Source organism: Streptomyces sp. CRN 30 (genome assembly GCF_034105845.1).
The window spans coordinates 1-55,851 of sequence record NZ_JAVRHI010000297.1; the positions used below are offsets into that span (position 1 = coordinate 1).

Annotated in this window: 52 protein-coding genes and 2 pseudogenes; 31 read left to right on the top strand and 23 right to left on the bottom strand. The window is 72.2% G+C overall.

Annotated elements, in window-relative coordinates:
* From UW392_RS31710 to UW392_RS31725, 4 genes are all read right to left on the bottom strand, one after another.
* Window positions 1-303, bottom strand: a 303-nt coding sequence (locus tag UW392_RS31710) for an FAD-binding protein (protein WP_320778614.1), incomplete at its 3' end; no start/stop codon positions are given.
* 33 nt (window positions 304-336) lie between these two features.
* On the bottom strand, window positions 337-828 hold the full coding sequence (locus tag UW392_RS31715) for a succinate dehydrogenase hydrophobic membrane anchor subunit (RefSeq protein WP_320778615.1): 492 nt from the start codon (window positions 826-828) through the stop codon (window positions 337-339).
* 5 nt (window positions 829-833) lie between these two features.
* Window positions 834-1,214: a succinate dehydrogenase, cytochrome b556 subunit gene (gene sdhC, locus UW392_RS31720; protein WP_320778616.1), complete on the bottom strand. Its 381-nt coding sequence runs from the start codon at window positions 1,212-1,214 to the stop codon at window positions 834-836.
* A gap of 154 nt (window positions 1,215-1,368) precedes the next feature.
* A complete protein-coding gene (locus UW392_RS31725) occupies window positions 1,369-1,980 on the bottom strand; it encodes a 2-oxo-4-hydroxy-4-carboxy-5-ureidoimidazoline decarboxylase (RefSeq protein ID WP_320778617.1) in 612 nt (203 codons plus the stop codon).
* 155 nt (window positions 1,981-2,135) lie between these two features.
* On the opposite strand from UW392_RS31725, the gene UW392_RS31730 reads away from it, so the two are divergent.
* A complete protein-coding gene (locus UW392_RS31730; RefSeq protein ID WP_320778618.1) occupies window positions 2,136-3,776 on the top strand; it encodes a glycoside hydrolase family 20 protein in 1,641 nt (546 codons plus the stop codon).
* Window positions 3,777-3,821: 45 nt separating this feature from the next.
* On the opposite strand, the pseudogene UW392_RS31735 reads toward UW392_RS31730, so the two are convergent.
* Window positions 3,822-3,899, bottom strand: a pseudogene (locus UW392_RS31735) (hypothetical protein); the annotation flags it as partial.
* Window positions 3,900-3,931: 32 nt separating this feature from the next.
* Here UW392_RS31735 and UW392_RS31740 point away from each other — a divergent pair.
* The 6 genes from UW392_RS31740 (at window position 3,932) to UW392_RS31765 (ending at window position 8,346) form a co-directional block, all read left to right on the top strand.
* Window positions 3,932-4,192 carry a DUF4328 domain-containing protein gene (locus UW392_RS31740; protein ID WP_320778619.1) on the top strand — a complete coding sequence of 87 codons (261 nt, stop codon included), beginning with the start codon at window positions 3,932-3,934 and terminating at the stop codon, window positions 4,190-4,192.
* Window positions 4,193-4,333: 141 nt separating this feature from the next.
* Window positions 4,334-4,888, top strand: coding sequence for a hypothetical protein (locus UW392_RS31745; protein ID WP_320778620.1), 555 nt, complete (start codon window positions 4,334-4,336; stop codon window positions 4,886-4,888).
* 113 nt (window positions 4,889-5,001) lie between these two features.
* Window positions 5,002-5,556 carry a hypothetical protein gene (locus tag UW392_RS31750; protein ID WP_320778621.1) on the top strand — a complete coding sequence of 185 codons (555 nt, stop codon included), beginning with the start codon at window positions 5,002-5,004 and terminating at the stop codon, window positions 5,554-5,556.
* Window positions 5,557-5,688: 132 nt separating this feature from the next.
* Complete coding sequence (locus UW392_RS31755) at window positions 5,689-6,090, top strand: hypothetical protein (protein ID WP_320778622.1); 402 nt, start codon at window positions 5,689-5,691, stop codon at window positions 6,088-6,090.
* Between the two features lie 379 nt (window positions 6,091-6,469).
* Window positions 6,470-7,132: an RNA polymerase sigma factor gene (locus UW392_RS31760; RefSeq protein ID WP_320778623.1), complete on the top strand. Its 663-nt coding sequence runs from the start codon at window positions 6,470-6,472 to the stop codon at window positions 7,130-7,132.
* Window positions 7,132-8,346, top strand: a complete 1,215-nt coding sequence (locus tag UW392_RS31765) for a hypothetical protein (RefSeq protein ID WP_320778624.1) — start codon at window positions 7,132-7,134, stop codon at window positions 8,344-8,346. Before UW392_RS31760 ends, UW392_RS31765 begins: the two co-directional genes overlap by 1 nt.
* A gap of 184 nt (window positions 8,347-8,530) precedes the next feature.
* On the opposite strand, the gene UW392_RS31770 is transcribed toward UW392_RS31765, so the two are convergent.
* Window positions 8,531-9,439, bottom strand: a complete 909-nt coding sequence (locus UW392_RS31770) for a L,D-transpeptidase family protein (protein ID WP_320778625.1) — start codon at window positions 9,437-9,439, stop codon at window positions 8,531-8,533.
* Window positions 9,440-9,593: 154 nt separating this feature from the next.
* Here UW392_RS31770 and leuE point away from each other — a divergent pair, with 154 nt between their 5' ends.
* Window positions 9,594-10,247, top strand: coding sequence for a leucine efflux protein LeuE (gene leuE / locus UW392_RS31775; RefSeq protein ID WP_320778626.1), 654 nt, complete (start codon window positions 9,594-9,596; stop codon window positions 10,245-10,247).
* Between the two features lie 49 nt (window positions 10,248-10,296).
* Here the strand turns inward: leuE and UW392_RS31780 are convergent, their stop codons facing one another.
* Entirely contained in the window at window positions 10,297-11,424 is a 1,128-nt protein-coding gene (locus tag UW392_RS31780; RefSeq protein WP_414496724.1) for an acyltransferase family protein, read from the bottom strand.
* Window positions 11,425-11,683: 259 nt separating this feature from the next.
* Here UW392_RS31780 and UW392_RS31785 point away from each other — a divergent pair, with 259 nt between their 5' ends.
* The gene (locus tag UW392_RS31785) at window positions 11,684-13,153 is read left to right on the top strand and encodes a glycosyltransferase family 29 protein (protein ID WP_320778627.1); all 1,470 of its coding nucleotides are present in this window, start codon (window positions 11,684-11,686) and stop codon (window positions 13,151-13,153) included.
* Window positions 13,150-15,486, top strand: coding sequence for a glycosyltransferase (locus tag UW392_RS31790; RefSeq protein WP_320778628.1), 2,337 nt, complete (start codon window positions 13,150-13,152; stop codon window positions 15,484-15,486). The genes UW392_RS31785 and UW392_RS31790 overlap by 4 nt, the downstream gene beginning before the upstream one ends.
* Window positions 15,487-15,543: 57 nt before the next feature.
* Here the strand turns inward: UW392_RS31790 and UW392_RS31795 are convergent, their stop codons facing one another.
* The 3 genes from UW392_RS31795 to UW392_RS31805 all read right to left on the bottom strand — a co-directional run bounded on the left by UW392_RS31795 (window position 15,544) and on the right by UW392_RS31805 (window position 19,010).
* Window positions 15,544-16,527, bottom strand: a complete 984-nt coding sequence (locus tag UW392_RS31795; RefSeq protein ID WP_320778629.1) for a class I SAM-dependent methyltransferase — start codon at window positions 16,525-16,527, stop codon at window positions 15,544-15,546.
* A gap of 171 nt (window positions 16,528-16,698) precedes the next feature.
* Window positions 16,699-18,033: an alpha-2,8-polysialyltransferase family protein gene (locus tag UW392_RS31800; RefSeq protein WP_320778630.1), complete on the bottom strand. Its 1,335-nt coding sequence runs from the start codon at window positions 18,031-18,033 to the stop codon at window positions 16,699-16,701.
* Entirely contained in the window at window positions 18,033-19,010 is a 978-nt protein-coding gene (locus UW392_RS31805; protein ID WP_320778631.1) for a glycosyltransferase family 2 protein, read from the bottom strand. Before UW392_RS31805 ends, UW392_RS31800 begins: the two co-directional genes overlap by 1 nt.
* Before the next feature lie 197 nt (window positions 19,011-19,207).
* Between UW392_RS31805 and UW392_RS31810 the strand changes: the two genes are divergently transcribed.
* From UW392_RS31810 to UW392_RS31875, 14 genes are all read left to right on the top strand, one after another.
* Window positions 19,208-20,560 carry a DUF6716 putative glycosyltransferase gene (locus UW392_RS31810; RefSeq protein WP_320778632.1) on the top strand — a complete coding sequence of 451 codons (1,353 nt, stop codon included), beginning with the start codon at window positions 19,208-19,210 and terminating at the stop codon, window positions 20,558-20,560.
* A gap of 77 nt (window positions 20,561-20,637) precedes the next feature.
* Window positions 20,638-21,891 carry an N-acylneuraminate cytidylyltransferase gene (locus tag UW392_RS31815; protein WP_320778633.1) on the top strand — a complete coding sequence of 418 codons (1,254 nt, stop codon included), beginning with the start codon at window positions 20,638-20,640 and terminating at the stop codon, window positions 21,889-21,891.
* Between the two features lie 13 nt (window positions 21,892-21,904).
* Window positions 21,905-22,843: an N-acetylneuraminate synthase family protein gene (locus UW392_RS31820; RefSeq protein WP_320778634.1), complete on the top strand. Its 939-nt coding sequence runs from the start codon at window positions 21,905-21,907 to the stop codon at window positions 22,841-22,843.
* A 34-nt stretch (window positions 22,844-22,877) separates the two neighbouring features.
* A complete protein-coding gene (locus UW392_RS31825; RefSeq protein ID WP_320778635.1) occupies window positions 22,878-24,059 on the top strand; it encodes a hypothetical protein in 1,182 nt (393 codons plus the stop codon).
* Window positions 24,060-24,207: 148 nt separating this feature from the next.
* The gene (locus UW392_RS31830) at window positions 24,208-25,827 is read left to right on the top strand and encodes a polysaccharide lyase family 1 protein (RefSeq protein WP_320778636.1); all 1,620 of its coding nucleotides are present in this window, start codon (window positions 24,208-24,210) and stop codon (window positions 25,825-25,827) included.
* A 642-nt stretch (window positions 25,828-26,469) separates the two neighbouring features.
* Window positions 26,470-27,753, top strand: a complete 1,284-nt coding sequence (locus tag UW392_RS31835) for an amidohydrolase (protein WP_320778637.1) — start codon at window positions 26,470-26,472, stop codon at window positions 27,751-27,753.
* Window positions 27,754-28,020: 267 nt separating this feature from the next.
* Window positions 28,021-29,073 (top strand): BMP family ABC transporter substrate-binding protein, encoded by a 1,053-nt coding sequence (locus UW392_RS31840; RefSeq protein WP_320778638.1) that lies wholly within the window; start codon window positions 28,021-28,023, stop codon window positions 29,071-29,073.
* 297 nt (window positions 29,074-29,370) lie between these two features.
* On the top strand, window positions 29,371-30,423 hold the full coding sequence (locus tag UW392_RS31845) for a BMP family ABC transporter substrate-binding protein (RefSeq protein WP_320778639.1): 1,053 nt from the start codon (window positions 29,371-29,373) through the stop codon (window positions 30,421-30,423).
* A gap of 224 nt (window positions 30,424-30,647) precedes the next feature.
* Window positions 30,648-32,276, top strand: coding sequence for an ABC transporter ATP-binding protein (locus tag UW392_RS31850; protein WP_320778640.1), 1,629 nt, complete (start codon window positions 30,648-30,650; stop codon window positions 32,274-32,276).
* Entirely contained in the window at window positions 32,276-33,412 is a 1,137-nt protein-coding gene (locus UW392_RS31855) for an ABC transporter permease (RefSeq protein ID WP_320778641.1), read from the top strand. Before UW392_RS31850 ends, UW392_RS31855 begins: the two co-directional genes overlap by 1 nt.
* On the top strand, window positions 33,409-34,674 hold the full coding sequence (locus UW392_RS31860) for an ABC transporter permease (protein ID WP_320778642.1): 1,266 nt from the start codon (window positions 33,409-33,411) through the stop codon (window positions 34,672-34,674). Before UW392_RS31855 ends, UW392_RS31860 begins: the two co-directional genes overlap by 4 nt.
* Window positions 34,671-35,081 carry a cytidine deaminase gene (locus UW392_RS31865; protein WP_320778643.1) on the top strand — a complete coding sequence of 137 codons (411 nt, stop codon included), beginning with the start codon at window positions 34,671-34,673 and terminating at the stop codon, window positions 35,079-35,081. The genes UW392_RS31860 and UW392_RS31865 overlap by 4 nt, the downstream gene beginning before the upstream one ends.
* A 91-nt stretch (window positions 35,082-35,172) precedes the next feature.
* Window positions 35,173-36,456 carry a thymidine phosphorylase gene (locus tag UW392_RS31870; protein ID WP_320778644.1) on the top strand — a complete coding sequence of 428 codons (1,284 nt, stop codon included), beginning with the start codon at window positions 35,173-35,175 and terminating at the stop codon, window positions 36,454-36,456.
* 107 nt (window positions 36,457-36,563) lie between these two features.
* A complete protein-coding gene (locus tag UW392_RS31875; protein ID WP_320778645.1) occupies window positions 36,564-37,148 on the top strand; it encodes a Uma2 family endonuclease in 585 nt (194 codons plus the stop codon).
* 16 nt (window positions 37,149-37,164) lie between these two features.
* Here the strand turns inward: UW392_RS31875 and UW392_RS31880 are convergent, their stop codons facing one another.
* On the bottom strand, window positions 37,165-38,085 hold the full coding sequence (locus UW392_RS31880) for an AEC family transporter (protein WP_320778646.1): 921 nt from the start codon (window positions 38,083-38,085) through the stop codon (window positions 37,165-37,167).
* A gap of 274 nt (window positions 38,086-38,359) precedes the next feature.
* On the opposite strand from UW392_RS31880, the pseudogene UW392_RS31885 reads away from it, so the two are divergent.
* Window positions 38,360-38,500, top strand: a pseudogene (locus tag UW392_RS31885) (hypothetical protein); the annotation flags it as partial.
* A gap of 27 nt (window positions 38,501-38,527) precedes the next feature.
* Here the strand turns inward: UW392_RS31885 and UW392_RS31890 are convergent.
* Window positions 38,528-39,550 (bottom strand): sigma-70 family RNA polymerase sigma factor, encoded by a 1,023-nt coding sequence (locus UW392_RS31890; RefSeq protein ID WP_320778647.1) that lies wholly within the window; start codon window positions 39,548-39,550, stop codon window positions 38,528-38,530.
* A gap of 199 nt (window positions 39,551-39,749) precedes the next feature.
* Complete coding sequence (locus tag UW392_RS31895) at window positions 39,750-41,048, bottom strand: MFS transporter (RefSeq protein ID WP_320778648.1); 1,299 nt, start codon at window positions 41,046-41,048, stop codon at window positions 39,750-39,752.
* A gap of 63 nt (window positions 41,049-41,111) precedes the next feature.
* Here UW392_RS31895 and UW392_RS31900 point away from each other — a divergent pair, with 63 nt between their 5' ends.
* Window positions 41,112-42,065: a LysR family transcriptional regulator gene (locus UW392_RS31900; RefSeq protein WP_320778649.1), complete on the top strand. Its 954-nt coding sequence runs from the start codon at window positions 41,112-41,114 to the stop codon at window positions 42,063-42,065.
* Between the two features lie 27 nt (window positions 42,066-42,092).
* On the opposite strand, the gene UW392_RS31905 is transcribed toward UW392_RS31900, so the two are convergent.
* Entirely contained in the window at window positions 42,093-42,854 is a 762-nt protein-coding gene (locus tag UW392_RS31905) for an alpha/beta hydrolase (protein WP_320778650.1), read from the bottom strand.
* 130 nt (window positions 42,855-42,984) lie between these two features.
* Between UW392_RS31905 and UW392_RS31910 the strand changes: the two genes are divergently transcribed.
* Together UW392_RS31910 and UW392_RS31915 are read left to right on the top strand one after the other, a co-directional pair.
* The gene (locus UW392_RS31910) at window positions 42,985-44,139 is read left to right on the top strand and encodes an adenosine deaminase (protein ID WP_320778651.1); all 1,155 of its coding nucleotides are present in this window, start codon (window positions 42,985-42,987) and stop codon (window positions 44,137-44,139) included.
* 126 nt (window positions 44,140-44,265) lie between these two features.
* Entirely contained in the window at window positions 44,266-44,721 is a 456-nt protein-coding gene (locus UW392_RS31915; protein ID WP_320778652.1) for an ATP-binding protein, read from the top strand.
* Window positions 44,722-44,821: 100 nt separating this feature from the next.
* Here the strand turns inward: UW392_RS31915 and UW392_RS31920 are convergent, their stop codons facing one another.
* From UW392_RS31920 to afsQ1, 5 genes are all read right to left on the bottom strand, one after another.
* Window positions 44,822-45,022 (bottom strand): PspC domain-containing protein, encoded by a 201-nt coding sequence (locus tag UW392_RS31920; RefSeq protein WP_320778664.1) that lies wholly within the window; start codon window positions 45,020-45,022, stop codon window positions 44,822-44,824.
* Window positions 45,023-45,128: 106 nt separating this feature from the next.
* A complete protein-coding gene (locus tag UW392_RS31925; RefSeq protein WP_320778653.1) occupies window positions 45,129-45,680 on the bottom strand; it encodes a VanZ family protein in 552 nt (183 codons plus the stop codon).
* A 139-nt stretch (window positions 45,681-45,819) separates the two neighbouring features.
* Window positions 45,820-46,443, bottom strand: coding sequence for a hypothetical protein (locus tag UW392_RS31930; RefSeq protein WP_320778654.1), 624 nt, complete (start codon window positions 46,441-46,443; stop codon window positions 45,820-45,822).
* A complete protein-coding gene (locus tag UW392_RS31935) occupies window positions 46,440-48,011 on the bottom strand; it encodes a HAMP domain-containing sensor histidine kinase (protein WP_320778655.1) in 1,572 nt (523 codons plus the stop codon). Before UW392_RS31935 ends, UW392_RS31930 begins: the two co-directional genes overlap by 4 nt.
* The gene (gene afsQ1 / locus UW392_RS31940; protein ID WP_320778656.1) at window positions 48,008-48,685 is read right to left on the bottom strand and encodes a two-component system response regulator AfsQ1; all 678 of its coding nucleotides are present in this window, start codon (window positions 48,683-48,685) and stop codon (window positions 48,008-48,010) included. The genes UW392_RS31935 and afsQ1 overlap by 4 nt, the downstream gene beginning before the upstream one ends.
* A gap of 283 nt (window positions 48,686-48,968) precedes the next feature.
* On the opposite strand from afsQ1, the gene UW392_RS31945 reads away from it, so the two are divergent.
* Window positions 48,969-49,769, top strand: a complete 801-nt coding sequence (locus UW392_RS31945) for a SigE family RNA polymerase sigma factor (RefSeq protein ID WP_320778657.1) — start codon at window positions 48,969-48,971, stop codon at window positions 49,767-49,769.
* Window positions 49,770-50,081: 312 nt separating this feature from the next.
* On the opposite strand, the gene UW392_RS31950 is transcribed toward UW392_RS31945, so the two are convergent.
* A complete protein-coding gene (locus tag UW392_RS31950) occupies window positions 50,082-50,723 on the bottom strand; it encodes a uridine kinase (protein ID WP_320778658.1) in 642 nt (213 codons plus the stop codon).
* A gap of 127 nt (window positions 50,724-50,850) precedes the next feature.
* On the opposite strand from UW392_RS31950, the gene UW392_RS31955 reads away from it, so the two are divergent.
* The gene (locus tag UW392_RS31955; protein WP_320778659.1) at window positions 50,851-51,276 is read left to right on the top strand and encodes a hypothetical protein; all 426 of its coding nucleotides are present in this window, start codon (window positions 50,851-50,853) and stop codon (window positions 51,274-51,276) included.
* Between the two features lie 78 nt (window positions 51,277-51,354).
* Here the strand turns inward: UW392_RS31955 and UW392_RS31960 are convergent, their stop codons facing one another.
* From UW392_RS31960 to deoC, 3 genes are read right to left on the bottom strand one after another with little or no spacing between them, the layout of a single operon-like run.
* On the bottom strand, window positions 51,355-52,245 hold the full coding sequence (locus UW392_RS31960) for an aldehyde dehydrogenase family protein (RefSeq protein WP_320778660.1): 891 nt from the start codon (window positions 52,243-52,245) through the stop codon (window positions 51,355-51,357).
* Window positions 52,238-53,719 (bottom strand): aldehyde dehydrogenase family protein, encoded by a 1,482-nt coding sequence (locus UW392_RS31965; RefSeq protein ID WP_320778661.1) that lies wholly within the window; start codon window positions 53,717-53,719, stop codon window positions 52,238-52,240. The genes UW392_RS31960 and UW392_RS31965 overlap by 8 nt, the downstream gene beginning before the upstream one ends.
* Before the next feature lie 5 nt (window positions 53,720-53,724).
* Complete coding sequence (gene deoC / locus UW392_RS31970) at window positions 53,725-54,687, bottom strand: deoxyribose-phosphate aldolase (RefSeq protein ID WP_320778665.1); 963 nt, start codon at window positions 54,685-54,687, stop codon at window positions 53,725-53,727.
* A 550-nt stretch (window positions 54,688-55,237) separates the two neighbouring features.
* Here deoC and UW392_RS67090 point away from each other — a divergent pair.
* On the top strand, window positions 55,238-55,804 hold the full coding sequence (locus UW392_RS67090; protein ID WP_414496725.1) for a PH domain-containing protein: 567 nt from the start codon (window positions 55,238-55,240) through the stop codon (window positions 55,802-55,804).
* Window positions 55,805-55,851: the final 47 nt, after the last annotated feature.

Genomic DNA, 55,851 nt, shown 5'->3' on the forward strand with positions numbered 1-55,851 from the left:
CAGGCCCATCTTCTCCAGGTCGAGGACGGAGTCGATGGCCTCCTTCGCCAGGATCTCGGCGGCGTCCTGGTCGACCAGGTAGTCACCGCCCTTGACCGTGTCGAAGGTGTGCCACTCCCAGTTGTCCTCCTCCACGTTGGCCAGCGCGGCGGCCATGCCGCCCTGCGCGGCGCCCGTGTGGGAGCGGGTGGGGTAGAGCTTGGTGAGCACGGCGGTGCGGCTGCGCTTCGTCGCCTCGATGGCGGCGCGCATGCCGGCGCCGCCGGCGCCGACGATGACGGTGTCGTACTTGTGGATCTTCATCAGGTCTGACCTCTGTCCCTCGTGACCCGGGGTCTAGCGGATGTTCGGGTCGAAGGTGAAGATCACCAGCGTGCCCAGCAGGATGGTGAACACCGTGGCGGTGTAGAGCAGGCCCTTCAGCCACAGACGGGTGTTCGGGCGCTCGGCGTAGTCGTTGATGACCGTGCGCAGGCCGTTCGCGCCGTGCAGCATCGCCAGCCACAGCATGAGGAGGTCCCAGACCTGCCAGAACGGGGAGGCCCAGCGGCCGGCGACGAAGGCGAAGCCGATCTTGGAGACGCCGCCGTCCAGCACGAGCTGGATCAGCAGGTGGCCGATGACCAGGACGACCAGGACGACGCCGGACAGGCGCATGAAGAGCCACGCGGCCATCTCGAAGTTGCCGCGGGTCGACTTCGGGGTCTTCTTGGTGCGCTTGCGCGGCGGCTCGATGACGGGCGCCGGGTTGTCGACGCCGTAGCCCGCGAGCTCGCCCGAGCCCTCGACGGGACCGACTCCGGAAGCGGTGGTCTCAGTGGTGGACATCAGCCTCAGCTCCCGAATACTTCGCGCGCGGCGTGGCCGAGCACGGGGTAGAGCGCCCCGATCATCAGCACGAGCCAGAGGCCGACGACGGTCCAGAGCATCTGCTTCTGGTAGCGCGGTCCCTGGGACCAGAAGTCGACGGCGATGACGCGCAGGCCGTTCAGCGCGTGGAACAGGATGGCGGCCACGAGGCCGTACTCCAGCAGCGCGACGACGGGCGTCTTGTACGTGGCCACGACCGTGTCGTAGGCCTCGGGGGAGACACGGACCAGAGCGGTGTCCAGCACGTGTACGAACAGGAAGAAGAAGATGAGGACACCGGTGACTCGATGAGCCACCCAGGACCACATGCCTTCCCGGCCGCGGTACAGCGTTCCAGCCGGCACGGAATTACCTTCCGAAAGCGGTGATTGGGGCCTGCCGGCTTCGGCGTCGGACGGGCCCGGCCGGGTACGGTCCACCGGCCCCCGACATCGTAGCGACGTGTTGTCGGAACGTTCACGGCGGGCCTGTCGATGTGATCAAACAGGCACGGACGGACTACGTACGGTGGTGGTGCCGGGATTCTCCCAGCATGCGCCGCAATCTCCCGCGCGCGAGACGGCGCAGCTCGTCCGCCGTCAGGAGCAGCTCCTCCTCCGGATCGTTCGCCAACCGTGACCGGATGCCCGTCAGTACCTGATCGAGGGCCTCCTCGACCGGTACCTCGTCCAGACAGATGACGAACACATGTCCGAAACGGCTCTCGTAGGCGGCGTGTGCCGCGCTCAGCGCGGTGTGCGCGGCCGAGTACGCGTCGTCCGGGAGCGGGGCGAGGGACTCCCCGGCCAGCGCCTCGGCCAGATCCGCGGGCGTCAGGTCGTACGCCGCCTCGTCGGCCGCGGCGAGCAGGGCCTCCAGGTCCGGGTAGGAGCGGTGCGCGGCGACGCGGTGGGCCCAGCGCAGGCTCCGGCAGCAGGTGAGGAGGGCGCGCTCGGCGGCCTGGGCGGGCGCGGCGTTGAACCGCTCCAGAGCGGTGCGGTCCGGTCCGGTGTGCGCCTGCTCCGGTAGGGCGACCTGGCCGGCGAGGTGCGGAAGACGGTGCGAAGGCAGCGTGGGTCCTCGGCGGTACGTGGGGGACTGCTGGGAAGGGTGAGAGAAATGTGCCGTCACGTTATCGAGGGTGGTCAAGGACTGTCCGATCGATGCCCGAAATTCACCCGGACGGCAGCGTTTGAGCACCCTTGGTGGACGGCCGGGCGGGGGAAGCGTCGTAAGTTCGTGGAGGAGGTGGCTGTCATGCGTCGTATAGCGAGTGGGGGAGCGTCATGAGCCCGGGCAGGCGCCGGGCGCCCCGCAGGAAGACGTCGCAGGCCCCGAGGGGGTTGCTCCTCGGCGCGGGCGTCGTCGTGGCGGGCGGTGCGGTCGCGGTGGCCGTGACCGTCTGGCCGGGGGACGGAGCGAGCACCCGGAGCGAGGCCGGCCCGTCGCAGCCGTCGGCGAGCACCACCTCGCCGTCGGTCGCACCCTCGCCGTCCCGTTCGTACCCGCTGTCCGAGGCACCCCGCACGATCCCGGCCGTCCGTGAGCACACGCCCGCCCGCGGCCCCGGCTGGCGGCCCGCCGACGGCGCCCGCGTGGTGACGGACGACGAGGAGCTGGCCGACGAGGGTGAGCTGACCGCGCGGGAACTGGGCCTGACCTACGCGGGGGACACCGAGCCCCGCGACGGCGACGTGGAGCTGACGCTCGGCGGCCGGGGCGGGGACGGTTCCGAGGAGTACACGCTGACCGTGGGGAACCGGCGGGTGCTCATATCCGCGCCCGCGGAGGCGGGCGTCTTCTACGGCACGCGCACCCTCAAGCAGATGGTGCACGACGGCGGCACGGCACCCGAGGGCGTCGTGAAGGACCGGCCCGCCAAGGCCCAGCGCGGCTTCATGCTCGACATCGCGCGCAAGCACTTCACGGCCGACTGGATCGAGGACCGGATACGGGAGCTGGGCGACCTCAAGTACAACCAGTTCGGCCTGCACTTCTCCGACGACCAGGCCTTCCGCATCGAGTCCGACTCGCATCCGGAGGTGGTCTCGAAGGATCACCTGACCAAGGCGGAGGTGAAGCGGATCGTCGACCTCGCCGCCGAGCGCCACATCACGGTCGTCCCCGAGATCGACTCGCCCGGGCACCTCGGCGCCGTCATCGCCGCCCACCCGGAGCTGCAGCTGCGTGACGCGCAGGGGAAGGCACTCTCCGGCGCCGTCGACATCGCGCAGCCCGCCGCGGGCGAGCTCGTCGACGACCTGCTGGACGAGTACGCGGACCTGTTCCCCGGCGCCTACTGGCACGTGGGCGCGGACGAGTACCAGGCGCTGACGGTCAAGGACCCGGAGGCGTCGTACCCGGGGCTGGCGGAGGCCGCCCGGAAGGAGTACGGGGCCGGGGCCGGGGTGGCCGACCTGGCGACGGACTGGATGAACGACCGCGCCGAGGTGGTCCGCGGCCACGACCGCACCCCGCGCGCGTGGAACGACGGCTTCTTCCGCAGCGCGGACGTCGAGGCGGCGCGCGACATCCAGGTCGCCTACTGGACCGGCAAGGAGATCGGCGCGCGGGAGCCGGCCGAGTACCTGGGCGACGGGCGCCAGGTGATCAACTACAACGACGAGTTCCTGTACTACGTCCTGGGCGAGCCGAACGACTTCGCCTACCCGACGGGCGAGCGCATCTACGAGCAGTGGACCCCGCGCGTGCTGCGCGGCACGGCCGCGGTGCCCGAGCGCTACGACGGCCAGATCCTCGGCGGCGTCTTCGCGGTCTGGTGCGACCTCTCCACCCGGCAGACCCAGGAGCAGGTCGCGGCGGGCGTACGGATGCCGCTGCGGGCACTGGTGCAGAAGCTGTGGGATCCCGGGACGCCGGACCTGACGTGGGCGCAGTTCGAGGAGCTGGCGGACCAGGTGGAGTGAGCGGTGCGGCCGCGGGGCGTCCCGGGGGCTGCTCGCCTCCCAGGTGTCCACCGCGATCCGGCGCGGGAACCCCAGGTTGACGAACGGCACGAACCAGCCGCCCACCGCCCGGCCCCGCTTCATGCGGTGCCCGGTGCGGCGGCGCAGGGCGCGCAGTGGACACCGGGCTCGTCAACGCCTGGTGGACCCTGTGGCTCGTGAGCACGGCGTTCTCCCGGATCAGCCATCCCGCGTACGACGAGGCCGCCACGGCGCCCGAGATCCGGCGGGCCCTCGGGCAGGTGGTGTTCGCGGACTCCCACGACCTGGTGGCCGCCGTGGTCGCCGCTGTTTTCGTGCTCACGCTGACGCGCATGCAGGACGCGAAGGCGCGCGGCGTTCCGGGTGCGCCGGTGGCCACGCCCGCAGCCGGCTGACCGGGTTCCCCGCCGGCCGTCCGTCGCGGCTGTTCGGCCCCGAACCGCTGCACACCGGGCGGAGTGCCGGATTCCGGGGGCGAACAGCCGTACGGCTGTGGTGTATTCGCCCCGGACGTGCCGACATGCAGGGGAGACCGGATGGGCTACTGGGGGTACTACGTCGTCGGGAAGAGCGAGCGCCCGCTCGCCGAACTCGACGCGCTGGCCGGGGCCGCGGGCATGTCGCTGCTCACCACGGCGGACGACGGCTGGCAGGTGTGGGAGTACCCGGACTTCCCCGACACGGCCGCCCCCGGTGACGGCGGTGACGGCGGTGACGGCGGTGATGTCGGGAACATGCACGTCCTCGCCCGGGAGACCGGGTCGCCCGCGCTCTTCGGCTACGTGATGGACAGCGACTGCGTGGTCGTGGAGGCCGCCGCGCCCGAGAGCGGCGGCTGGACCACGTGCCTCGCGCGCACGGCCATGGCCGGGCACCTGGGCGCCACCGAGGACGGACTCACCGTCGAGGACTACTTCCTGGAGCCGCGCGACGCCGCCGAGCGGGCCGTCGCCTGGGCCGCGGAGGCGGGGCGCAGCGCGGCGGCCGAGAAGGTGCTGGAGGTGCTGGCCACGGAGCCCGACCCGGCCTCGCCCCTGGCCGAGAACCTGCTGTTCAGGCTGCTCGACCGGCTGGGCGTGGTGCCCCTGTGAGGCACCCGGGCCGTGCCGTGCGGCGAACGGATCGTGGATCGGATCGGGATCGAGGGGACAGACGGGCTCCACGCACCACGGGTGCCCTGCCGAACGGGTTCGAGGGAGGCGTGATGAGTCTGGTGGAACTGATCGCACAGGCCGACGAGCGCGGGCTGACCGCTGCCGGACTGGCGTGTCTGGACCGCTGCGTACCGCTGCTCGGAGGTGACGACGAGGTGCTCAGACCGCTCTGGGTGAGCCTCGTGGAGGACGGGGAGCACTGGAACGAACGGGTCGCCGGGGTACGGGAGGAGCTCGGGTCCGCGGCGACCGACGACTTGGGGGCCGGTTCCGACGGTGGACCCGCGACGGACGAGGCCACCGCGCTCGCCCGCCACATGCTCGCCACCGTCCCCGCCGAGCGGTCCGCCGGCGCGCTGCGGGAGTGGGCGGGCGCCTGTTCCCTCGCGGCCCTGCGCATCCACCGGCTGCTCGACGGCGCGGTCGAACGCGCGGGCGGGCCGCCGTCCCCGCTCGTCGCGGCCGAACTGCGGCGGCAGACCGCCGTACTGGAACTGCTCGCCGGGCACGGCGCGGCCGGGGTGCGGCAGGCCCTCGACGTGTCGACCGAGGGACGGCGCGTGCTGCGCGCCGTGGTGTCCCGGCGGACCCGGACCCGCGCGTGACCGGGCACCCGCGCGTGACCGGGTTGAGCAGGAGTTCGGCAGAGTGTGAACCCGCTGGAACGTTTCTGTGCCGGTGTCGCGCAGTCCGCCGATCCGAGTGACACCACACGCGCGGAGCACGCTCTTCCCCATGTGAACGCAGAACGGACGGCACCGCACGACGGCACCCGGCACCACGCGGCGACCAGGCCCCTGAGATGGGCGGCGGACGCGGTGGCGACCATGCGGGAGGGGGCCCGCATCCGCCTGGACTACTCGGCGCGCAGTCTCTGGCGCGTCGACCGCGTGATCGAGGAGATACGGCGGGAGGGCGCGCCGTACGAGGCCGTCGGTGCCGTGCTGCGCGGGTTCGGCGCGTACGCGGGGGAGGTGCTCGTCCGCGAGACGGGGGGCGAGTGGCTGTCGGCGGGCGGCGACCTCTGGGTGCGCACACCGGACGGCCGGCTCTGGGACACGCTGGAGGAGGCGCGGCGGTGTTACGCGGGCCACGGCTCGCTGCGGCTCCTGTGCCGGGACGCCGCCGCACGGGGCTGAGTGCCTGGTCGTGACCCGGGGGCGGGGCGGTCGAGAGCAACGGCCGGGGCCGCCACCCCCCACAGGAGAGGCCCCGGCCGTCACTCGGTACGGGCCGCGCGGCGGCCCGTACTCTCTACAGCGCCGCATGTGCGGTTCGTGTCACACCTCCTGCGCCGACTTTTCGATCACGGATCAGTTGCATGTTCCACGAGCGGGGGCAGGTGACCATGGACGGGGCACGGTTTCAGGTCGTAACGTGCCTTTCGCGCCGGACTGCGGGGGTGAACGACCACCGCGACGAACCGCGGTCCAGGGGCCGCGAGCATCCACTGGGACGACGACGGCGAGGAACCGGTCCGCGGAAGCGGCACCGGCTTGGGCGCAAAAGGGGCGCGCGGTGCTGGGGGAGGACGCGGAGCTGACCGCCGCGGTGCGTGCGGCACAGGACGGGGACGAGACCGCGTTCCGGACGGTGTACCGCACGGTGCACCCACGGCTGCTCGCCTACGCACGGACGCTGGTCGGTGACCCGGACGCCGAGGACGTCACCTCCGAGGCATGGCTGCAGATAGCCCGTGACCTGGAGCGTTTCAGCGGTGACGCGGACCGCTTCCGCGGCTGGGCCGCCACGATCGCCCGCAACCGCGCCCTCGACCACCTGCGGATGCGCGGACGGCGCCCCGCGATCGGCGGCGACGAGAGCGAACTGGCCGGGAAGGCGGCCGAGTCGGACACCGCGGGCGAGGCCATCGAGGCGCTCGCCACCGACCGGGCGCTGTCGCTGATCGCCCGGCTCCCGCAGGACCAGGCCGAGGCCGTCGTACTGCGCGTGGTCGTCGGTCTCGACGCCAAGACCGCCGCGCGTACGCTTGGCAAGCGGCCGGGTGCCGTGCGCACCGCCGCGCACCGCGGACTGAAGCGGCTCGCGGAGCTGCTCGACGCGGATCCGGAGGCCGACGGCGCCCTCGAGGCCGTGCCCCCACAGCGAGGGGCGCGTGCCCGCACGGTGACGTCCGCGGGTGTGACGCATATGCGTGCGCGGACGCAGAAGGACATGTGATGGCCGACGAGCAGTACAGGTGGCTGGACCGCCGCGCCGCGGAGCGCCTGCTGCGTGGCGAGCCACTCGAAGCCGTCGAGACCGCTGATGCCGCGGGAGCCGCAGGGGCCGTCGGAACAGCCGGTGCCGTCGACGGCGAGGGCCGCGACGTGGCCGGCCGGCTGGCACGGACGCTCGCCGCGCTGACCCCCGACGCCCCGCGGACCGATGCCGAACTCCCGGGTGAGCAGGCCGCGTTGACCGCCTTCCGCACGGCGCGTGTGACACCGGAGGGCGCCGCGGCCGGGCCGGCCCCCCGCAGGTCCCGCTGGGTCCGGCCGCTGCGGCTGGGAATGGTCGCGGGACTGGCCGCCGGGATGCTCGGCGGGGTCGCCGTGGGAGTCGGGACGGGGACACTGCCCACTCCGTTCCAGGGCGGCCCGCCGCGCCCCGCCGCGTCGGTGACGGGCGCGCAGGTGCCGGAACGCCCGCTGATGTCACCGTCGCCCTCGTCCGGGGACTCCGGTGACTCCGGTGAGGTCCCGGACGGCGGGCGGGGCGCCGTCGGCGGAACCGGATCCTCCGGTGAGCGTTCCGGCGAGAGTCTCCCGGAGGACCCGACCGGGGGCGACAAGGCCGGGCAGCCGGACTCCGGCGACCCGGGCGAGCGGGGGCACTCCCGTGAGTGGTGGAGCGCGGTGCGCTCCGCGTGCCGGGACGTCGACCGGGGCAGGTCCCTGGACACCGGCCGCCTGCGGGACCTGGAGGACGCGGCGGGCGGCCCGGGCCCGGACCGGGTGCGGAAGTACTGCGACCGCGTGCTGAGCGGCTCGGGCGGGGCCGACGCCCCCAAGGCCTCCGACGGCGACGGGTCCCGCGGGAACCACGTGCGCCGCGGCCAGGACGGGGAGGGACCGGACCGGCACGGCTCGGACGGGAACGGCACGTACATGGGCGACGGGGGCGGCGACGGGGCCGGCGGTGGCGGGGACCGGGGCGGCAAGGGGGACGGCGACGGTGACGGCGACGAAGGCCCCGGCATACCGGGCGGCGGCAACGGCCACGGCCACCACGGTGACGGCCGGTACGGCAGCGACCGTCACAGCGCCGACCGTCGCAGCGACGACCGTCGAGGCAGCGGCCGTCACGGCACCGATCGCCGCGGCGGCGACCCCCGCGGTACCGGCCACCGAGGGCATGACGCCCGTGCCGCCGACGCTCCGCTGACCACCTGACCTGCGGTTCAGCGGCGCGGTCCGCCCCCTCCCGCCCGGGTGTGACGTTTTCCGGCGCCCGTACGCAGTACAGAGTGAGCCGACTGGTCATCGGCCGTCGCACGAGCCGGGGTTCCCCCCGTACCCGCGGCTCAGTGCACCTCGCGTGGGCGGGACACGTTCCCCCGGTCCCGCCCACGCCCACTCACCAGTACACGACGACCTTGTCGCCGGTCCGCACCTGCGCGAAGAGCCGCGCGATCCGTGCCTCGTCGCGCACGTTGACGCAGCCGTGGGAGGCCCCGTAGTAGCCGCGCGCCGCGAAGTCCGACGAGTAGTGGACCGCCTGGCCGCCGCTGAAGAACATCGCGTACGGCATGGGGGTGTCGTAGAGCGTGGACACGTGGTGGCGGGACTTGAAGGTGACCCCGAAGACGCCCTCCCGGGTCGGCGTGGACTCCGACCCGAACCGCACCTCGACCGTCAGCAGCGTCTCGCCGTCGGACATCCAGCGCAGCGTCCGGCTGGTCTTGCTGATGCACAGCACCCGGCCCGTCATGCACCGCGCGTCGGGCGCCGCGGCCGGCTGGCCGCCGAACGCGTACAGCTCCCACTTGCCCGGCTCCCGCGTCATGCCCAGCAGCCGGGCCCAGGTCACACTGTCGGTGGCGCCGGTGCGCGGCAGTCCGCGCTTGCCCTGGAAGCCCCGTACAGCCTCCGCGGTCGGGCCGTCGTACTCCCCGGTGGGCCCGTCGAACAGCCAGGCGACCTGCCGCAGCCGGGACTGCAGCTCGCGGACGTCCCGGCCCCGGTCGCCCCGCGACCAGAGAACCCGAGGCGCGGGAGCGGCAGGGGTGGAGCGAGGGGGAGGGACGGAGGGGGTGGTCTCCTGGTGGTCGCCCTCGCCCTCACCCTCCTCGCCGGCCCCGCCCCCTCCGCCGCCCTTGCCGTCCGGCGCGGCCGTGCCGTCGACGCGTGCCGTCGCGTGCGGCGGGCCGGTCCCGTCCGCCGGCCGCACGGTGCAGCTGCCGGCCGCCGCCATCGCCACCACGGCCGCGACCGCCACGTACGCCGCCGGTGCGGCCACCGATTCCCGCATGCCCCTGATACGCATACCGGCCCCCGTCGTCTCACCGTGCCCGGTGCCCCGCCTCGCCCCGCCGAACCACTGGCCGGGGTCACCCGAGATGCTCCCCGGGCGCGGCCCGCGGTGAACCGGCGGAACGGTGGAAGACCTGAGTGTCGTACCCCCGTGCGACACTCCTTCCATGTTCGGAGTCATCGACCTGCCCACCTATCTGGCAGGCGTCGCCCTGATCGTCCTGCTGCCCGGCCCCAACAGCCTGTACGTCCTCTCCGTCGCCGCCCGGCGCGGCGTACGGGCCGGGTACACGGCCGCCGCGGGCGTGTTCTGCGGGGACACCGTGCTGATGACGCTCTCGGCGGCCGGGGTCGCCTCCCTGCTCCAGGCGAACGCGATGCTCTTCGGCATCGTGAAGTACGTCGGCGCCGGCTATCTGACCTGGCTGGCCGTCGGGATGTTGCGCGCCGCGTGGGGAATGTGGCGGACGCGCAAGGAGCGGGGGGCGGGCACCGGGGACGGGACCGCCGTCGGCGCCGACGAGCGGCCCTTCCGCCGCGCCCTGGTCGTCAGTCTCCTCAACCCGAAGGCGATCCTCTTCTTCATCGCCTTCTTCGTGCAGTTCGTCGACCCGGGGTACGCCTACCCCGCGCTCTCCTTCGTCGTGCTCGGCGCCTTCGCCCAGGTCGCCAGCTCCCTGTACCTCAGCGCCCTGATATTCAGCGGCACCAGGCTGGCCGAGGCCTTCCGCCGCCGCAGGCGGCTCTCGGCCGGGGCGACCTCGGCGGCGGGCGCGCTGTTCCTCGGGTTCGCGGTGAAGCTGACGCTGGCGAGCGCCTAGCGCCCGCCGTCCCCGAGGCGCGGCGCGGCAGGGGGCCCGGCGGCGGCCGTCAGTCCTTCTTCGGACGGGACAGCGCGGCCCGCAGTCGTGGTGTCAGCGGCTCCTCGACGAATCGATTCAGCAGCCAGGCCAGCAGCAGCATCGAGGCGACGGTCAGGGCGACGGTCGGTACCGACGGCAGGTGCAGGTCGCGGTGCAGGGTGTGGATCACCACCCAGCCGAGGTGCTCGTGGACCAGGTAGAACGGGTACGTCAGGGCTCCGGCCACCGTCAGCCAGCGCCAGTTCGCCCAGCTCAGCCAGCCCAGTGCGATCGCGGCGACCGCCAGGAAGCCGAGGGCGACGACGAGGACGATGCCGAACGAGGTGCGGTGGGAGAAGGCGTTCGGGTCCGAGGCGTTCCACAGCTCGTCCACCGCGTAGCGCTGGCCGATGAGGAAGCTGACGGCCACGATGCCCCAGGCGTACACGTCCCGCCGGTCGCGGTGCACGAGGTAGAGGCCGATGCCGCCGATGAAGAAGGGCGCGTACTCGGGCATCAGCACCAGGTCGAGCAGGGGCTGGTCCGCGGCCTGCGCGAGCGCGGCCGCGAGGGTCCACCCGACGCAGAACATGATGACGCGCCGCCGGTTCGCCCCGGGCAGGACGACGCACAGCGCGAACAGCGCGTAGAACCGGATCTCCACCCACAGCGTCCAGCACACGCCCAGTACCCGGTCCGCGCCCAGCGGCTGCTGCAGCAACGTCAGGTTGACCAGCGCGTCGCTCGGCGACACGGCCTCGAAGGCGACCGCGGGCAGCGCGAAGACGGCCGTCACGATGATGACCGCCGCCCAGTAGGACGGCATCAGCCGGGAGACGCGTGAGGCGAAGAACGAGGTCAGCGACCGGCCCCAGCCGCTCATGCAGATGACGAACCCGCTGATGACGAAGAAGACCTGCACACCGAGGCAGCCGTAGGCGAACCATTCGTGCAGCGTGGGGAACTGGGTCTTCGGCGAGCTGCCCCACGCCTCGGTTATCTCGCCGCCGCGCCCGCCGTAGTGGTACGCCGCCACCATCAGCGCGGCCACCAGCCGCAGCCCGTCGAGCGCGCGCAGCCGTGTCACCCTCGGCGGTCCGGTCCTCGGGGGAGGGGTGCGGGGTGCGGTGGCCGTCGTCGGGGCGGCGTCGATCACAGGTTTCCCCTCGTCGGTGCAGGGCGGTGCCACAGCACACTAAGCGGCTCCACGAGGGGCTCCCGGCCGCCGGAGCAACCATTCTCCCGCTGGTACCTGCCCGTTCACCTTCACGTTGCTTTCGCTTCCTACCTTCCCAACCGTCCCCCACGTAGCAGTGAAACGTTCTCGAGTGCACCCCACGCCGGTCTGTATGCGACTCAATTCGCACGAAGCCGTAAGAGAGCGGACAACGAACGCAAGAAGACCATGGAGTGGCATGACGAGCGTCCAGAACAGACGGGCACGCGCACGCGGAGGGGAGCTGGACGACTGCCTGCACGCCTGTGCGGTGCACAGCGGCAAGCTGGTCGGCAGCCTCGACCGCCGCCGTACCGAACTGGCCGAGCGGCTGCGGCAGTTGCTCGTCGTGTGGGGCATGTCCGCCGCCTCCAAACCCGCCTCCGCCGCCGCCCCGGCCGGCGGTGCCGCCGCCCGGCTGAAGCGCGTGGTCAAGGGCGCCGGGACCCCCGTCTCCGGAAGCCTGAGCAACGAGCTCCTCGACGCGCTGCTCGCCGTCGGCAACAAGGCCCTGGAGTGCGGCTACGACGACGAGCTGGACCTCGCCCTCGTCATCACCGACACCGTCCTCGCCCAGCGCAAGAACTCCCGCGCCGGCTGGCGACTGCAGGCCCGCCTGCTGGAGGCCCTCGGTGACGAGTCCGCCGCGATCGAGGCGTACGAGCGCTACCTGGCGCTGACCACCGAGGACGGCTTCGGCGTCGCCTCGCGGATCGCCGGTCTGCGCCGGGCCGGCGAGAAGGAGCGGGAGCTGCTGCAGCTGCTGAGCCGCCAGTGCCCGCGTGCCGAATCGTTCTCCCGCGGCCCTGCCACCGACGTGTGGGCGGAGGGCCTGGCCCTGCACGCGGCGGGCGACCGGTCCGAGGCCGAGCCCCGGCTGGTCGGCGCGCTGCTCGCGCTGGCCGCCGAGGACGCGCCGGTCGCCGACCGGCAGAAGCTGCTCAGCCAGTACCTGAACCTGCGCCTCGCCGACGGCGACGCCGCCGGACTCACCGAGATCGCCGGACTCTACGCCGAGCAGCGCCGCTCCCGGATGCGCGGCCCGGTCGCCGAGCCCACCTTCGGCGGCGTGAACTGGATCAGCCTGGGCGAGTTCCGCAACCAGATAGCCGGCAAGTCGATCTGCCTCATCGCCAACTCCGGCCGCGTGGGCGAGAGCGGCATGGGCGCCGACATCGACGCCTACGACCTGGTCGTGCGCTTCAACTCGTACCGGATCGAGCCCAAGCACACCGGCAGCCGCACCGACATCCACGCCACCATCCACAAGCACGGCTTCAACTGGGACCAGCGGGTCACCACCCGGCTGGTCTTCGGCGGCATTTCCAACGACTGGAAGTACTCGCTGCGCAACCGCCTGGTGCCCGGCGCCCAGCAGTACCTCGGCGACGAGTCGCTGCGCTGGCCGGTGCGCAACATCGGACGGCTCTCCGCCGACGCCTGGTCCGGCATCCCCACCACGGGCTTCAACATGCTCTTCCTGCTGGACTTCCTGGACGTCAGCACGGAGCTGGACCTGATCGGCTTCGACTTCTACGAGAGCGGTGCCTACCGCGTCCAGGAAGCCATGAAGATGCCCATCACGTCCGTGCACGAGTACACCAGCGAGCGGGACTGGGTCATGCAGCGGGCCCAGAGCGTGACCGACATGAGGATCTCCCTGCGATGACCACCACCCTTACGAGCGGCGCCGCCACCACCAGCCCGGTGGCCGCCGCGTCCGCGGCCGCGCTCACCAAGAAGCGCCGCATCGCCTTCGCCAGCTTCGTCGACGAGAACTACCTGCCGGGCTTCCTCGTCCTGCTGCGCAGCCTCGCCCTCTCCAACCCGAGCGTGTGCGAGGACTTCGTCGTCCTCCACGACGACCTGAAGCCCTCCTCCATAGCCCGCATCCGGGCCCTGCACCCGCGCATCGTGCTGCGCCGGGTGAACGCGGAGCACTACGACTCCTACGTCAAGGGCGACCAGGAGAACTACCTGGTCCGCAAGGCGTACTTCATCCTTGACATCTTCCGCCTGCGGGACTACGACACCGTCATCACGCTCGACACCGACATGGTCGTCCTCGACGACCTGAGCGAGCTGCTCAAGCTGCGCGAGGGCCTCGCGGCCGTTCCGCAGTTCTTCTACGGGCAGCACAAGCTCAACTCGGGCCTGCTGGTCATCCAGCGCGAGTACCTGAGCGACGAGTTCTGCGCGAGGATCGACGCGGTCGGCCGGAGCGGCGAGTACGAACTGGACAAGCACGACCAGGGCATCCTCAACGCGGTCCTCGACGGTGACTTCGTCCGCCTCGACTCCCGCTACAACTTCGTCAAGCGGCGCCTCTCCGGGGACAAGCCGGTCCCCGACGACGTGGCGATCCTGCACTTCACCGGCCGTCACAAGCCGTGGCAGGGCGGCGAGGCGGGGTACGGCCTGGCCGAGGAGCGCTGGCGCGAGTTCAAGCTGTCCGACGCCGACTTCCACGCCGCGTACCTCTCCCGGGGCGGCGGCCTCCACCACGACCTGATCGTGCACTACGGCACCCCGCACGTCGCCCGCACCGGCGACGTCGAGATGGCCCGCAAGGTCGCCGCCGCGCACATCGCCTCCGGCGAGTACCAGGAAGCGGTGAACATCCTCGAGAGCGTCCGCATCCCCGTGGACGAGGCCTGGCCGCACGAGGTGCTGGGCCACGCCCTGATGAGCGTCTCCCGCTACGAGGAGGCGAAGACCCAGCTGCTGCTGGCGACCGCCGCCCCCAACCGGGCCGCCACCGCCTACTCCCGGCTCGCCCAGATGTCCTGGGTGCACGGCGAGAACGCCGCGGCGCTGGAGTACGCCACCGCCGGTCTCTCCATCGACCCCACCCACCGCTCCAGCCGGCTGTGGGCCCAGCGCGCCGCCACCGTGCCCGCGCAGGAGCAGGGCGCCCCCGAGGACCAGCTCGCCCACGTCGCGTTCTACATGGACCGGCAGGGCAACGCCGGCGACAAGCTGCTGCCGGAGACCGTGCGCCTCGGGTTCGGCCCGGACCACACCTCCCGCCGCTGGCACTCCGTCCACGCCCACCGGTACTTCGACCGGGCCGCCCTGGACCGGGTCAACGCCCGGCGCGGACTGGTCATCGGCGGTGGCGGGCTGTTCATCCCGGACACCATGCCCAACGGCAACAGCGCCTGGCAGTGGAACGTGCCCGACGAGCACCTGCGCGCCATCGACGTGCCGATCATGGTGTACGCGGTCGGCTTCAACGCCTTCGACGGCCAGTCCTACCGGGCCGGGCGCTTCCACGAGAGCCTGCGCCTGCTGGTGGAGAAGTCCTCCTTCTTCGGCCTGCGCAACCACGGCTCCATCGAGAAGGTCCGCGCGCTGCTCCCCGCCGAGCTGCACGACAAGGTCCGCTTCCAGCCCTGCCCGACCACCGTCAGCCGCCAGCTGGTCCCCGGCTGGACCGACCCGGCGTACCGCGAGGACACCGTCCTGATCAACGCGGCCTACGACCGGGCGGGCCTGCGCTTCGGACACGACTACGCGCACTTCCTCGCCGAGATGGCTAAGGCCGTGCGCGCCATCGGCGACCACACCGAGGTGCAGTGCGTGGCGCACTCCCTCGACGACGAGAAGATGGCGTTCGACCTGCGGCGCGAGCACGGCATCTCGCTGCCGGTCATCCCGATGTACGACTTCGACAACGACGAGATCCGGGAGCTGTACGCCAAGACCCGCCTGGTCATCGGCATGCGCGGGCACGCCGGAATGATCCCCTTCGGGGTCGGTACGCCCATCATCAGCCTGATCTCGCACCCGAAGATGGCGTACTTCCTGTCCGACATCGACCGCCCCGAGTGGGGTGTCTCCGTGCATGACCGCGACCTCGGCGCGGTCCTCACCGAGCGGGCGATCGACATCCTCGACAACCACGCCCGTACGGTCGCCGACGTCCACGGCCGGCAGCAGGAGCTGTGGAAGGTCACCGAGGCGAACGCCGCCGACCTGCGGAAGATCCTCGGCGCCTGAGCGACGGCAGGTCCCCGGCCCCCGCGGTGCCGCACCGCGGGGGCCGGGGACGTGGTCTCAGCGGTTCCTCACCCTGCTGACCAGCCGGTGCAGCCACGAGCCGCCACCGCTCGCCCGGTCGGCCTCGTACGCCTTCCTGAGCTGCTCGAAGTGGTCGGCGCGGGTGCGGCTCAGGTATGCGTCCGACCGCAGCGGTCTGGCGATCGACCAGGCCCGCCCGTGCTCGCCGGCGTGGTGGGCGGCGTAGGCCTTGGCCAGTTCCAGGACGGACCTGAAGGGGATCCCGTCGGTGTGGTCGCGGTCGATGCGCTCCTGCACGTCCGAGATCAGCCGCAGCTTCTCGTCGAGGGTGAAGGTGTCCTCGGCGATGGCCTTCAGCACGTCCTCGGGTATGGGCGCGGTCACCTCGAAGACCAGCGTGGAGCGGACCGGGCGCCCCACGATCTCTATGTAGGGCAGCAGCGCGCCCGTGCTCCAGTGCAGCCACGGCAGCCGCGGACCCGCGAAGTCCTGGTGGAGGACTACGGAGCCCGGCTGCAGCCGCGGCAGGAAGCGCTCGGCGACACAGCGGAAGACCCGCGCCGTCTTGGCGATGTCGACGTGCAGGAACTCGATGGGGGTCCGGTCGTCCGGGTCGGAGGTCTTCCAGAGGTCGCCCGCGTGGATCTCCAGGAACGGCAGGAACGGTTCGAGCCGCCCGCGGAAGTCCTGGAGGAAGGAGTTCTCACCCTCCGGTCTGGTGCCGGAGGTGAAGAACTTCTCCGAGGCGAAGGTGCCCTTGCCGACGCGGAAGAAGTCGTACGCGTGCAGGCGCCCCTCCTCCTCGTCGAAGAGCGGGTTCTCGTGCAGGCCGAGGGCGAGGACGTACGTCGATCCGCCGCCGCCCGAGCCGAGCTCGACGATCCGGTCCCGGCCCGTCAGGTGGTGTCTCCCCACCAGGTACAGAAACTGCAGCTCCCACGTGCTGACCTGGGTGTAGGGCAGGTTCTCCGGCAGCTGGACGGTGTCGATGAGGGAATGGAGCCGGCCGAGTTGCGTCATGAATGCCTCGTGGGGTTCGGATCGGACGGTACCCGTGATCGCAGGGATCACGGGCACCACCCCACCATGGAATCAACGGTTCAATTCGGTGGCGTTTCCATATTCGCGAGGTTTTCTCGGGGAGTTAACCCTTGGTTCGCTCCGCAGCCTTTCCGGGTGGTGCGGTTTTCCTCAGCGGCGCCGCACGGCCTTCCGTAGCGCCCGGGCCCGCCGCACCGCCCGGCGCGCGGTGGCGTTGCGCGGCAGGAACGCCAGCCGCTCCGGGATGCCGCCCGGCAGGCCCAGTGACGTGAGCCGCTTGCGCCGGAAGTACCGCTGGGTGCGCGGGCCGAAGGAGGTCCGCAGGTAGTCCTCCGCGGCCGGGCGCAGACCGGTGTGCAGCTGCGGCTGCATGGTGAAGCCGACCGCGGTGACCAGGGCCTGCAGGGTGTCGGCCGGGACGGGGGCCTCGCCCTCCCGCCCCTCCAGGTCCGGCAGCACGGCGTCCGCCAGCACGGCCGGGACCCGGTTGCTGTTCTGGTAGGGGGTGAGCCGGTCGAGGAGCGGCCCGGTGCCGACGCGGGCGACGGGCAGGTCGTAGAAGGAGGCGGCGGTGAACAGCGCGGTCGAGAAGCAGCCGACGACCAGGCCGGGCCGGGCCACGTCGAACAGCACCTCGGCGAGGACCGGCGTGTCCAGCACGGTGAGGTCGACGCCCAGTTTCTCCGCCTCGGCCTCCAGGGCGCGGCCGTAGCGGGCCGGCGCCGTGGGGTGCGGCTTGAAGACGACCGACCGGTGCCCGCGCTCGACCGCCCCGCGCAGCATCCGTACGTGCAGGTCCTCCTCCTCCTCGGGGGAGTAGATGTTCAGCGCGGACAGGTACTGGCCGAGCAGTACCGCCGCGTCGTCCGGCAGCGCGGGCAGTGCGGGGGCCGCTTCGGTGAGCTCGCCCATCACCTTCAGGAAGGCGGGCGTCGGCACCCGTTGCGCCGGTACGTCGAACTCGGTCAGCAGCAGCGGCGTGAGCCCCGGCACCAGGTCGAGGTGGAGCAGGCGCCGCACCCGCGTGCCGACCAGCGGGTCCAGCTTGTTGCGGGTCGGGCCGTAGCTCATCAGGCCGTCGGCGTAGACGTCGATCGGGGCCCCGGTGAACAGCTCGGCCACGGTGAGGGCGGGGGCGACCTGGATGGACTCCAGGACCAGCTCCACGCGGTCCTCGCCCAGGCCCCACAGCAGCCGCAGGTACCGCTCGAGGAGCGGGACGTCGTCGGGGCGCGGCGTCCAGGCCCCGGGGTGGAACGGGCGGATCGCCTCGTTCCAGGACAGCACCTCGTCGAAGTGGCTGCGCAGCGGCTCGAAGCCGGGCATCGTGTCGAGGGCGGGCGTGGTCTCCGGGGTGGCGGAGTTGTTGAAGACCAGCAGCACCCGCCGGTCCGGCTCCGTGAACAGGTCGGAGTCGATCGCGGCCGCCAGGGTGGCGACGCCGTACAGCGTCGAGGCGCAGAAGATCTGGGTGGTGCGGGACATCAGACGGCCGCCTTCGCTGTGGTGATCCGGCGCCGCAGCCGCCGCAGCTCGGAGGAGCGGCGCAGGTCCATGGTGTCCAGTACGTCTGTGAGCGCGTCCTGCGGCATGCGCTGTATCGCGGCCGCGCTCATCGACCGCAGCCGCTTGGCCACGGCCGGTTCGAACTTGCTCTCTTCCGAGAGGTGGTGCGCGATGATCGCGCAGTAGGTGCGCAGGGCCTTGGGCAGCAGCCGGTCGGCGTCCCGGTCCGCGGCGGTCTCCTCGATCACCTGGTCGAAGGCGCGGATGAAGTCCAGCTGGCGGACGTCGCCGATCTGGGTGAGGGAGGAGGCGACCCCGCGCCGGTAGAACACTCCCAGCAGGCTGACCACGGCGAACGACTCGGCCTCGCGGTGCAGCTTCCAGATCCACGGCCGGTCCTCGGCGGTGCGCAGTCCGTCGGTGAAGTGCAGCAGCCCCGCCTCCAGCAGCCGGCGGTGGTAGATGCCGGCCCAGGCGTAGGCGTAGTCCACCGAGGTGGTGCGGTGGGCGGGCAGGATCGCTCCGCGCGGGTCCAGGACCTCCCCGCGCAGCCCGACCGGGGCCCGGTGCACGGTCCGGGCGCGGGCGGTGGTCTGCACGTGGTCCGTGCGCAGGAAGTCGCACCCCAGGTCCTCGGCGGCGGCCAGCAGCTCCGCGTAGTAGCCGGGGGCGACCCAGTCGTCGCCGTCGAGGAAGGTCAGGTACTCGCCGCGCGCGGCGTCGAGTCCCGTGTTGCGCGCGGTCGCCAGTCCGCCGTTCTGCTCGTGCCGGATCAGCACGGCACCCGGGAGCTCGCGCTCGGCGCGCGCGAGCACGTCCGGTGTCCCGTCCCGCGAGCAGTCGTCGACGAGAATGAACTCGACGTCGTCACGCGCGTTGGCGCCGAGGCTCCTCAGGGTGTCGGGCGCGTATTGCTGCACGTTGTAGAACGGCACGATGACGGAGAGCTTGACCACGCATCCGACGTTAGGCGGCGGCCCGGCATTCCGCCTGACCGGCGGTGGGATACCGGGTGAACCCCATGTGGCGGAACGGTGAACCGGAGCTTCCGCGCGCCCGATCCGGGGCTGATTCGCCATTCGGCGGGGTGCTGTTAACCCTTTGTTGGGTTCCGGTTGGGCCGTGGGGCGAAATCGCTTCCTAGCGTCGAGACGTGCCAGCAAGTACCACGAATCCCTTGCGGATCGCTGTTCTCGCGGATTCCGACACCCGGTGGAAATGGGGAGCGCTCACCGCGCACCGTATCGCCCCGGCCAATTCGGACATCCGCCTCGACGGCTATCTCCTGCGCGGCCGTGCCACCCCCACCGCCCGCCAGCTCGACGAGGTCGGCGTCCGCGCGGACACGCTCCGCGAGGTCACCGGCCTCGAGTTCCTGCGGGCGATGACGGAACGCGGCGGGACGGAAGGCGGCGGGACGGACGACGGGGAGGGGAAGGCGTACGACCTCGTCGTGCTCTCCCTCGTCGGCGGCGGCGTCCAGGCCATGCTGCACGGCCTCAGGAACGCGTGGGGCGACCGCACCGACCGCCCCGTGGTCGTCACCGGCTACGTCGGCGTCGTCTACGAGAAGCTGGCCGACGGACTGCTGCTGCGGCACGGCGCGGACCTCGTCCTCGCCAACTCCCGGCAGGACGCGGACCGCTTCCGGGCCGTGTACGAGGGGGTCGGCGCCGACGCCTCCTCGGTGACGGAGGTGGCGCTGCCGTTCCTGGGCGGCGCGGCCTACACGGGCACGCACGACCCGTACACGGTGGTCTTCGCCGCGCAGCCCTCCGTGCCGGAGAGCCGCAAGGACCGCACGTACCTGCTGGAGAGGCTGGTCAGGCACGCCCGGCTGCACCCCGGGCGGGAGGTGCTGCTGAAGCTGCGCTCCAAGCCCGGCGAGCACACCACCCACATCGAGGAGCTGCCGTACCAGAAGCTGGCCCAGCGGACCGACCTGCCGGCCAACCTGAAGCTCGTCTACGGCCACATGGGTGAGGTCCTCGACCGCACCGACCTGCTCGTCACCATCAGCTCCACGGCCGCCCTGGAGTCCCTGCACCGGCGCGTCCCCACGGTCGTCCTCACCGACCTGGGCGTCCGCGAGTCCCTCGGCAACCACCACTTCGTGGGCTCCGGCTGCCTCGCCTCCTGGGACGAGCTCGACGCCGGGCGGGAACCGGCGCCCGACCCCGACTGGGTCGCCCGGCAGGGAGTCGCGGCTCAGGGCGGGTACGAGACGGCCTTCGACACGGCGCGCGAGCGCATCGCACAGCTCCTCGACGCCGGCACGCTCCCCCCGCTCGACCCGTACTACACGCCCGTCACCGCCCCCGGCTACCTGCCCGGCATCCTCGCCCGCCACCACCTCGGCCCGGACGGCGCCCCGCTGCCCGGCGCCCCCGCCGCCGACAAGGAGGCCGGACCCGTACGCCAGATCGTGCGCCGGGCGGCACGCGGCGCGTACCGGCACGGCGTGCAGCGGGTGGCGCCCGTCATCCGGCGCATGGGGGAGCTGTGAGCACGCCCGGACCGGCGCACGGAGCAGCCGGGCACGCCCCGACCCCCTCGCCCTCACCCGCGCAAGGAGAACAGCCCATGTCCCGACCCGAGGCGGACGGTCCGGCGCCGGCGCGCCGCGTGCTCGCCGTGATACCCGCGCGCGGCGGTTCCAAGGGCGTCCCCGCGAAGAACCTCGCCCCGGTCGGGGGCGTCCCGCTGGTGGCCCGCGCGGTGCGCGAGTGCGTGGCGGCCCGCCTCGTGACGCACGTGGTGGTCTCCACCGACGACCACGCCATCGCGGCCGCCGCCCGCCAGGCCGGCGCCGAGGTCGTGCTGCGGCCCGCCGCGATCGCCGGCGACACCGCCACCTCCGAGGCGGCCGTCCTGCACGCCATGGACGCCCACGAGGAACGGCACGGCGCCCCGGTCGACGTGGTGCTGCTGGTCCAGTGCACCAGCCCGTTCATCCTCAGCGAGGACGTCGACGCGGTCGTCGCCGCGGTGGTGCGGCGCGGCGCCGACACCGCGCTCACCGTCGCCCCCTTCCACGGCTTCGTCTGGCGCGACGCCGGCGACGACCCCGCGGCCGCCGACCCCACCGCCGCCGGGGGCGGGTACGGCGTCAACCACGACAAGTCCTTCCGGCCGCGCCGCCAGGACCGCCCCCAGGACCTCCTGGAGACGGGCGCCGCGTACGCCATGACCGCGGCCGGCCTGCGCGAGCACCAGCACCGCTTCTTCGGCCGTACGGAACCGGTGCGCACCGACCCGGCCCGCGTGCTGGAGATCGACGACCCGCACGACCTCGCCCGCGCCCGGGCCCTGGCGCCGCTCTTCGACGCGGCACGGCCCGGCGCCCTCCCGACCGCCGCCGACATCGACGCGGTCGTCCTCGACTTCGACGGCACCCAGACCGACGACAGGGTGCTGGTCGACTCCGACGGACGGGAGTTCGTCTCCGTGCACCGCGGGGACGGACTCGGCATCGCGGCCCTCCGCAGGAGCGGCCTGAGGATGCTCATCCTGTCCACGGAGCAGAACCCGGTCGTCGCCGCCCGCGCACGGAAGCTCAAGCTCCCCGTGCTGCACGGCATCGACCGGAAGGACCTCGCGCTCAAGCAGTGGTGCGAGGAACAGGGCATCGCGCCCGAGCGCGTGCTCTACGTCGGCAACGACGTCAACGACCTCCCGTGCTTCGCCCTCGTCGGCTGGCCCGTGGCGGTCGCGAGCGCCCACGACGTCGTACGCGGCGCCGCACGCGCGGTCACCACCGTCCCCGGTGGCGACGGCGCGATCCGAGAGATCGCCAGCTGGATCCTCGGCCCTTCTCTCGACTCCCTCGACAAGTAAGGAACTTCCCCGCATGAGCACCAACTCCCGTCTGCGCAAGTTCGGTTCCAAGACCGCCGGCCCGGGCCAGCCCGTCTACGTGGTCGGCGAGATCGGCATCAACCACAACGGCGAGCTCGAGAACGCGTTCAAGCTGATCGACGCGGCCGCCGAGGCCGGCTGCGACGCCGTGAAGTTCCAGAAGCGCACCCCGGAGATCTGCACCCCGCGCGACCAGTGGGACATCGAGCGCGACACCCCCTGGGGCCGCATGACCTACATCGACTACCGCCACCGCGTGGAGTTCGGTGAGGACGAGTACCGCCAGATCGACGAGTACGCCAAGAGCAAGAACATCGACTGGTTCGCCTCCCCGTGGGACACCGAGGCCGTCGCCTTCCTGGAGAAGTTCGACGTCCCGGCCCACAAGGTGGCCTCCGCCTCGCTGACCGACGACGAGCTGCTCCGCGCCCTGCGCGCCACCGGCCGCACGGTCATCCTCTCCACCGGCATGTCCACCCCGAAGCAGATCCGCCACGCGGTCGAGGTCCTGGGCAGCGAGAACATCCTGATGTGCCACGCCACGTCGACGTACCCGTCGGTGGCCGAGGAGCTCAACCTCCGCGTCATCAACACCCTCCAGGCCGAGTACCCGAACGTCCCGATCGGTTACTCCGGCCACGAGACGGGCCTGCAGACGACGCTCGCCGCGGTCGCCCTCGGCGCCACCTTCGTCGAGCGCCACATCACCCTCGACCGCGCCATGTGGGGCTCGGACCAGGCCGCCTCCGTGGAGCCGCAGGGCCTCGCGCGCCTCGTCCGCGACATCCGCACCATCGAGGAGTCCCTCGGTGACGGCGTCAAGAAGGTGTACGACTCCGAGCTCGGCCCGATGAAGAAGCTGCGCCGCGTCCAGGGCGTCGTCGCCGAGGCGGAGATCGCCGCCGCGGCGGGCGAGCCGGTCCAGGTCTGATCCCCGGCACGACGGACGAGACGGCCGAACGCAGATGAGACCCCGCGCCGGCACCACCGGCCCCCGCTCCCGCACCCTCGCCTTCGTCGAGAGTCCGGTGCAGCTCCTGAACGTCCTGGAGTGGGCGCACGCCCATGCCTCCGGCACGACCGGGGACGGTGCCGCGGGCCCCGGAGGGATCCCCGGAGCGGGGCCCTCCGGGGAGGGGCCCGGGAAGCCCGGTGACGCCGGGCAGCCCGGTGACCCCGGTGCCGGCGCGGGGATGACCCTCGTCGTCCTCTCGCCCAACGACCCCATGACCCGTGGCCAGCTGCGCCGTATGACGGAGCTGGCCCGGGAAGAGGGGCACGAGGTGCGGTGGGAGGAGGCGCGGGGCGGTGCCACGGCCCCGTTCCGCACGATCGCCGGCCTCTCGTCCCTGCTGCGCGCGGCGGACCGGGTGGTGATGGGCGACCCGTTCTCCCGTTACGTACAGCTGCTGCTGACGATCACCCACGCCCGGAACCTCGTCGTCGTCGACGACGGCACGGCGACCATGGAGTTCGTCTCCCAGCTCGCCGGCGGTGAGCGCCTGGTGCGCTGGCACCGCAAGGGCGGCCGGCCCGGCCCCCGCGACCTGCTCTTCGCCCCGGTCTCGTCCGCGGCCCGCAACCGGCTCACCCCCGGCGCGGACCGGCAGGTCGAGGTGTTCTCCTCGATGCCGATCGAGGAGGTCCCCGAGGGCGTCACCGTCACGCCGAACGGCTTCGCCTGGACCCGCGCCCGCTTCGGCCCCCCGCGCGTCACCAAGGGCGCCGACCTCGTGGGCACCTCCCTGGTGGAGACCGGCGTGGTGGACGGCGACCGTTACCTGGGGGCGGTCGGGGCCCTCGCCCGCACCCACGGCGCGGCCCGCTACTTCGCCCACCGCCGGGAGAGCCCGGAGAAGCTGCACCGCCTGGCCCAGGAGACGGGCCTCGAGGTGGTCCGCCCCGAGCTCCCGCTGGAGCTGATCGCCCGCCGCGGCCCCATCGGCCGCACCGTCCTCAGCTTCCCGTCCACGGTCGTGCACACCCTGCCCCTGGCCCTCGCGGGCACCGACGTCAAGGTCGCCGTCTGCGACATAGACCCGTCCTGGCTCAGCCGCAACGCCTCACCCCGCGCCCAGGGCTTCCTGGCCGGCGTCACCGGCACGGCACGCGACGTGCACCGGCTGTCGGCGGTGACCACGGCCTGACGGCCCGCGCCCGCGTCGGAGTACGCGAAACGCGAAAAAATCTTTCTTCGTACAGCGGCAACCTTCCTGCCGACGGTGACGACTTGAGGGCACAGCACGGTTCACCCCCTCCAGGAACCGTCACCGACGTACGAAGAGGCAGAGCACGTTGACCACGACGCACAGCAGCAACACCCGGCGCCCGAAGTCGCACAGGAAGTCCAGGCTGCGGCTCCAGGCGGCGCTGGCCACGGTGGCCGTCGCAGCCGGGACCGGTGTGTACCTGTCGATGCCCGGGGAGGCGTCGGCGGCGGCGACCGGGAGCGCCACCGGTTACGCCACCCAGAACGGCGGCACCACCGGTGGCGCGGGCGGCAAGACGGTGCGCGCGACCACGGGCACCCAGATCCACGAGGCCCTGTGCGAGCGGGCCGCCGACGACACCCCGATCACCATCGAGGTCGAGGGCACGATCAACCACGGCAACACCAGCAAGGTGTCCGGGAGCAGCTGCAACACCGCCGCCGGCGTGATCGAGCTCAAGCAGATCAGCAACGTCACCCTCGTCGGGGTCGGCAAGGGCGCCACCTTCGACCAGCTGGGCATCCACATCCGCGAGTCCAGCAACATCATCGTGCAGAACGTCACGGTGAAGAACGTCAAGAAGTCGGGCTCGCCCCTCTCCAACGGCGGTGACGCCGTCAGCATGGAGAACGGCGTCCGCAACGTCTGGGTGGACCACGTCACGCTGGAGGCCTCGGGCGGCGAGTCGGAGGGCTTCGACGGCCTCTTCGACATGAAGGACGACACCAAGTATGTGACGCTGTCCTACAGCGTCCTGCGCAACTCCGGCCGCGGCGGCCTCGTCGGCTCCAGCGAGAGCGACCGCTCCAACAGCTTCATCACGTTCCACCACAACAAGTACGAGAACATCGACTCCCGGGCGCCCCTGCTGCGCGGCGGCACGGCCCACATGTACAACAACCACTACGTGAGCCTGAACAGCTCCGGCATCAACTCCCGGGCCGGCGCCAAGGCCAAGGTGGAGAACAACTACTTCGAGGACTCCAAGGACGTCCTCGGCACCTTCTACACTTCCGAGGCCGGTTACTGGCAGGTCAGCGGCAACGTCTTCTCCAACGTGACCTGGTCGAAGGCCAGTGGTGACAACAAGCCCGCCGGACCGGACCCGAAGTCCAACACCACCGTCACCGTCCCCTACACCGCCGAGCTCGACGCGGCGAGCTGCGTGCCGGCCGTCGTGAGCGCGACGGCGGGCGCGAACAAGGGCCTGAAGGTGTCGGACGGCAAGTGCTCCACGCAGGCCCCGGCTCCGTCGGACCCGGCCCCGGCCGACCCCGCGCCCACCACCCCGGCGCCCACCACCCCCGCGCCCGGTGCCGCCGAGCCCGCCCTGCCCGGCGGCACCAACCTCAGCATCGGCGCCGGCTCCGACGGCTCCGGCCGGGCCGCCGGCGCGAGCTACGGCAACGTGCGGGACGGCGACCTGAGCACCTCCTGGTCGCCGGCCGGCCGGACCGGCTCCGTCTCGGTCAAGTGGAGCGCCACCACCAAGGTGTCCGCGGTCAACATCCGGGAGGCCTCGGGCTCCGAGGGCGCCATCACGTCCTACCGGGTCCTGAACGCCGACACCGGCGCCGTCCTGGCCTCCGGTGACGGGGCGGGCGCCATCTCCTTCCCGAGCACCTCGCTGCGCAAGCTCACCTTCGAGATCACCGGCTCGACCGGCACGCCGAAGGTCGCCGAGTTCGAGACGTACGCCGGCTGACGGCGACGCGACCCCGAGCCGGGGGCCGTCGGACCTGTTCCGGCGGCCCCCGGCCGCGTCCGGCGTCCGGCGGCCTCCTGCGGGGGTGAAACCCGGCCCGGCGTCCGGAACTCATCGCCGTCCGCTGGTCCGATCGGGTCGACGTGTCCGTCAGCGGTGTCACCGGCTGCTCCGTCCGGCACCGCGGTCGCCGGGAGTGACGTGCGCACCGAGTGGTGTCCTTGCAGGTCGGGGAGGGGCAAGGCGCCTGGTGGGCGCCCTGGAGCGACGGTTCGGGCGCCTCCGTCAAGGGCCCCACGTGCCCGTTTCCCAACCGTCGTCCGGTAGTCACCGTTCCCGGACGGGCCCGCGCGGTGGTCGTGGTATCCGTGTAGGACGGGACGCGGCGGGTACCCCCGAGTGCTTCCCGGCAGTGGACTCCGCGGTCACCCCGGCGGGCCGCGTGTGAGCGACCTCACAGTGGGCACACGCCCCAGTGGTCGACAAGATCCAATCGCCCGGAATGCCGGGCGAGTTTACCCACCTCGATCGGCACCCATGCACCGCGCGGCCAATCTTTCTTCCCCTATCGGGCTGAAGTTTTGTTGATCGTGGGTTAGTTGGCCGCCCGATCGCCCTACTCTTCAAAGGGTGAACCAGCTGATGTCCCCAGAGTCCGAGGCCGAGCATCCCGGGAATGCCGTGCTCCCCGGTGCGCTGCCGGAAACGCTGCGTGCCGAACTCGTCGCCTTCCGGCGCGACTTGCACATGCACCCGGAGCTCGGCAACCAGGAGTTCCGCACGACCGCCGCGATCAAGGCGCGCCTGGAGCAGGCCGGGCTCGCGCCCCGGGTGCTCGACGGCGGCACCGGTCTCGTGTGTGACATCGGCGAGTGGGACGGCGGCCGGCCCCGGCTGGCCTTCCGGGCCGACATCGACGCCCTGCCCATCCCCGACACCAAGGTCGACTGCTCCTACCGTTCCACGGTTCCCGACCGGGCGCACGCCTGCGGCCACGACGTGCACACCACCGTCGTCCTCGGCGCCGGGCTCGTCCTCGCCGAGCTGCACCGGCAGGGCCGGCTGCCGCGCCCCGTCCGGCTCGTCTTCCAGCCCGCCGAGGAGGTGCTCCCGGGCGGCGCCGCGGAGGCGCTGAAGTCGGGCGTGCTCGACGGGGTGGGGCGGATCATCGCCGTGCACTGCGACCCGAAGGTCGAGGCCGGCCGCATCGGGCTGCGCATCGGCCCGATCACCTCGGCCTGCGACCGCCTGGAGGTCGCCCTCGACGGCCCCGGCGGGCACACCGCGCGCCCGCACCTGACCACCGACCTCGTCACCGCCGTCGCCCGGGTCGCCACCGACGTGCCCGCGCTGGTCGCCCGGCGTGTCGACGCCCGCAGCGGGCTCTCGCTGACCTGGGGCCGCATCGAGTCGGGGCACGCGCCGAACGTCATCCCGCAGCACGCCGAGCTCTCCGGCACCGTGCGCTGCCTCGACCTCGCCGCCTGGCGCGAGGCGCCCGACGTGGTGCACGCGGCCATCGACGAGATCGCCAATCTGCACCGCGCCAAGTCCGAGATCAACTACATCCGCGGGGTGCCGCCGGTCGACAACGACCCGGCCGTCACCGAACTGCTGCGCGACGCCATGACCGCACGGCGCGGCGCGCAGTCCGTCGAGGGCACCGAGCAGAGCCTGGGCGGCGAGGACTTCTCCTGGTACCTGGAGCACGTCCCGGGCGCCATGGCCCGGCTGGGTGTCCGCAGGCCCGGCGACCGCCTCGTCCGCGACCTCCATCAGGGCGACTTCGACGCCGACGAGCACGCCATCACGGTCGGCGTCGAGCTCTTCACGGCGGCCGCGCTGCTCGACGCGGCCGACCGGGACGGTCCCGGCGGCACGGGCGACACCGACGACGCCGCGGACATGGACGCCGGCGAGGCGTGAGCCGGTCCCGTACGGGCGGTCCTCTCCCGGACGGGACGAGGACCGCCGGGATGCGGGCGGCCGAGGGTCGCGTGTCCCATCCGCACCCTTCGCGACACTGGTTCACAGGGACGTAACCGCCAGCGGCACGAATGGATAACGGCCCGGCGGAACCCCGTTCCCCCGCGTTTCTACGCGCGTTAATGTGCGCCGGAATCAGCACCCACAACAGCGGGGCCGGGTCCGAGCCACCCACCGCGGGGCTTTCGGAGAATGGGGAACGTAACGATGCGCCGGATATCGAGACTGACTCGCGTCGCGGTGGGGGTCGCGTCGCTCGCGCTCGCCACCACGGCCTGTGGTGGTACGAGCAGCGAGGCCGGGAGCGACGACGAGAGCGGGGGCGAGAAGGGCCTCGCCATCGCGTACGACATCGGCGGCCGGGGCGACCAGTCCTTCAACGACGCCGCGTACGCCGGTCTGGAGAAGGCGAAGGAAGAGTTCGGCTACGAGACCGCCGACATCGAGCCCACCGAGGGCGAGACCGACGCCGACAAGGTGCAGCGTCTGACCTCCCTGGCCAGGCAGGGCCACAACCCGGTCATCGGGGTCGGCTTCGCCTACGGCCCCGCGATGGAGGAGGTGGCCGCGAAGTACCCGGACACCACCTTCGGCATCGTGGACTCCGTCGTCGAGGGCGAGAACGTGGCCTCCCTGGTCTTCGCCGAGCACGAGGCCTCGTACCTCGCGGGCGTCGCCGCCGCCCAGGCCACCGAGACGAAGACGGTGGGCTTCGTGGGCGGCGTGGACGTCCCGCTCATCCACAAGTTCGAGGCCGGCTTCAAGCAGGGCGTCGCGGCCACGGACGCCGACGTCAACGTCCTGTCGCAGTACCTGACCCAGACCGCGGAGGAGGGCGGTTTCTCCAGCCCCGACAAGGGCAAGGCCGCCGCCGAGGCGCAGCTGGAGAAGGACGCCGACGTCATCTACCAGGCCGCCGGTCTCTCCGGCCAGGGTGTGATCGAGGCCGCCGCCACCGAGAAGAAGTGGGCGATCGGCGTCGACTCCGACCAGTACCAGCAGGAGGCCCTCGCCAAGTACAAGGAGTACATCCTGACCTCGGCGCTCAAGGACGTCGGCGGTTCGGTGTACGCGCTCGCCAAGTCCGTGCAGGACGGCAAGCCGCTGACCGGCACGCAGACCTTCGACCTCGAGGTCGACGGCGTGGGCCTGGCCGAGAGCAACCCGAAGTTCGCGGAGGTCCCCGGCCTGAAGGACGCCGTGGCGAAGGCCAAGGAAGGCATCACCGACGGCTCGATCAAGGTCAGCACCGAACCGTAGGCCTCAGGCTCTGGGGAGCCCGGTGCCCGGAGTGTTCCCTCGAGCTCCGGGCGCTGCCGGCTCCCTGTGCGTCCCCTGTGCCGTACGGCTCTCCCGGGCCCGTTCGCACCACCCTGCGGAGCCGCCCGAGCGCCCTCCGCCACGGCCGCATAACAAGGTGGCGACAACGTGGGTCGCGTACATAACAAGGTGGACAGAAGGGGTTTTCTCGGCGGTCTACGCGCGTTAATGTGCGGCGGAGCCAGAGCCAGCGCCGCAGCCGATCCAGCCGGGCGCTTGTACGACAGGAGCAACACCATGCGCCGGGTTTCCCGTCTGACGGTCGCGGGCGCAGCGACCGCCTCCCTCGCCCTCGCCCTCTCCGCCTGTGGCGGTACCTCCACCGAGAGCTCCTCCTCCGACTCCGACGGAGGGGACAAGGGCCTCGCCATCGCGTACGACATCGGCGGCCGGGGCGACCAGTCCTTCAACGACGCCGCCTTCGCGGGCCTGGAGCAGGCCAAGAAGGAGTTCGGCTACGAGACCGCCGACGTCGAGCCCACCGACGGTGAGACCGACGCCGACAAGACGCAGCGCCTGATGTCCCTGGCCAAGCAGGGCTACAACCCCATCGTCGGGGTCGGCTACGCCTACGCGCCCGCCGTCAAGGAGGCCGCGGAGAAGTACCCGGACACCACCTTCGGCATCGTCGACGACGCCACCATCGAGGCGGACAACGTCGCCGACCTGGTCTTCGCCGAGGAGGAGGCCTCCTACCTCGCCGGTGTCGCCGCCGCGCAGAAGAGCGAGACGGGCACCGTGGGCTTCGTGGGCGGCGTGGACAACCCGCTGATCCACAAGTTCCAGGCCGGCTTCGAGCAGGGGGTGAAGGACGCCGACCCCAAGGCCAAGGTGATATCGCAGTACCTGACGCAGACGGCCGAGGAGGGCGGCTTCTCCAGCCCCGACAAGGGCAAGGCCGCCGCCGAGGGCCAGATCGAGAAGAAGGCCGACGTGATCTACGCCGCCGCCGGTCTCTCCGGCCAGGGCGTGATCGAGGCGGCCGCGGCCAACGAGATCTGGGCGATCGGCGTCGACTCCGACCAGTACCAGCAGGAAGCCCTCGCCGCGTACAAGGACCACATCCTCACCTCGGCCACGAAGGGCGTCGCGAAGGCGGTGTACAACCTCGCGAAGTCGGTCGAGGACGGCTCGCCCGAGGGCGGTATCGTCAGGGGCGACCTGGAGAGCGGTGAGATCGGCCTCGCGGACTCGAACCCCGAGTTCAAGAACGACGCCGAGCTCCAGAAGGCCGTCGAGACGGCCAAGGAGAAGATCATCAGCGGCGAGATCAAGGTCGCGTCCAGCTGAGGCAGCAACACAGCAGGAGCATGAGCAGCCAGTAACCACCGGGGTTACGACCGCTCGACGGGGTACGGGAGCGCCGGCTTCCCGTACCCCGTTCTGCGGCGGTGGGTCGCCCCCCTGATGTATGCCGTAGGGGCACTACGCGTGTAGATGACCCCCTTTCCCCAGGAGAGTGCGTTATCAACGCGTCCAGCAGCCCTCCGGCCGGTGCGGCGGCGGGCGGTCAGGTGACCGCCGTCGAGCTCGCCGGGATCACCAAACGCTTCCCCGGAGTCGTGGCCAACCACGACATCCACCTCACCGTCCGCAAGGGCACCGTCCACGCCCTCGTCGGCGAGAACGGCGCCGGCAAGTCGACGCTGATGAAGATCCTCTACGGCATGCAGAAGCCGGACGAGGGCACCATCGCGATCGACGGCGAGCAGGTCTCCTTCTCGTCGCCCGCCGACGCCATCACCCGCGGCATCGGCATGGTCCACCAGCACTTCATGCTCGCCGACAACCTCACGGTCCTCGAGAACGTGGTGCTGGGCAGCGAGAAGCTGTACGGCATCGGCGGCAGGGCCCGCCGCAGGATCACGGAGATCTCCGACCGGTACGGCCTCGGGGTCCGCCCCGACCTCCTGGTCGAGGAGCTCGGTGTCGCCGCCCGCCAGCGCGTGGAGATCCTCAAGGTCCTCTACCGCGGCGCCAGAACCCTGATCCTCGACGAGCCCACGGCCGTCCTCGTGCCGCAGGAGGTCGACGCCCTCTTCGAGAACCTGCGCGAGCTCAAGGCCGAGGGCCTCTCCGTCATCTTCATCTCCCACAAGCTGGGCGAGGTGCTCTCGGTCGCCGACGAGATCACGGTCATCCGGCGCGGCACGACGGTCGGCACGGCCGTCCCCGCCGAGACCACCCCCCGCCAGCTCGCCGAGCTGATGGTGGGCAGCGAGCTGCCGACCCCGGAGACCGCCGAGTCCACGGTCACCGACCGCCCGGTCCTCACGGTGCAGGACCTGCGCCTGGAGACCGCCGGCGGCAAGGCGCTCCTGGACGACATCACCTTCACCATCCACGCGGGCGAGGTCCTGGGCCTGGCCGGCGTCGAGGGCAACGGCCAGACCGAGCTGATCGACGCGCTCATCGGCCTGAAGCACGCCGACTCCGGCACCATCGCGCTGGCCGAGGACGAGATCACCGCCTGGCCCACGCGCAGGCGCCGCGAGCAGGGCGTCGGCTACATCCCCGAGGACCGCCACCGCCACGGACTGCTCCTGGAGGCGCCCCTCTGGGAGAACCGCATCCTCGGCCACGTCACCGAGAAGCCCAACGCCAAGGGCATCTGGCTGGACCCGAAGGCGGCCCAGGAGGACACGCGGCGCATCGTCGAGGAGTACGACGTCCGCACCCCCGGCATCGACGTGACGGCCGCCTCGCTCTCCGGCGGCAACCAGCAGAAGCTGATCGTCGGCCGCGAGATGAGCCACAAGCCGCGCTTCCTCATCGCCGCCCACCCCACCCGCGGTGTGGACGTCGGCGCGCAGGCCCAGATCTGGGACCAGATCCGCGAGGCCCGCCGCGAGGGCCTGGCCGTGCTGCTGATCTCCGCCGACCTGGACGAGCTGATCGGCCTCTCCGACACGCTCCGGGTGATCTACAACGGCAGGCTGGTCGCGGACGCCGACCCCGCCACGATCACCCCTGAGGAGCTCGGCTCGGCGATGACCGGTGCGGCCACCGGCCACCTGGAGCACGAGGAGACGCCGGAGAGCCCGGCCGAGGGAACCACGGGCGAGAAGACCACCCCGGCCGCCCCGGCGAAGGCCGGTACGCAGGCCGACGCAGACGCCCCGGAAGACGACGAGGCCCGCTGATGAAGAAGTTCGACAAGGAGCGGGTGCTCCTCGCGGTGGCCGGGCCGGTCATCGCGCTCGCCGTGGCCTTCGCCCTGACCTCGATCGTGCTGATCGCGTCGGGCAAGAACCCGGTCGAGCCGTACACCCTGATGTTCGAGCAGGCCACGTACTCCGACATCCAGGTCCTGATCATCAACCAGGCCTCGATGTACTACATCGCGGCCCTCGCGGTGGCCATCGGCTTCCGCATGAACCTGTTCAACATCGGCGTCGACGGCCAGTACCAGCTGGCCGCCATGGCCGCCGCGATCGTCGGCGCCCACGTGGCGCTGCCGGGCGTCCTCCAGATCCCGCTGCTGCTCCTGACCGCGGTGCTCACCGGCGCCTTCTGGTCGGGCATCGCCGGTGTCCTGAAGGTCACCCGAGGGGTCAGCGAGGTCGTCGCGACGATCATGCTCAACTCGATCGCGACCGCCGTCATCGGCTACCTCTGGCTGCCCACCGTCTTCGGCGTCAAGGTCGGCAACAACAACACCACCGGCGAGATGCACGAGTCCGGCTGGCTCCCCGGCATCGACCTGGGCGACGCCGGCGAGATCTACGGCTTCGTGATCATCGCCGTGCTGCTCGGCATCGGCTACAAGATCGTGCTCAGCCGCACCCGCTTCGGCTTCGACCTGCGCGCCTCCGGCGCCTCCGAGTCCGCCGCCGCGGCCAGCGGTGTCGACCCCAAGCGCATGGTGCTCACCGCCATGCTGCTCTCCGGCGGGATCTCCGGCCTCGCGGGCCTGCCGATCCTGCTCGGCGACACCCACACGTACAGCCTGAACTTCCCGACCGGCATCGGCTTCCTGGGCATCGGCATCGCCCTGCTCGGCCGCAACAACCCCACCGGTATCGCCTTCGCCGCCCTGCTGTGGGCCTGGCTCGACAAGGCCTCGCCCGAGCTGGACTTCCACGGCTACGACAAGGAGATCGCGGTGATCATGCAGGGCATCATCGTCCTCGCGGTCGTGGTCTCCTACGAGGCCGTCCGTGAGTGGGGCCTGCGCCGCCAGCAGCGCCGGGTCGGCGCGGAGCTCGCCGCGGGCCACGTCCTCGGCGCCTCCTCCTCCGCCCACAACTCCGAGAAGCAGGAGGTGGCGGGCCGATGACCACCGCGACCGACCTCAACCAGCCCACGCGGGAGTCCGCGGCTCCCGTCGGACGCCGGCTCTCCCTGCCCGTCGTCCTGCTGATCATCGCTGGCGGACTGGCGCTGACCTCGCTCGTCCGCCTCATCACCGGCGCGGACGGCATCACCAACGTCAGCCAGATGTCCACCGCGCTGGAGCTGGCCGTCCCGATCGGCCTCGCCGGCCTCGGCGGCCTCTGGGCCGAGCGCGCGGGCGTCGTCAACATCGGCCTCGAGGGCATGCTGATCCTCGGCACCTGGTTCGGTGCCTGGGCCGGCTACCAGTGGGGCCCCTGGACCGGCGTCCTGCTCGGCATCGTCGGCGGCGCGATCGGCGGCCTGCTGCACGCGATCGTCACCGTCACCTTCAACGTCAACCACATCGTCTCCGGTGTGGCGATCAACATCCTCGCCCTCGGCGCCACCCGCTACCTCGCCCCGCTCGCCTTCGAGGGCGTCCCGGGCGGTACGGCCAAGCAGTCCCCGCCGGTGGAGACACTCGGCGACTTCACGGTGCCGGGGCTGTCGTCCGCGCTCAGCGATCTCAACGGCCACGGCTGGTTCCTGGTCTCCGACATCGCGGGCCTGCTCGGCGGCCTGGTCACCAACGTCTCCTGGCTGACCCTGATCGCCGTCGCGCTGATCCCGGCCACCTGGTGGATCCTCTGGCGCACCCCGTTCGGCCTGCGCCTGCGCTCCTGCGGCGAGAACCCGGTCGCGGCCGAGTCGCTCGGCGTGAACGTCTACAAGTACAAGTACCTCGCCGTGATCATCTCCGGCGGTCTGGCCGGCCTCGGCGGAGTCTTCCTCTCCATCGTGGCCAACCCCTTCTACCTGGAGGGCCAGACCAGCGGCCGCGGCTACATCGGTCTCGCCGCGATGATCTTCGGTAACTGGATGCCGGGCGGCCTCGCCCTCGGCGCCGGCCTCTTCGGCTACACCGACAGCCTCAACCTGCGCGGCGGCTCCGAGAACGTCCACGCGCTGCTGCTGCTCGGCGCGATCCTGCTGGTCATCGGCGCGATCTGGCTGGCGATCCGCAAGAAGTACGTGCACGCCGCGGTCACCGCTGTCATCGGCGTGCTGGTCTTCCTCTGGTACGCGACCACCAACGAGGTGCCGAACCAGGTCGTCTCCGCCACCCCGTACGTCATCACGCTGGTCGTCCTCGCGCTCTCCGCGCAGCGGCTGCGGATGCCGAAGGCGGGCGGCATGCCGTACCGGAAGGGGCAGGGCAAGTGACGGACGCACCGGCAGCGGCGGACGCGGACTGGGAGGCCCTGCGCGCGGTGGCCCGGGACGCCATGTCCCGGGCGTACGCCCCGTACTCCGGCTACCCGGTCGGCGTCGCCGCCCTGGTCGACGACGGCCGCACCGTCTCCGGGTGCAACGTCGAGAACGCCAGCTACGGGCTCGGGCTGTGCGCCGAGTGCGGGCTGGTCTCCGAGCTGCAGAACACCGGCGGGGGCCGGCTGACGCACTTCACCTGCGTCGACGGCGCGGGCGAGATCCTCGTCCCGTGCGGCCGCTGCCGCCAGCTGCTGTACGAGTTCGGCGGTCCCGACCTGCTCCTCGAGACCCCGGCGGGCATCCTGCCGCTGTCGGAGATGCTGCCGCAGGCCTTCGGCCCGGAGCACCTCACCAAGTAGGACCCCGTACGTCCCCGTGGCCCCTCCGAGCTGCCCGCACGCCGCTCGGAGGGGCCGTCCCCTTCGCACTCCCGGAAGGAAACCCCTCACCATGGCCATGGACGCCATCTCCGTCATCCGCACCAAGCGGGACCGCGGCGAGCTCAGTGACGCGCAGATCGACTGGGTCATCGACGCGTACACCCGCGGGGAGGTCGCCGACGAGCAGATGTCCGCGCTCGCGATGGCCATCCTCCTCAACGGCATGAACCGGCAGGAGATCGCCCGCTGGACGGCGGCGATGATCGCCTCCGGCGAGCGCATGGACTTCTCGTCCCTGTCCCGCCCCACCGCCGACAAACACTCCACCGGCGGCGTCGGCGACAAGATCACGCTCCCGCTGGCCCCGCTGGTCGCGGCCTGCGGCGCCGCCGTGCCGCAGCTGTCGGGCCGGGGCCTCGGCCACACCGGCGGCACCCTCGACAAGCTGGAGTCGATCCCCGGCTGGCGCGCGCTCCTCTCCAACGAGGAGATGTTGTCCGTCCTGGACGGCGTCGGCGCGGTGATCTGCGCGGCCGGTGACGGCCTGGCCCCCGCCGACAAGAAGCTGTACGCGCTCCGCGACGTCACCGCCACGGTCGAGGCCATCCCGCTGATCGCCTCCTCGATCATGTCCAAGAAGATCGCGGAGGGCACGGGCTCGCTCGTGCTCGACGTCAAGGTCGGCTCCGGCGCCTTCATGAAGACCCTGGAGGACGCCCGCGAGCTGGCCTCCACGATGGTCGGCCTCGGCACGGACCACGGCGTGAAGACGGTCGCGCTCCTCACCGACATGGCGACCCCGCTCGGCCTGACCGCGGGCAACGCGCTGGAGGTCCGCGAGTCCGTCGAGGTCCTCGCGGGCGGCGGCCCGGCGGACGTCGTCGAGCTGACGGTCGCGCTGGCCCGAGAAATGCTGGAGGCGGCGGGGATCAAGGACGCCGACCCGGCCAAGGCCCTGGCCGACGGCTCGGCGATGGACGTCTGGCGCCGGATGATCGCGGCCCAGGGCGGCGACCCGGACGCGGAGCTGCCCACGTCGAAGGAGCAGCACGTGGTGAAGGCGGGCGCCTCCGGCGTCCTCACCCGCCTCGACGCCTACGACATCGGCCTCGCCGCCTGGCGCCTGGGCGCCGGCCGTGCCCGCAAGGAGGACCCGGTGCAGGCGGCGGCGGGCGTCGAGCTCCACGCCAAGCCGGGCGACACGGTCACCGAGGGCCAGCCGCTGCTCACCCTGCACACGGACACCCCTGAGCGCTTCGCGTACGCGCTGGAGGCGGTCGAGGGTTCGTACGACGTCGCGGCGCCCGGCACGGACTTCAGGCCGTCGCCGGTGGTGTTGGAACGCATCGCCTGATCAGCCGCCTGACCAGGGGAACCCTCGTTCGGGTGAACGGGACCGGTGGACCGCCGCCGGTCCCGTTCGGCATGCTGGGATCGGTGATGACCGACAAGGAGACCGCCATGAGCGCACTCACCGTGAGCCACGACCCCGAGCAGAGCTGGGACGACCTCGTCCGGTTCTGGGAGGAGATGGACTGGCCCGAGGGCAGCAAGGTGGAGATCATCGAGGGGATCATCACCGTGTCACCTGCTCCCGGAGTCAGCCACAACGTCATCGCGTCACATATCCATCGCCGCCTCTACTCGGTGATCCCGGAGGACTGGGAGGTCTTCCAGACGATGGCGATCTCGGTGCCGTCCCGTCTCGGCATGCTGATCCCGGACATCCTGGTGACCCCGATGCCCGAGCACACGGAGGCGGACACCCACATCCCCGCCCCCCTCGCCGAACTCGTGGTGGAGGTGACCTCGAAGTCCAACGCCCGCCACGACCGCGTCAGCAAGCCCGCCGCCTACGCCACCGCGGGCATCCCGCTCTACCTCCTCGTGGACCGCTGGGCCCCCGGAGGCCCCACCGCGACCCTCTACGGCGAACCGAGGGGCGACGTCTACCGCACCCTGAGCGCCGTCAAGTTCGGCGAGAAGCTCAAGCTCCCCGCCCCCTTCGACCTCGTCATCGACACCGGCGAGTTCCCCGAGGACTGAGACGCGGCGGCGCGGCTCACCCGAGCAACGCCGCGACCACCACCAGCACCGGTACCGACACCACCGTCGACAGCAGCACCGCGTCCCGCGCCAGCCGCTCCGCCACCCGGTACTGACTCGCGTACGTGAACAGGTTCTGCGCCGCCGGCAGCGCGGAGGTCACCACCACGTCCAGCAGGTGCGCGCCCCGCAGGCCGAACACCCCCGCCGCCAGCGCCCACGCGGCCACCGGCTGGCCCACCGTCTTCAGCGCCACCGAGAGCAGCACCGGATAGCGGTCCGGACCCCGGGCGGGCATCGTGCTGCCGCACAGGGATATGCCGAACGCCATCAGCACCGCGGGCACCGACATGTTGCCGATCAGGGTCAGCGGATCCATGACCGGGCCCGGCACGTGCAGGCCGGTCGCCGCGACCGCCACCCCCGCGAGCGAGCCGATGGCGATGGGGTTGCGCAGGGGGCTCGTCAGCCGCCGCCACAGCGGCTCGTGCGCCTCCCTGCCCGCCAGGTCCAGGATCGCGAGGGCGACGGGCGTGAGCAGGACCAGCTGGAACAGCAGCACCGGCGCCACCAGCGAGGCGTCGCCCAGCACGTACACGGCGATCGGGATGCCGAGGTTGCCGGAGTTGACGTAACTGGAGCACAGCGCGCCGATCGTGGTCCGGCCGATGCCCCAGCCCCGTACGACACCCACCGCGACGAAGACGCCCGCCGCCACCGCCGTGCTGAGCGCGGTGACCAGGAGCCGGCTGGAGAAGACCACCGACAGGTCGGCCTGCGCGAGCGTGGTGAACAGCAGCGCCGGAGAGGCCACGTGGAAGGCGAGCCGGGTCAGCACCTCGCGCCCGTGCTCGCCGAGGTGACCGCTCCGGCCGAGCCAGTAGCCGACGCCGATGACCACGGCGATGACCATGAAGCCCGTCAGCACCCCCTGCACGGCACCTCCCGGACGGCCGGGGGGACGTCGGAGGACAACGCGGGAGGTGACACCGTCGGGGCTGATGCATGGGGCATACAGCTAACCCTCCGGCCAAGGTCGGGCCGGGGTCAATGTGATCTCAGTGGCCGGGCACCGGGCGGGTGGTCGGCCGGGCCGCCGATGAGTTTCCGGCGGGCGCCCGGTCTCCAGTGGCGTGGAAGCGACGACACCCGCCGTACTCGTCCTGCCGGGCCCCGTCACCAGGGACGAGGTGCCGCGGCTCGCCGCCGAGGTGCGCGCGCGGCTGGAGACCACCGGAGCGGGCGTCGTCGTGTGCGACGTCGCCGGGATCGGCCCGCCCGGACTGACGGCCGTCGACGTGCTCGCCCGGCTGCAGCTCGCCGCCCGCCGCGCCGGGGGCCGCATCCGGCTGCGGAACCCCGACCCGGCGCTGCGCGCGCTACTCGCCCTGGTCGCCCTTCCCTTCGAGGTGGAGGGGACCGTCGAGGTGGAGGGGCAGCCCGAAGAGCGGGAACCACCGGGCGGTGTCGAGGAAGCAGTGCAGACCGACGAGCCGCCCGTCCGATAGCTCCAGGACCTGGAGCGCCCACGGGGCGAAGCCGCCCTTCTCCGGGTCGGGCTTGTAGTGGGCGAAGCCCGGCAGGCCGTTCACCGCGACCGGACGCAGCTGCGAGCCCGCGCAGGACGCGCCGATCGTCGTCATGAAGCCCGTGATGTCGCCGGTGCCGCGCAGCCACAGGTCGAACGGCGGCATCGTCATGACCGCGTCCTCGTGCAGCAGCGCCGTCAGCGCCGCCATGTCGTACCCCTCGAAGGCGGTCACGTAGCGGTCGAGGAGCTTGCGCTGCTCGTCGTCGAGGGCGTCCGAGACATCGCCCTCCGCCTCCTGGCCGTGGGTCTCGGCCAGGGTGGCCCGGGCCCGCTGCAGCGCGCTGTTGACCGAGGCGACCGAGGTGCCGAGGAGCTCGGCCGTCTCGCTCGCCTTCCAGGCCAGCACCTCGCGCAGGATGAGCACGGCCCGCTGCTTGGGCGGCAGCTTCTGCAGGGCCGCGACGAACGCCAGTCGTACCGATTCCTTCGCCACGGCCGCCTCCGCGGGGTCGCTGACCGAGGGGAGCACACGCGCGTCCGGCATCGGCTCCAGCCAGGTGGTGTCCGGACGCGGGGACAGGGCGGCCTGCGCGAGCGGCGTCGAGTCCGTGAGGTCCACGGGGCGCGCCCGCTTGTTGCCCGCCGACAGCATGTCCAGGCACACGTTGGTCGCGATGCGGTACAGCCACGAGCGGAGCGAGGAACGGCCCTCGAACTTCTCGTGGCTCCGCCAGGCCCGCACCAGTGTGTCCTGCACCGCGTCCTCGGCCTCGAAGGACGAGCCGAGCATGCGGTAGCAGTAACCGGTCAGCTCGACCCGGTGCCGTTCCAACTGGACGTCGAGATCTGCCGTCGCCGTGCCGTTGCCCATCGCCAACCCACCCCTAGTGGCTCTGTCCGCCGCGAGCGCCTTTGCGCGCCGGTCCTTCGGAAGCTACCGCAGCCCACTGACAACGGCCCCTGGGATGGGTGAACGCCCAGCGTGCGCACATGTGTTGAGGCGTGCGAGGCAGCCGGTGAGCGGGTGGCGGAGACGGGCCCGGGGGGAGGGTGAGGCGGTACGGCAGCGGTCAGGCCGCCGCCGCGAGCCGCTCCTGGGCCCGGGCCGCGCGCGACCCCGCCACCGTGACCGCCACGACGCCCAGCACCGCCAGCAGTCCCATGCCGACCGTGCCGGCCCAGCCGCCCGCGTGGTACGCCACCGCGCCGAGCGTGCTGCCCGCGCTGGAGCCGACGTAGTACATGGACTGGTAGAGCGCCGAAGCCTGGGCGCGGCCCTCGGTGGCCGTGTGGCTCACCGAGGACGAGGCGCAGGCGTGCCCGGCGAAGAAGCCCGCGGTGATCAGCACCAGCCCCAGCAGGACCGGCACCAGGGAGCCGGCCAGCGACAGCAGCAGGCCGGCCGCGGTCGTGCCGCCCGCCAGGTACAGCGTGCCGCGCCGCCCCAGCCGGGCCACCAGCTTCCCGGCCGTCGACGCGGAGACCGTGCCCACCAGGTACACCAGGAAGATCGAGCCGATGATGCCCTGGGGGAGCGAGAAGGGCGCGTCGGTCAGCCGGTAGCCGATCACCGTGTACACGCCGCCGAACACCACCATGAACAGCGCGCCGATCGCGTACAGCCGGCGCAGCAGCGGGTTCGACAGGTGGCCGCGGACCGTGCGGGCCAGCACGCGCGGCCGCAGCGACCCGGGAGTGAAGTGCTTCGGGGCCGGCAGCAGCAGCCGGAAGGCCACCGCGCACGCCACCGCCACCACGCCCATCACCGCGAGCGCGGCCCGCCAGCCCCACTCCTGCGCGACCCAGCCGGTGATGACCCGGCCGCTCATGCCGCCGACGCTGTTGCCCGCCACGAACAGGCCGATCGAGGTGACCAGCGCCTTGGGGCGGACCTCCTCCGCGAGGTACGCGGTCGCCGAGGCGGGCAGTCCGGCCAGCGCCGCGCCCTGCACCGCCCGCAGCACCACCAGCACGGCCAGGTTCGGCGCGAACGGCACCAGCAGGCTCACGCCCACCGCGACCGTCAGGGACGCCGTCATCACCGTACGCCGCCCGAACCGCTCCGACAGCGCGCTCATCGGCAGGACGAACAGCGCCAGCGCGCCCGTCGCCGCCGACACCGTCCAGCTCGCCGCGCTCGCGCTCACCGCGAGGTCGTCCGAGACCAGCGGCAGCAGCGCCTGCGTGCAGTAGAGGAGGGCGAAGGTCGCGACGCCCGCGAGGAAGAGGGCGATGTTCATCCGGCGGTAGCCGGGCCCGCCCGGGGTCATGCGCGAGTCGGTGCCGACGGAGGCGTCGGCGGCGGGAGCGGTGGCGGCGGCTGCGGCGGCGCCCACGGTGGTGGGCGCCCCGGTACTGGCGGAAGGCATGTTCCGAACGTAAGGACACCGGTTCTCATCCGTCCAATGCACGGAACCCCCATAATCGTTCCCGTGGTGCATCAGCAGAGGTCAGAAGCGCAGCTGTCATCGTTCGGTGACACAGAAGACATGGTGACGTCGCTCGCCCCGCGGCTGGCGTACTTCGCCGGGGTGGCCCGCACCGAGCACGTCACCCGGGCCGCCCAGGAGATGCAGGTCCCGCAGTCCACGCTGTCCCGGGCGATGGTCCGCCTCGAACAGGATCTGGGCGTCGACCTGTTCGCGCGCCGGGGCCGCACGGTCGCGCTCACCCCGGCCGGCCGCACCTTCCTGGCCTCCGTGGAGCGCGCCCTCGCCGAGGTCGGGCGCGCGGCCGAGGAGGTGCGCGCCGACGCCGACCCGGCCACCGGCAAGGTCGCCTTCGGATTCCTGCACACCATGGGCTCCGAGACCGTACCCGGACTGATCCGCGCCTTCCGCGCCGACCACCCCCGCGTCCGCTTCAGCCTGGTGCAGAACTACGGGGAGGCGATGCTGGAGCGGCTGCGGGCCGGGGAGCTGGACCTCTGTCTCACCTCACCGGTGCCTAACGCGCCCGGCCTGGTGGCCCGCCGCCTCGACGAGCAGAAACTGCGCCTCGTCGTGCCCGCCGACCACCGCCTCGCCGGCCGTCGGCGGATCCGGCTCGCCGAGGCCGCCGACGAGACGTTCGTGACCCTGGAGCCCGGCTACGGGATGCGCCGCATCACCGACGACCTGTGCCAGGAGGCCGGGTTCCGGCCGCGCATCGCCTTCGAGGGAGAGGAGGCCGAGACGCTGCGCGGACTGGTCGCCGCGGGCCTCGGCGTCGCCCTGCTGCCCCCGCCCGCCGTGCCGCGCCCGGGCGTCGTGGAGCTCACGGTCACCGCCCCGCGCGCGGTGCGGGAGATCGGGGTCGCCTGGCTGGAGGGCCACCCGGACACCCCTCCGGTGGCCGCGTTCAAGAGGTTCCTGCTGTCCCGGAGGGGGCACCTGCTGCCGAAGTGACGGCGCGCGCCCCCTCCCGCACACCGCTCACCGGCGCAGCGACCGCCCGAATCCCGCCGCGAGCGGCATCCGCAGCCCCAGCGGCGGCGGCGCCGCGAACGCGTCCTCCACCGGACGCGAGAAGGCGCGCCCGAACAGCGCCCCCAGCACGAAGTCCTCCGCCAGCGCGTGCACCTCGTCCCGGTGCTGGTGCAGCCAGTGCCCGTCGGTGTGGACCTCGAAGCGGCAGATGTCGCGGTTGGCCTTCTTCGCGCGCTGTGCGAGCCGGAACGACAGCTCCGGGTCGCTGCGCTGGTCGTCGGTGCCGTGCACGATCATGGCCCGCCGGCCGGCGAGCTGCTTCACCGGTTCGGGCGCCGCGGCGACGTCGTCCTCCGGCAGCCACGGGGCGAGCGCGAGGACGGCGGTGACGGCCTCGTGGCCGGCCGCGTGCAGCGCGGCCCGCCCGCCCATCCCGATGCCGGCCAGGCAGACCGGTACGTCCCCGTAGCGCCGTACGACCTCGTCGGCCGCCCAGGACGCGTCCCGGGCCAGCTGCGCCTCGCTGCCGTTCCAGCCCCGCGAGCGGTAGTGCACGACATGGGTGACCAGCCCCTCGTCGCGTCCCGCGCGCGCGAGACGGCGTCCGAGGGCGCGGACGGAGGCGGCCGCCAGCACCGTGGAGGGTCTGCGGTCCGAGTACTCCTCGCCGTGCGGGAGGAGCAGCACCACCCCGCTCACCGCCTGCGGCTCCTGGCCGATGATCCGCCCAAGTCGCGCGCTGCGGACCGGCGTTGCTTGCTGTGCCATGACAGAACAGTGTCAGAAGCGGGGGTGTACGCCACCTGTCCGCACGGTCACCGTTGGGTATCGGCGCGAACCGCGCGGCCGGAGGTCCGCGCGCGTCGGCGGGGACGTGCGCAGAGATTACAGTGCCGAGATGACGAGCCAGACCAGGAACATCCCGAGCACGGACCAGATCCGCCGGGCGCCCAAGGTCCTGCTGCACGACCACCTCGACGGCGGGCTGCGCCCGGGCACGGTCGTCGACCTCGCCCGCGCCACGGGGTACGCCTCCCTGCCGGAGACCGATCCGGACCGGCTCGGGGTCTGGTTCCGGGCCGCCGCCGACTCCGGCTCGCTGGAGCGGTACCTGGAGACCTTCTCCCACACCGTCGGGGTGATGCAGACGCGTGACGCGCTCGTCCGGGTCGCCGCCGAGTGCGCCGAGGACCTCGCCGCGGACGGCGTCGTCTACGCCGAGGTGCGGTACGCCCCCGAACAGCACCTCGAGGGCGGACTGCGCCTGGAGGAGGTCGTCGAGGCCGTCGACGAGGGCTTCCGGCAGGGCGAGCGGCGCGCCCGGGAGGACGGCCGGCGGATCCGCGTCGGCGCCCTGCTCACCGCCATGCGGCACGCGGCCCGCGCCCTGGAGATCGCCGAACTCGCCAACCGCTACCGCGACCTCGGGGTCGTCGGCTTCGACATCGCGGGCGCGGAGGCCGGCCACCCGCCCACCCGGCACCTCGACGCCTTCGAGTTCCTGAAGCGGGAGAACAACCACTTCACCATCCACGCGGGCGAGGCCTTCGGGCTCCCGTCCATCTGGCAGGCGCTTCAGTGGTGCGGCGCCGACCGGCTCGGCCACGGCGTACGGATCATCGACGACATCCACACCGGCGCCGACGGCTCGGTGAAACTGGGCCGGCTCGCCTCGTACGTCCGTGACAAGCGGATCCCGCTGGAACTGTGCCCCAGTTCCAACCTCCAGACGGGTGCCGCGGACTCCTACGCCGAGCACCCCATCGGGCTGCTGCGCCGGCTCCATTTCCGTGCGACGGTGAACACGGACAATCGCCTGATGTCCGGGACCAGCATGAGCCGGGAGTTCGAGCACCTCGTCACGGCTTTTGGCTACACGCTCGACGACATCCAATGGTTCTCGGTAAATGCGATGAAATCAGCATTCATTCCTTTCGATGAACGACTGGCGATGATCAATGACGTCATCAAACCCGGATATGCCGAATTGAAATCCGAATGGCTGTTCCGTCAGCCCGCCTCCACCAGCGCTTCTGTGGTCGATGGCGAGTGATCCGATGGTAAGGGAAGCGGTCGGAGCGCGATACTCCGGCCGCTTTTCCTCATTTGCGTGCGCGGGAATTTGATGTTTACGTTCCTGGACCGCTCATCCCCGTACCGCATCAAGGACGCATTCAATATGAAGCAGTCTGCTGCCAAGACCCTGGGTGCCACTGCCCTCGGTGCCGCCATCGCCGCCACGGGCGCGGGTGTGGGACACGCCGCCGCGCCGGCCCTGCCGGACACCTCCCGGACGCTGGGCACCGCCGCCCAGGCGCTGCCGGTGGAGGAGGTCGCCAGGACGCTGCCGACGGACGATGTCTCCAAGGCGCTGCCGGGGGCCGCGAAGAGTGTCTCGAAGGCGCTGCCGCCGGCGGCGGAGACCGTCTCGAAGGCGCTGCCGGACGTCACCGACGAGGCGTTGTCCACGGGGAAGACGGTGCTCGGCCAGGGGGTGCGCGCCGCGCGGCCCGCCGTCGCCGACATGCTGCGCGAGGGCCCCGCCGGTCCGGTCGCCCACCTGCTCGGCGGCCTGCCCGTCAAGGGCCTGCCCATGCAGGGCCTGGGCGTCAACGGCCTGCCGCTCGGCGGCTGAACCGGCCCCGCCGTGCGTGCGCCACCGCGCGCACACGGCTGCCACGGACACACGCGCGGGGCGCACCGGAGCCGGTGCGCCCCGCACTGGTGCGGGCGGTTCACCAGGCCGTGTCGGCCCTGCGCTCCGTGGGGAACAGGATCCACAGGGCTATGTAGAGCAGGAACTGCGGACCCGGGAGCAGGCAGGACACCAGGAAGATCGCGCGCATCGTGGTCGCGGAGGTACCGAAGCGCCGTGCCAGCGCTGCGCACACTCCGCCGATCATGCGGCCGTGGGTGGGGCGGGCAAGGCGGCTCATCATGGCTCCTTCGTCAACCGTGGGGTGGAACCGCCCCGTTGGCGGCCCCTTTCGTCCTCAGCGGGTACCCCCGACGCTACGGTGACGAACCGGGCGAAGCGTCCCTCTACGGGGCTATCCCGACCCTGGGGATCGTCGGGGTGCGACCCTGAGACGGGTCCTCCCTGCGCAGGGCCGCCCGCTCCCTGGTCTCGGCCCTGCGGCGGAGCCTGGCCCGGGCGGCGGGCACGACGGCGAGGTGGGCGACGGCCACCCCGACCGCGTTCAGCAGGATCGAGTCGATGTCGACGACCTGTCCCGGCACCCCGGTCTGCAGCAGCTCGATGCCGAGGGAGAGCAGGGCCCCGGCGGTGACCGTACGGGCGAGGTCGGCGAGCGGGGAGACGGTGAGCCTGCCGCCCGCCATCGGCAGCAGGACACCCAGCGGCGCCAGCAGCGCCAGGCCCCCGCCGAGGCACCGGGCCGCCTGGGGCCAGCCGAGCGCGAGATCGGCTCGGATGCCCGCGAACGGACGCAGGTTGGCGGCGCTGACCCAGGGGACGTCCAGCGGGCGCAGGGTGATCCAGGCGACGAGCGCGAGGTGTGCGACGAGGAGGACACCTCCCGCCGCACGGACGCGGAATCCGGCGCTGCCGCCGCTCGAACCTTGACGCTGCACGACCCCCTAGACGCGGTACCCGGCGCGATCGGTTCCGCACCGGTGTGCCGCGGCGGCCCCCGAGGACGTGGGATGCGCCACGGCCGTGGAACCGCTCCCCCCCCGGGCCCGCGCCCGGCCGGGAAGGTGACCCGGGCCCTCAGGGCGTACCGACCTCCGTCGACATGGGCTGCCCGGTGCCCGGGTCCGAGCGGAGCTCCGCCGTGCACTCGTACCGCCTGAGCGGGTCCTCGCCGGGGCCGCCCAGCACCACCGAGCCGTCGCCCCCGGCGGCCGTGGAGTCGGCGAAGGTGCAGAGGATCTGGGCGAGGGCGTACCGCGTCAGCCGCTCGGGCGCCGTGGACAGCCGCAGGGTCTCCGCCGGCTCGCCCGCCCGGGGGCCGCTCACCGTCAGACCGGCCGGCACGTCCGTCTCGTACCCGGCCTCGTCCTCGGTGTCCGAGGGGTGCGCGGCGAGCTCGCCGAGCAGGTCCTGCGCCACCGGGACGCGCCGCTCCGTGTCCGGCGGGAGCGGTACGGAACGGGTGACCGGCGCCAGTTGCCCGGAGCAGAGCAGGTAGACCTGTACCGGAGCGCCGGACCCGCTCGGCCGGGCGGTGTCCGTGGCCGACAGGGAGCACCGCGCGCGTGAGGGGGCCGGGCCGAAGTCCGTGGGTACCTGGGTGGCCCGGATCCCGCAGCCCGCGAGCACGGCCGTCAGCGCGCCGGCCGCGAGCAGGCGCCGGACGGCGGGTCCGGGGTGTCCCCCTCGTCGTACGGTCATCCGCCGTTCCCCTCCGTGCCGTCGCCCTGCTCCTGCGCTATCAGAGCGGACGCGTCCCGGGGCAGCCGCAGGGTGAAGACCGCGCCGCCCTTCGCCGCGTTCGCCGCGGTGATGTCACCGCCGTGGATGTGGGCGTTCTCCAGGGCGATGGAGAGGCCCAGACCGCTGCCCTCGGAGCGGGGCCGGGAGGCGCTCGCCTTGTAGAAGCGGTCGAAGACGTGGGGCAGGACGTCCTCGGGGATGCCCGGGCCGTTGTCCTGCACCTCGATGACGAGGTCGTCGTCCCCGGTGCGCACGGAGACCCGCACCGGGGAGCCGCCGTGCTTGAGCGCGTTGCCGATGAGGTTGGCCAGGATGACGTCCAGGCGGCGCGGGTCGAGGCGGACGATGATGCCGCGCTCGGCGTCCAGCTCCACCGCGTCCAGCCAGGCGCGCGCGTCGATGCACGCGGTGATCTGGTCGGCGATGTCCACGTCGTCCAGGACCAGCCGGGCGGTGCCCGCGTCGAACCGGGTCACCTCCATGAGGTTCTCGACGAGGTTGTTCAGCCGGTGGGTCTCGCTCACGACCAGCCGCACGGCCTGCTCGATCATGGGTTCGAGGCCGCCGTCCTCGGCGTCCAGCTCGTCCTCCAGTACCTCCGTCACGGCGGTGATGGCCGTCAGGGGCGTACGGAGTTCGTGGGACATGTCGGCGACGAAGCGCCGGGACGCCTCCTCGCGGGCGCTCATGTCGTCGACCTTCTTCTCCAGGGACTCCGCGGCGCGGTTGAAGGTCCGGGACAGGTCGGCCAGTTCGTCCGTGCCGGACACCCGCAGCCGGGTGTCGAGCTTGCCCTCGCCCAGCCGGCGGGCCGCGATGCCCAGCCGGTGCACCGGCTTCAGCACGGTCGTCGCGGCGGCCTGCGCGAGCAGTGCCGCGCCGACGAGGGCGAGGCCGGTGGCGATCCCCAGCGACCAGGCGAGGGAGTTGAGGTCCTTCGCCTCCGGCTCCAGCGACTTCAGCATGTAGCCCGTCGGGCCGCCACCGATCACCTTCGCGCCGCCCACCAGGTACGGCTCGTCGCCGTCGACGACCCGCTGCCAGTACAGGTGGTAGGCGTGCTTGTTGCCGGAGGTGATCGGCTGCTCCTTGTTGACCGCCTTGCGCAGCGACGCGGGCACGTCCTCCAGCGTGAAGCCGTCCAGCGCCGCCGTGCCCGAGGTGCCCCGCACCGTCCGGCCGTCGGCGTCCTCGGCGACCAGCAGCACACTGAACAGGCGCCCGTCGTCCGTCATCTGCCGGGCCGCCACCGACAGCTGCTCCTGGGTCGGCCGCACCGGCAGCGTGCTCGCGTGGCTCTGCATCTCCCGCTCGAAGTCGTCCAGCGCGGCGTCCTGGGCGCGCGTCAGCACGGCCTCGCGGTTGAGCCAGTACGCGATGCCGGACGCCGACACCGCCGCCGTGAGCGCGACGAGCCCGAAGACGACCACCAGCCGCAGCCGCAGACTCGTGAAACGCAGCCCGGACCACACCCTCCCGCGCGCCGCGGACCAGCCGCGGAGCCCCCCTCGTCGCACTTCGGTCACTGAGGCGCGTCCAGCCGGTAGCCGACGCCGCGGACGGTGCGGATGAGGGTCGGGGACGACGGGACGTCCTCGACCTTGGCGCGCAGGCGCTGCACGCACGCGTCGACGAGCCGCGAGTCACCGAGGTAGTCGTGCTCCCAGACCAGCCGCAGCAACTGCTGGCGGGACAGGGCCTGTCCGGGGCGGCGGCTGAGCTCGAGGAGCAGCCGCAGCTCGGTGGGGGTCAGCTGGAGGTCCTCGCCGTTCTTGGTCACCGTCATCGCGGCGCGGTCGATCACCACGTTGCCGAAGGTCGCCGCGTCGTTGGCCTCGCGCTCCCCGCGCCGCAGCACGGCCCGGATGCGGGCGTCCAGCACCCGGCCCTGCACCGGCTTGACGACGTAGTCGTCGGCGCCCGACTCCAGGCCCACCACGACGTCGATGTCGTCGTTGCGGGCGGTCAGCAGGATGATCGGCAGCTGGTCGGTGCGCCGGATGCGTCGGCAGACCTCGAAGCCATCGATACCGGGCAGCATCACATCCAGAACGATCAGATCCGGTCGCTGCTCGCGCAGCAACTTGAGACCGTCCTCGCCGGAAGCGGCGGTGGCGACACGGTGTCCCTGGCGCGTCAGCGATAGCTCCAGGGCCGTGCGGATGGCGTCGTCGTCCTCGATCAGCAACAGGGAAGGCACGGGCTCATTCTGGCCCATGACATGGCGCTCCATCGACTGTCGGAGCGCTCCCACCCAGGACCCGCGCATACTCGTGCCGTTCGGGCAGCCGGACGGTTCTCCTCCGTGGCCGGCCAGGGCACGGCCGGGGCGGCCGCTGTGACAGGTCTGTGACAGACGGCAGACACGGTCATGAAGTGACCCCGGCAAGCTTTTCGGCACAGGCAAGGAGGCACCGCCCGAACCGACCACCGGGCGGCGCCGCCGAAGCACCGGAACGGAACTCCACGACGGGGGGCGCGAGATGAACACGCTGCACAGCACCAGTTCTGGCGCAGTGATCACGCGTCTCCACGACGTCGCGCGGAGCACCGAGAAGTCCGGTGCCGTGAGCGGGCGGGGGTGCGCTCGCGGCACCGGACGTCAGCACACCGTCCATGCGCAGCAAGGGCTTCAGCCCTACATGACGGTGGTTGACGGGTCCACGGGGGGAAGCACCGACGGGGGGACCCAGGGGGGACCGCACGGGGGAATCGCGTACGGGGAGGTCACGGGGGGCCGCTCCGGGGCGGGGACGGGGGACGCCGAAGCGGCGTTCACCGCCTACGTCCAGGAGCGCCGCGCCTCCCTGTACGCAACCGCCTACCACCTGACCGGCGACCGCTTCGAGGCGGAGGACCTGCTGCAGAGCGCCCTCTTCTCGACGTACCGGGCGTGGGACCGGATCAGTGACAAGGCCGCGGTCGGGGGTTACCTCCGCCGCACCATGACCAACCTGCACATCAGCGCGTGGCGCCGCCGCAAGCTGAACGAGTACCCGACCGAGGAGCTGCCGGAGACCGCCGGCGACACGGACGCGATGCGCGGCACCGAGCTGCGCGCCGTCCTGTGGCAGGCGCTCGCCCGGCTGCCCGAACTCCAGCGCACGATGCTGGTCCTGCGTTACTACGAGGGCCGCACCGACCCGGAGATCGCGGACATCCTCGACATCAGTGTCGGCACGGTGAAGTCCAGCATCTGGCGGTCGCTCCGCCGGCTGCGCGAGGACGAGGTCCTCAGCTTCGGCCGTGACGAGGAGGAGTCCTTCGGCGAGCTCGTCGCCTGAGAGCGGCGGGCCGCCCGAGGAACGGGGGGCCGCGGTGGCGCGGGGGAGCGCCGTCGCGTGTCCGGGGGGAACCGGGGGAACCAACGGGGTCCGGGGGGACCACGGGGGGCAACGGGGAAACGGGGGAGCAACACCCGAGGGGATCACGGGGCCGGGGGGTCACGGGGGGCCATGAGGGGGGCGACGGGGGGCCCACCACGGGGGTACGGGAATACGGGGGGACACGGGGAACACGGGGAAAACGGGGGATCACGAAAGAGCGGGACTGGAGGGCCGGGGGGCCGCACCAGTCCCGCTTCTCGTGCGCGCGTCCTACGCGACGGTCCCCGTGGGTGCGCCCGCCCCGTCCCCGGCGGCGGCCACGGCCAGCCGGCCCAGCGCCTCGTCCTTGTCGCACGCGTGGGCGCCCAGTTCCGTCTGCCGGGCCACGATCGAACGCTCCAGGCGCATCAGCCGCCAGCCGCGTCGCAGCAGGAAGGGCACCGACTTGCGGCCCTCCTTCAGGTCGCGCAGGAAACGGCGGCGGAAGGTGGTGACCGGGCCGCGGGTCAGGCAGAGCGCGTCGGCGAGCAGACCGGCCTCCCGGCAGCGGGCGGCTATCTCCGCGGCGAACACGCCCTCGGCGATGAACGCCGGCGTCCGCCCGATGTCCAGGCCCTCCTCGCCGGTGCGGGCGCTCAGCGAGATGTCGTACGTCGGCACGGTCGTACGGCCCGTCCGGCACAGCTCCTCGATCGCCGCGACCGCCGTGTCCGCGTCCCAGGACAGCGGGTGGTCCCAGTCGATGTCCGAACTCCCCGGCACGAGCGGCAGCGTCGGGTCGTCGGCCTCCTTGTAGAAGTCGTCCAGGCGCAGCACGGGCAGGCCGGAGAGGGCGGCGAGGAGGGACTTGCCGGACCCGGAGGGGCCGGACAGCAGGACGACCCGGGTCGGTGTCGGGAAAGGTGCGCTCACGAGAGTCCAGTGTGCGGCATCGCGCCACCGTGGCCGGGACAGCGGGTCGACGGTGGAGCGCACATCACATTTCAACTACCCTTCGTACCCGTACGCTCACGCAGCGCAGCAGAAGGTGGCAGCAGCGATGGCACGACACCCGGCTCCCCAGCCCCCCACCGTCCGGCGCGCCGCGCTGGCCGTCGCCACTGCGGGCATCGCCCTCGGGAGCGGTGCCGGTACGGCCGCGGCGGCCACCGGACCGGCCTCACCGACCTCGCCGATGGTGCAGGTCCGGCGGCTGGAGACCGGAAGGATCGACCCACAGGCCGCGCTCCGGGCGCTCGACACGAGCGTCCGGTACGTCCTGGGCTCGGTGGGGCGCGTCAAGCCCAACCCGATCGCGGGCACCCCGGTCGACGTGCTGAACAACGGCGTCGGCACCCAGGTCGCCGATTTCCAGCACCTCGACTCCAAGTCCCTGACGGGGCCGGTGGCCCAGGCCTCCTCGATCGGGGCCATCCCGGTGCTGTCGCAGCTGCCGGGGATGAGCGAGGGCCAGGGCCAGGGCTGAGCCCGGCCCGACGGGCGCAGGGGCCGTGGCCGCACCGCCCGGGCGGCGGGGGGTGCGGCTGTCGCGGCGCCGTGCGGTCTAGTACGACGATCCGGAGGCGCCCAGCGATCCCGTCGGGTGCCAGACCGTCTTCGTCTCCAGGAAGGCGGTCATGCGGGCGGTGCCCGGGGTCGCCGCCCAGTCGTCCACAGGCTGTGGACGCAGGACGCGCTTCAGGTTGTCCGCGGCCGCGATCTCCAGCTCCTTCGCCAGGGCCTCGTCCGCGCCGGCCAGGTCGACGGCGTTCACGTCCTGGTGTGCGGCGAGCGGGGCCGCGATCTCCGCCGTACGGCCGGAGAGGACGTTGACCACGCCACCGGGGACATCGGAGGTGGCCAGCACCTCGCCGAGGGAGAGCGCCGGGAGCGGGGACCGCTCCGAGGCGATCACCACGGCCGTGTTGCCGGTCGCGATCACCGGGGCGAGCACCGAGACCAGGCCCAGGAAGGACGACTCCTGCGGGGCCAGGACGGCGACGACGCCCGTCGGCTCGGGGGAGGACAGGTTGAAGTACGGGCCCGCGACCGGGTTGCCGCCGCCCACCACCTGAGCGATCTTGTCGGTCCAGCCCGCGTACCAGACCCAGCGGTCGATCGCCGCGTCGACCTGTACGGCCGCCTCGGACGCCGTCAGACCCTCCGCCTCGGCCACCTCGCGGACGAACTGCTCGCGCCGGCCCTCCAGCATCTCCGCGACGCGGTAGAGGACCTGGCCCCGGTTGTACGCGGTCGCGCCGGACCACGCCCCGAACGCCTTGCGGGCGGCCACCACCGCGTCCCGGGCGTCCTTGCGGGACGCCAGCGGAGCGTTGGCCAGCCATGTGCCTTCTCGGTCCGTCACCTCGTACACCCGGCCGCTCTCGGAACGCGGGAACTTCCCGCCGACGTACAGCTTGTAGGTCTTGAAGACGGACAGTCGTGCGTCAGACATCGAGGTACGCCTCCAGGCCGTGGCGGCCGCCCTCGCGGCCGAAGCCCGACTCCTTGTAACCGCCGAAGGGCGAGGTCGGGTCGAACTTGTTGAACGTGTTGGACCAGACGACACCCGCGCGCAGCTTGTTCGCCACGGCCAGGATCCGGGAGCCCTTCTCCGTCCAGATGCCGGCGGAGAGCCCGTACGGGGTGTTGTTGGCCTTCGCGACGGCCTCGTCCGGGGTGCGGAAGGTGAGGACCGACAGGACCGGGCCGAAGATCTCGTCACGCGCGACGGTGTGCGCCTGGGTGACGCCTGTGAAGAGCGTCGGCGCGAACCAGTAGCCCGACGAGGGCAGCTCGCACTCGGGGGACCAGCGCTCGGCGCCCTCGGCCTCGCCCTGGTCGGCGAGCGCGGTGATACGGGCGAGCTGCTCGGCGGAGTTGATGGCGCCGATGTCCGTGTTCTTGTCGAGCGGGTCGCCCAGGCGGAGGGTCGTGAGCCGGCGCTTCAGCGCGTCCAGCAGCTCGTCGTGGATCGACTCCTGCACCAGCAGGCGGCTGCCCGCGCAGCACACCTGGCCCTGGTTGAAGAAGATGCCGTTGACGATGCCCTCGACGGCCTGGTCGAGCGGGGCGTCGTCGAAGACGATGTTGGCGCCCTTGCCGCCCAGCTCCAGGGTGAGCTTCTTGCGGGTGCCCGCGACGGTGCGCGCGATCTCCTTGCCGACGGCGGTGGAGCCGGTGAAGGCGACCTTGTTCACGTCCGGGTGCGCGACGAGCGCGGCGCCCGCGTCTCCGTAGCCCGGGAGGATGTTCACGACGCCCTTGGGCAGGCCCGCCTGGCGGCAGACGTCCGCGAAGAAGAGGGCGGACAGCGGGGTCGTCTCGGCGGGCTTCAGGACGACCGTGTTGCCGGTCGCCAGGGCCGGGGCGATCTTCCACGCCAGCATGAGGAGGGGGAAGTTCCACGGGATGACCTGGCCCGCGACGCCCAGTGGCTTCGGTGCCGGGCCACTGTGCCCGTCCGTCGTCACCCGGCCGAACCCGGCGTGCTCCAGCTTGTCGGCCCAGCCCGCGTAGTAGAAGAAGTGCGCGGCGACCAGCGGCAGGTCGGCGTCCCTCGTCTCCTTGATGGGCTTGCCGTTGTCCAGCGTCTCCAGGACGGCGAGCTCGCGGCTGCGCTCCTGGATGATGCGGGCGATGCGGAAGAGGTACTTGGCGCGCTCGGTGCCCGGCAGCGCGGACCAGGTCGCGAAGGCCTTGCGGGCGGCCCGTACGGCGCGCTCCACGTCCGCCTCGCCGGCCCGCGCCACCTCGGAGAGGACCTCCTCGGTGGCGGGGGCGACCGTCTTGAAGACCTGGCCGTCGGCCGCCTCGGCGAACTCGCCGTCGATGAACAGGCCGTAGGAGGGCGCGATGTCGACGATCGAGCGGGACTCGGGGGCCGGTGCGTACTCGAACGGGGATGAGGATGAGGATGCGGGTGCCATGGTGATCAGTCCACCGTCACGTAGTCGGGGCCGGAGTAGCGGCCGGTGGCCAGCTTCTGACGCTGCATCAGCAGGTCGTTCAGGAGCGAGGAGGCGCCGAAGCGGAACCAGTGGTTGTCCAGCCAGTCCGCGCCCGCGGTCTCGTTGACCAGGACCAGGAACTTGACGGCGTCCTTGGAGGTACGGATGCCGCCGGCCGGCTTCACCCCGACCTGGACGCCGGTCTGCGCGCGGAAGTCGCGCACGGCCTCCAGCATCAGCAGGGTGTTCGCGGGGGTCGCGTTGACGGCGACCTTGCCGGTCGAGGTCTTGATGAAGTCGGCACCGGCCAGCATGCCGAGCCAGGAGGCGCGGCGGATGTTGTCGTACGTCGACAGCTCGCCGGTCTCGAAGATGACCTTCAGCCGGGCGCTCGTCCCGCAGGCCTCCTTCACGGCGGTGATCTCGTCGTACACCTTCAGGTAGTCGCCCGCGAGGAACGCCCCGCGGTCGATGACCATGTCGATCTCGTCCGCGCCCGCGGCGACGGCCTCCCGGACGTCGGCCAGCTTCACGGCGAGGGAGGCGCGGCCCGCCGGGAAGGCGGTGGCGACCGAGGCGACCTTCACGTCCGAACCGGCGACGGCCGCCCTGGCGGCGGGCACCATGTCGGGGTAGACGCAGACCGCGGCCGTGGCCGGGGCGGTGCGGTCGGTCGGGTCGGGGCGGACCGCCTTGGCGCCGAGCGCCCGGACCTTGCCCGGGGTGTCCGCGCCTTCCAGCGTCGTCAGGTCGACCATCGAGATGGCGAGGTCGATCGCGTACGCCTTGGAGGCCGCCTTGACGGAACGCGTGCCGAGCGACGCGGCACGCGCCTCCAGGCCGACCGCGTCGACACCGGGCAGCCCGTGCAGGAAGCGGCGGAGCGAGCTGTGCGAGGCGGTCACGTCGGTGAGTGCGTGTACGGCTTGCTTGGGGGACGTGGGCATGGTCACCAGCCGAGCATATCTACGCGCGTAGCGGTCTGTACAGGCCCCGAAGCCGGCCGGGAGGGGCGCGTGCGCGGGCCCGCCGCGGTCCGCCGCGGTTCGTGCGCCGGCGGGGGACGGGGCCGGTGGGAGCCGGGCGGCCCTCCGCGCGCACCGCCTACGGGGTCCGGCGCGGTCGTCGGGCAGAATCGGAACCATGAGCAGCCCCGACCACCAGCCGACCGCGCCGGAGCCCGCGGAACCGGCGAAACCCGCGGAACCGGAGACCGGGACATCCGCGGCGTCCGGACAGGCCGATCACCGCGAGGGCGACCCCGCCGACAGCGGGAAGGCCGCGGCACGGGCCGCAGCACCCGGGAAGCCCCACCGCAGCAGGGCCGCCGGGTCCACGAGGCAGCCCTCGACGCCGCCCTCGGCCCCGGCGGCGTCCGGGCCCTCGGCCGAGCCCACCCGGCCCGCGGAGGCCGCGTCGTCCGCTCGGCCCACGCAGCCCGCACAGCCCTCCGAGCCCGTCCACAAGGACCGGGTCCACCGTTCGACCGGCGGTGTCGTGGGCGGCACCCTGCTGCTGGTCATCCTGGTCTGGCTCGGGGGCGACGCGATCGTCACGGGACAGGGCCGCACGCCCTGGCTGGGGCTCGCCGCGCTGCTGTTCGTCGTGCCGCTCGTGACCGCCTTCTCGGTGCGGCCGGCCGTGTTCGCCAACGACGACCGGCTGCGCGTCCGCAACCCGTTCCGCGTGATCGTGCTGCCCTGGGCGACGGTCGTCTCGCTGCGCTCCCGGTACACCAACGAGGTGGTCGACAGCGCCGGCACCAAGTACCAGCTCTACGCCGTCCCCGTCTCGCTGCGCGCCCGCAACCGTGCCCAGCGGCGGCAGGCGCTCGCCGACGCCAGACCGTCCGCCCGGGCGGACAGCAGCGGGCGCACGTCGCTGGAGTCCCGGCCCGAGCGCGCCGCGGCCGACCGGACCATGCAGGAACTGCGTGAGCTGTGCGAGGCCCGGGCCAAGGCGCCGGGCTCGCAGGGCGAGCCGAGCGCCCGCTGGTCCTGGGAGGTCATGGGCCCCTCGATCGCGGGCGCCGTGCTGCTGGTCATCCTGCTGGTGACGGGCTGAGCCACGCCGTGCGCGAAGCCCCGGTCCGGAGAACGGTCCGGGGCTTC

What these genes read in the sequence shown, in the direction of transcription:
- UW392_RS31845 (WP_320778639.1), top strand. Translation starts at nt 29,371, where the DNA reads ATGCGCCGGGTTTCCCGTCTGACGGTCGCGGGCGCAGCGACCGCCTCC.
- UW392_RS31785 (WP_320778627.1), top strand. Translation starts at nt 11,684, where the DNA reads ATGACGAGCGTCCAGAACAGACGGGCACGCGCACGCGGAGGGGAGCTG.
- leuE (WP_320778626.1), top strand. Translation starts at nt 9,594, where the DNA reads ATGTTCGGAGTCATCGACCTGCCCACCTATCTGGCAGGCGTCGCCCTG.
- UW392_RS31750 (WP_320778621.1), top strand. Translation starts at nt 5,002, where the DNA reads ATGAGTCTGGTGGAACTGATCGCACAGGCCGACGAGCGCGGGCTGACC.
- UW392_RS31815 (WP_320778633.1), top strand. Translation starts at nt 20,638, where the DNA reads ATGTCCCGACCCGAGGCGGACGGTCCGGCGCCGGCGCGCCGCGTGCTC.
- UW392_RS31945 (WP_320778657.1), top strand. Translation starts at nt 48,969, where the DNA reads ATGAACACGCTGCACAGCACCAGTTCTGGCGCAGTGATCACGCGTCTC.
- UW392_RS31860 (WP_320778642.1), top strand. Translation starts at nt 33,409, where the DNA reads ATGACCACCGCGACCGACCTCAACCAGCCCACGCGGGAGTCCGCGGCT.
- UW392_RS31910 (WP_320778651.1), top strand. Translation starts at nt 42,985, where the DNA reads ATGACGAGCCAGACCAGGAACATCCCGAGCACGGACCAGATCCGCCGG.
- UW392_RS31715 (WP_320778615.1), bottom strand. Translation starts at nt 828, where the DNA reads ATGTCCACCACTGAGACCACCGCTTCCGGAGTCGGTCCCGTCGAGGGC.
- UW392_RS31795 (WP_320778629.1), bottom strand. Translation starts at nt 16,527, where the DNA reads ATGACGCAACTCGGCCGGCTCCATTCCCTCATCGACACCGTCCAGCTG.
- UW392_RS31875 (WP_320778645.1), top strand. Translation starts at nt 36,564, where the DNA reads ATGAGCGCACTCACCGTGAGCCACGACCCCGAGCAGAGCTGGGACGAC.
- UW392_RS31790 (WP_320778628.1), top strand. Translation starts at nt 13,150, where the DNA reads ATGACCACCACCCTTACGAGCGGCGCCGCCACCACCAGCCCGGTGGCC.
- UW392_RS31770 (WP_320778625.1), bottom strand. Translation starts at nt 9,439, where the DNA reads ATGCGTATCAGGGGCATGCGGGAATCGGTGGCCGCACCGGCGGCGTAC.
- UW392_RS31840 (WP_320778638.1), top strand. Translation starts at nt 28,021, where the DNA reads ATGCGCCGGATATCGAGACTGACTCGCGTCGCGGTGGGGGTCGCGTCG.
- UW392_RS31915 (WP_320778652.1), top strand. Translation starts at nt 44,266, where the DNA reads ATGAAGCAGTCTGCTGCCAAGACCCTGGGTGCCACTGCCCTCGGTGCC.
- UW392_RS31895 (WP_320778648.1), bottom strand. Translation starts at nt 41,048, where the DNA reads ATGCCTTCCGCCAGTACCGGGGCGCCCACCACCGTGGGCGCCGCCGCA.
- UW392_RS31800 (WP_320778630.1), bottom strand. Translation starts at nt 18,033, where the DNA reads ATGTCCCGCACCACCCAGATCTTCTGCGCCTCGACGCTGTACGGCGTC.
- UW392_RS31965 (WP_320778661.1), bottom strand. Translation starts at nt 53,719, where the DNA reads ATGGCACCCGCATCCTCATCCTCATCCCCGTTCGAGTACGCACCGGCC.
- UW392_RS31730 (WP_320778618.1), top strand. Translation starts at nt 2,136, where the DNA reads ATGAGCCCGGGCAGGCGCCGGGCGCCCCGCAGGAAGACGTCGCAGGCC.
- UW392_RS31835 (WP_320778637.1), top strand. Translation starts at nt 26,470, where the DNA reads ATGTCCCCAGAGTCCGAGGCCGAGCATCCCGGGAATGCCGTGCTCCCC.
- deoC (WP_320778665.1), bottom strand. Translation starts at nt 54,687, where the DNA reads ATGCCCACGTCCCCCAAGCAAGCCGTACACGCACTCACCGACGTGACC.
- UW392_RS31765 (WP_320778624.1), top strand. Translation starts at nt 7,132, where the DNA reads ATGGCCGACGAGCAGTACAGGTGGCTGGACCGCCGCGCCGCGGAGCGC.
- UW392_RS31855 (WP_320778641.1), top strand. Translation starts at nt 32,276, where the DNA reads ATGAAGAAGTTCGACAAGGAGCGGGTGCTCCTCGCGGTGGCCGGGCCG.
- UW392_RS31920 (WP_320778664.1), bottom strand. Translation starts at nt 45,022, where the DNA reads ATGAGCCGCCTTGCCCGCCCCACCCACGGCCGCATGATCGGCGGAGTG.
- UW392_RS31905 (WP_320778650.1), bottom strand. Translation starts at nt 42,854, where the DNA reads ATGGCACAGCAAGCAACGCCGGTCCGCAGCGCGCGACTTGGGCGGATC.
- UW392_RS31820 (WP_320778634.1), top strand. Translation starts at nt 21,905, where the DNA reads ATGAGCACCAACTCCCGTCTGCGCAAGTTCGGTTCCAAGACCGCCGGC.
- UW392_RS31930 (WP_320778654.1), bottom strand. Translation starts at nt 46,443, where the DNA reads ATGACCGTACGACGAGGGGGACACCCCGGACCCGCCGTCCGGCGCCTG.
- UW392_RS31825 (WP_320778635.1), top strand. Translation starts at nt 22,878, where the DNA reads ATGAGACCCCGCGCCGGCACCACCGGCCCCCGCTCCCGCACCCTCGCC.
- UW392_RS31960 (WP_320778660.1), bottom strand. Translation starts at nt 52,245, where the DNA reads ATGTCTGACGCACGACTGTCCGTCTTCAAGACCTACAAGCTGTACGTC.
- UW392_RS31955 (WP_320778659.1), top strand. Translation starts at nt 50,851, where the DNA reads ATGGCACGACACCCGGCTCCCCAGCCCCCCACCGTCCGGCGCGCCGCG.
- UW392_RS31870 (WP_320778644.1), top strand. Translation starts at nt 35,173, where the DNA reads ATGGCCATGGACGCCATCTCCGTCATCCGCACCAAGCGGGACCGCGGC.
- UW392_RS31890 (WP_320778647.1), bottom strand. Translation starts at nt 39,550, where the DNA reads ATGGGCAACGGCACGGCGACGGCAGATCTCGACGTCCAGTTGGAACGG.
- UW392_RS31745 (WP_320778620.1), top strand. Translation starts at nt 4,334, where the DNA reads ATGGGCTACTGGGGGTACTACGTCGTCGGGAAGAGCGAGCGCCCGCTC.